Here is a 52,582-nt window from a genome sequence, read left to right as displayed (position 1 = left end):
GCGCGGGCGGCCCTGCAACCCCAACCAGCGATGCCGCCCGCGCTGGCGCCACGACCATCATTGCACTAACAATCAAATTGGACCCGTCCGTGGGGGCCGATCACGTTCGGGTCCTCAATTTCGAAAATATTCCTTGCAGTGAACGACGGTCTGAACAACTGAAACACACCGGCCGCAACCAGCCGCCAGCCAACGCCCCAGTAAACGAACCATGTCCCGATCGAGGCCATCGGTTGCGCAGTGCCGGAGAGCAAGTCCTGCGCAATGGAAACGATTGGGAGAATGAGCATGAACAACAGAATAACGAACAGTTGCATCGTTCTTCCTCCGAACGCATCTCCTCACATGCCGCAGCGGATCAGCTGAGTGCCACTGCATAATTGTCCTGTGGGCTGAAAGAGGCCCCCTCCTGCACACGGGCGCATTATACGTCCGGGCTCATTCTGTCCAAAGGGGTGCACGCCCGAGTCGCTTCCGGGGTGATGCCCGCCAGTTCCGATGCCGCTCGGGTCGGGGATGTCTGGCGTCGCGAGAAAAAAAGGCAGCGGCCATTCCGCAAGATGGTTGGGAAGGAGAGGAGATGGCCGCTGCCAGGTTGGCTGCACACGGTCAGACTGTGTAAGTCTGAACATGCCCATTAGAGCGCGGGTTTAAAGGCCATCGCACTGATTTGGATCAAAATCCATCGGGAAATGGAGGGGCGGGTTTGCCCGCCGGTCAGGTTCGGGACCGGTGCGATTTTCGCGGTGGCTTGGGCGGCGAAGCTTTCGCAGCCGGCGTTCCTGCGGAGCGGCTAACTCTCTTTTTCCCGCGCCGTTGCAGGTGCCGGGTGCAAGAGTTACGACGTGTTGCGTAAGCCCCGGGTCCGTGCCGCAAACGTGCGCCGACCGGATCAGGAATTAAGCAGGCGGATCAAGGGAAGCAGGAAGGAAATGGTGCCGCTTGTCAGACTCGAACTGACGACCCCATCATTACGAATGATGTGCTCTACCAACTGAGCTAAAGCGGCATCGTTGCGGAAGCAGCGCCTCCGCCAGAGGCTGGGTGGCTGATACAGCCATTGATCCGCAATTTCAAGCCCGACGTGACACCAATTTGAAGATTTGTGTGAGCAGGGGCAATTGCAAGGGATAACCGCTTCCTCCTGTACCATTCGTTTGACCGGGAAGAGAAAGTCCGCGGCCCGTGCGTAGGGGCAGGATCGTGCCGATCACGGCCCCCGAGCCTCGACAAGGGATTCGTGCGGGAGGCGGGGAAGGGCGCTTGTTTGGGCGTGTCGGACACGACCTCTCGGGGAAGGGAACAGGAGGGCGATTCGCGAGGTCGCGGTAAACGCGCCGGGAGCGTCTGTTTATCGTTGCACGCCGATCCGGGTGGGCTGCGGGAGCCTGCATACAAGGATGTGGACTCTTCCGCGCGCTGAGGTAATCTCTTGTCCGTGAGGAGTTGAGCCAGCGTTACTGCAAGTCAAGCGGGAGGAAACACATGGCTGAAGTTACAATGGTCGTGAACGGCCGGAAAGTGACCAAGACAGTGGAAGACAGAACACTGCTGGTCCACTTCCTGCGCGAGCACCTGGGCCTGACCGGCACGCATGTGGGGTGCGACACGTCCCAGTGCGGCGCATGCGTCGTGCATGTCGATGGCAAGGCGGTGAAGTCCTGCACCATGCTGGCGGCGCAGGCATCGGGATGCGAGGTCGTCACGATCGAGGGGCTGGCCAACGGCGATCAGCTGCATCCGGTGCAGGCGGCGTTCAGGGAACACCACGGCTTGCAGTGCGGATATTGCACCCCCGGCATGATCATGGCCGCCGTCGACATGATCCGCCGCCACCCCGAGGGGCTGGACGAGGCGACCGTGCGCGCGGAGCTCGAAGGCAACATTTGCCGCTGCACGGGCTACCACAACATCGTCAAGGCGATACTCGCCGCTTCGGAAGCGATGCGCAGCGGGGCAATGGCTGCTGCCTGAGATTGTTGCCAAGGGTCGGGCGGGGAGCCACGACAGTCCGGCGGAGGGAAAGACTGCATGTGAGCCGACTGCCGTGATGGCGGCACCGCTTCACCCCGGGAGGAGAAGATCATGGGAATTGAAGGCATTGGTGCGCGGATAGCGCGAAAGGAAGACAAGAGGTTTATCACCGGCCGCGGCCGCTACGTCGATGACATGGTCGTGCCGGGCATGAAGTACGCGGCCTTTGTCCGCAGCCCGCACGCGCATGCGCGGGTCCGCAACATCGACATTTCAGCCGCACAGGATATGCCGGGCGTGATCGGCATCTATACGGGCCCCGAGCTCAAGGCCGACGGCATCGGCAACCTGATCTGCGGATGGATGATCCATTCCAAGGACGGCACGCCGATGAAGATGGGCCAGTGGTCGCCGCTGGCAACCGACCGGGTGCGCTACGTGGGCGATGCCGTGGCCATCGTGGTGGCGGAGACACGCGGCCAGGCGCGCGACGCGGCGGACGCCGTTGTGGTGGACTATGAGGAGCTGCCGGCCGTCACCGACGTGGAGGAAGCGCTGAAGCCTGGCGCACCGCAGCTGCATCCGGAAGCCGAGGGCAACCTGATCTTCGACTGGGAGATCGGCGACTCCGCCGCGGTGGATCAGGCGCTCGCCTCGGCGGCGCACATCACGAAGATGCACATCGTCAACAACCGCCTGGTGCCGAACGCGATGGAGCCGCGCGCGGCGCTCGCGGTCTACAACATGGCGGAAGACCACTACACGCTGTGGACGACCAGCCAGAACCCGCATGTGGCGCGCGTGGTGCTCAGCGCCTTCTACAACGTGGCACCGGAGAACAAGCTGCGCGTGATCGCCCCAGACGTGGGTGGCGGCTTCGGTTCCAAGATCTTCATCTATCCGGAAGAGATCGTTTGCCTTTGGGCTTCGCGGAAGGCGGGCGTGCCGGTGAAGTGGACGGCCGACCGCACCGAGGCATTCATGTGCGATGCGCATGGCCGCGACCACGTGACGGAAGTGCAGATGGGCTTCGACGCCGACCACAAGATGGTGGCGCTGAAGGTGGACACGATCGCGAACTTCGGCGCCTACATGTCGCTGTTCTCGTCGAGCGTGCCGACCTATCTCTATGCGACGCTGCTGTCGGGCCAGTACGCCATCCCGGCGATCCACTGCAACGTGCGGGCCGTCTACACGAACACCGCGCCGGTGGACGCCTACCGAGGCGCGGGCCGCCCGGAGGCGACCTACCTGCTGGAGCGCACGGTCGAGACAGCCGCGCGCGAGCTCGGCATTTCGCCGGCCGAGCTGCGCCGGAAGAACTTCATCCGCACCTTCCCGTACCAGACGCCGGTGATCATGAACTATGACACGGGCGACTACGAGGCCTCGCTCAACGCTGCCATGGCTGCGGCACAGTGGGATACGTTCCCGCAGCGGCGCGAGGAGGCCAAGAAGCGCGGCAAGCTGCGCGGCATCGGCATGAGCTGCTACATCGAGGCGTGCGGCATTGCGCCCTCTCAGGCGGTGGGCAGCCTCGGCGCCGGCGTCGGCCTCTGGGAGTCGGCTGAAGTGCGCGTGAACATGGCCGGCACGATCGAGGTGCTGACCGGATCGCACAGCCATGGCCAGGGCCATGAAACGACCTTCGCGCAGGTGGTTGCCGACCGTCTCGGCGTGCCCATCGAACAGGTATCCATCGTCCATGGCGATACCGACAAGGTGCAGATGGGCATGGGTACCTATGGCTCGCGTTCCGGCGCTGTCGGCATGTCGGCGCTCGTGAAGGCGCTCGAGAAGGTGGAAGCCAAGGCGAAGAAGATCGCCGCGCACCAGCTCGAGGCCGACGAAAAGGACATCGTCATCGAGAACGGCGAGGTGAAGGTGGCGGGCACCGACCGCTCGCTGCCGTGGGCGCAGGTGGCGCTCGCCGCCTACACGGCACACAAGCTGCCCGAAGGCATGGAGCCCGGCCTCAAGGAGACGGCGTTCTACGATCCGCTGAACTTCACCTTCCCGGCCGGTTGCTACATCGCCGAGGTGGAGGTGGATCCCGAAACCGGCAAGGTGGACATTGTGCAGTTCGTGGCTGCCGACGACTTCGGCGTGATCATCAATCCGATGATTGTTGAGGGTCAGGTGCACGGCGGTCTGGCGCAGGGCATCGGCCAGGCGCTGCTGGAAGGCTGCCGATACGATCCGGCCACGGGCCAGCTGATCACGGCGTCCTACATGGACTATGCGATGCCGCGCGCGGACGACCTGCCGTCGTTCAACATCCTGCATACCTCGACGCCGTGCACGACCAATCCGCTCGGCATCAAGGGCTGCGGCGAGGCAGGCGCGATCGGTTCGCCGCCCGCGCTCATCAACGCGATCACGGATGCAATCGGAAACAACAACCTGACGATGCCGGCTACGCCAGAGAAGGTCTGGAAGATGCTGCACCAGAAGGTCCAGGCATAGGCTGCATATCGGGAGAACGAACCTCATGTACCAGACAACGTATCACAGGGCTTCGTCCATCGATGAGGCGGTCCGCCTGCTGAACGAGGCCGGCGACGCCAAGTTCGTCGCCGGGGGGCAAACGCTGATCCCGACCATGAAGCAGCGGCTTGCGGCGCCGTCGGACCTGATCGACCTGCGCCACATCCCCGAGCTCAAGGGGATCACCGTCAGTGGCACGTCAGTGCGCATCGGCGCCTGCACGCCTCATGCCGACGTGGCGGGCAACGCGGGGCTCAAGGCCGTGTGCCCGGCGATCTGCCACCTCGCCAGCCTGATCGGCGATCCGCACGTGCGCCACATGGGCACGATCGGCGGCTCGATCGCCAACAACGATCCGGCGGCAGACTATCCGTCGGCGGTGCTGGCGCTGAAGGCGACCGTGCACACGAACAAGCGCGACATCGCGGCGGACGATTTCTTCGTCGGCCTGTTCGAGACTGCGCTGGAGCCGGACGAGATCATCACGGCCGTTTCCTTCAATGCGCCCGAGAAGGCGGGCTACGCCAAGTTCCCGAACCCGGCCTCACGCTATGCGATGACGGGCGTGTTCGTGGCGAAGCATGCCGACGGCGTGCGCGTGGCGGTGACGGGCGCAGGCGAAAACGGCGTGTTCCGTGCGACCGAGCTCGAGGACAGGCTAAACGCCTCCTTCTCCGAGGATGCGCTCGCAGGCGCCACCGTTCCGGCGGACGGCCTGATGTCGGACATTCATGCGTCAGCCGAATACCGCGCGAACCTGATCGTGGTGATGGCAAGGCGCGCGGTGGCAGCCGCCAACGCGTGACGCTCGGCCTCCACGGACGGAGACTTGCCAAAGCAATGAACCCGCCAGATGCCTGGCGGGTTCATTGCCGTTTCCGGTCGTGGCAGGCCGTTCGTAGCGGAAGAGGCATTCTCAGGTGTTTCAGGTCTGGCTCACGGGCCACCCAGCCTGGTCGGGGGCTGAACTGAAAGCTGGCGCACGGGGAAGCACGATGAAGTCCGCTGGTTCCCCGTCCAGGTGACGCCATGACATTATGCAAAAGTGGCCATAAAACGGCCTCCTTTTCCTTGGGAAGGGAAGCCTGCGCCGTTGATCCCGACGTCGCGGACGGTTAACGGTGGTTCGACATGGTGGTGAAGGCTCATATCTGTGACGGTTAGAGACAAGATTCTGGCAACGCTCGAAAAAGGAAACGCTGCGGATCGCGGTTTCCGGGAGACGGTCTATCGCCAGGTCTTCGCCGCTTTCGAGAAGTCGGTCAAAGCGAACACGGAGCTGAGCGCGGACGACGTTTTCCGGCGCCGCGAGCAACTCGTCGCCATCGTTGAGGACATAGAGAAGGAGTTCGCCGAGAGGGAGCAGCAGGCGGCCTGGGATCTCGTGCCAGGAGAAACCCGCCGGCAGACTGCGGGCCATCCGGGCGCGTTCGCCGAGGCGGCCAGCGCGGGATATGCCGCGCCCGAGTTCGTCCCGTCGATCTCCCTCGATGAACGTGTCTCTGCAGGGCGTGGCGAGCGCGTCCCCGCAGAAGAGGGGTTGGAGCCCCGGAGTGCCGAAGCAGAGGCGCTGCTCAAGGAGGGCAAACGCCAGAAGCGCCGGAAACGCAAGCGGGCCAGCATCTGGGTTCGGCTCACGGGCTGGATCGTGTTCCTGGCGCTGCTCGGGGCCGGTGGCTGGTGGCTGTGGGGCGAGGTGCAGAAGGCGATCGAAACCCGCGGCGCCAGCATCGAGGCGCTTCTGGATGATACGGTCGATTTCGAGGACAGGCCCCTGCTTCCCACCAGGGACGACAGCGAATGGATTCAGGTGTTCTCCCCCGCGGACACGGAGGCCGTTCAGGGTGGAGCTGTGGCCGGCCGTGACGAACATGGCCGGTTCGTCAGCATCGGCAGCGCAGGGCGCAATCCGGTTGTCTTCAGGGTGCCGGCGGAAAGGCTGCAGGCTTTTGCCGGCCGTAGCGTGATCTTCAGCATCCGGACGCGCGCGCAGGAAGATACCACGCAGATGGCGGTGTTGTGCGATTTCGGCGCGATGGGCCGTTGCAACCGCCTTCGGTTCTCCGTCGAGCCTACGATCGCGGAGTATCTCTTCAAGGTGGAGCTGGCGAATGCGCAGGCTTCCGGCGGCACGATCTCGATCATCCCGGACATCGAGGGCAAGGGCCGGATGCTGGATGTCTACAGCATCATGATGACGGCCGAGGAGTAGCCTCGGCTGCCAATGCGCCGAAAGAAACCGTTAGGTATTCTCCAAGCCGGGCAGAGGCTTGCTTACGGGTGAAGCGCCGCCCGGCGCAGGCTGAGCCGGGCCGGACGGCTGATGGCATCATGGGCGGTCAGGGCGTTTCGATACGGACCTCAATCGGGCCGCCGCGCCTGAGGGTGTTGTAGATCGGGCATCTAGAGGTGAAATGCTCGACGTGACGCTGGGCGGCCACCCGGTCGATACCCCGGAAGGCAAAGACCAGCGTCAGCGACGCGAACCTTGTCGAATCCTGCGGATCGCGCAGGAATTCAGCGGTGAGCGTCACGTCCGGACGGGGCTCGCCATTGGCACGGGCGTTGGCATGGACGAGGCCAAGGCCGCATGAGACGAGACCCGCCAGCAGGAACTCGCCGGCCGAGGTTGCCTCGCCCGGACCACCCTGCAAGACACGGGCATCCGAGACGAAGTGGTTGCTGCGGGCCGACAGGATGAAGCGGCCGTAGGTGCTGTCGGCATAGCCGCTGACGCGGCTGCCGACATCCGGATCGAGAGGGGTGCTCATTCCGCCGCCTCCAGCCTGGCGCTCTTGCCCTCCCAGGCACCCCGCTCGGGCCGTGGGAGGCCGAGATGATCGCGCAGGGTCTTCCCCTCGTATTCCGTACGGAACAGCTTGCGGCGCTGCAGTTCCGGCACGACGAGGCGGACAAACTCCTCGAACGCGCCAGGCTGCCAGGCGGCCATGACCATGAAGCCGTCGCAGGCGCCAGCCTCGAACCATTCCTGCATCTTGTCGGCGATGACGTCGGGCGTTCCGATGAAATCGCCCTCGTAGCGGTTGGCGTACATGCGGCCGGCTTCGGCCAGCGTGAGGCCGGCCTTGTCGGATGCCTCGCGCATCTCGTCATAATGGCCGGTGACGCCAGGCACCTTCAGATGCGGAAGCGGCTCATCGAGCGGATAAACCGAGAGATCCACGTCGAGGTGGTAGGAGAGGGTCGTCAGGCCGGCGACCGGGTCGATGAGGCCCGACAGAAGCTTGCGCTTCTCCTCGACGATCGCCTGCGTCTCACCGACAAGCGGCGTGATGCCCGGCAGGATCTTGAGGTGGCGCGGGTCGCGACCGTGCGCGGCGGCGCGGGCCTTCATCTCCCTGGCGAAAGCAACCGCGCTTTCCAGCGAGTAGTGGGTGACAAAGACCACGTCAGCCCAGCGCGCGGCAAAGTCGCGTCCGCGATCCGAGGCGCCCGCCTGGATCAGTACGGGATAGCCTTGCGGCGGACGGGGCACGTTGAGGGGGCCGTCAACGGTGAACCATTCGCCCTTGTGCAGGATGGGGTTCACCTTGTCCGGATCGGCGAAAAGCGGCTCGGCCCGGTCGGCCACCAGTGCGTCATCCGCCCAGCTGTCCCAGAGCTTGTGGGTCACCTCAAGGAACTCGTCGGCGCGATCGTAACGCTTCTCACGCGGAATATGCTGCTCGCGCGAGAAGTTGCGCGCCTCCGCATCCTGGAAGGAGGTCACGATGTTCCATGCCGCGCGGCCTCCGCTCAGATGGTCCAGCGTTGCGAACCCGCGCGCAATGTCGAAGGGCTCATAATAGGACGTCGACTTGGTTGCGGCCAGGCCGAGGTGGTTCGTCGCCGCCGCCATTGTCGCAAGCACCTGTGTCGGCTCAAGGCGAAGCGATCCAAGGGCGCCGTAGCGCAGCTGGCTTTCATGCGAGCCGCCAAAACGGTTCGGAACCGCCAGAATGTCGGGAAAGAAGGCGAGATCGAAGCAGCCCTGTTCCAGTGTCTGGGCGATCCGACGGTAATAGTCGGGCGTCAGCCAGCCGTCCTCGGACTGGGGGTGACGCCAGCCACCGGGCCGGCCGGGACCGGCCACGATGAATGCGCCGAGATGCAACTGTTCGGTGTTTTTCCTGGTCATGTTCTTACGCTTCCAAGGCTGATGCGAGTGTGTTGCGCAGGTCATCGAAACGGGGATCGAGCAGGAAGGCCGCAACGTCGACCTTGCGCGGCAGCACGCCATGCTCGTGGAAACTGTCGGCCAGAACCTGCGTGGCCCGGGCGGCGCGCTCGTCGGCCGGGTGCAGGTCGACGGCAGTGGATTCGGAGGTGCGCTTTTCCGCTAACAGCTGTTCAAAGGCCCTGGCCTCAATGCTGCCAGCCTCGAAGCCCCCGTTCGCGGCCCACAGAGCGACCGTGCCGGCCGGGTCCGCGTTGATGCGACGCTGTACCTCGCGCACCGCGACCGCCAGGCGCACGGCGACCTCCGGATGCTTCTCGTAGAAGCCCTCGCGGGCAATGTAGAAGGCGTAGTCGTAGGTCGGCACATTCTCGAGCTTCACCACCGCGTCGCCAAGGCGCGCGAGGCCGATCGTGGCGGCAGGCTGCCAATGGAACCAGGCGTCGATCTCGCCTTGGGACAGCGCGGTGAACCCTTCCGAGCCGGAAAGGCTGACGCCTTCGATCTCGTCGAAGCCGACGCCAGCTTGCTCCAGATACTTTAGCAGGCTGAAGTGCCCGGTGGTGCCGCGCTGGTAGCCCACCCTGCGGCCGCGCAGGTCGGTCGCGTTCCTGATGCCGCTGTCGGCGCGGGCAAGGCCATCGACCGTGTTCACCGGAAGCGGAAAGGCAGCAACCGGAATGATCGGAATTCCGACATCGATGGCGTTCACCAGAGCCGTCGATGTGGCAAATGTGAAGTCCACGTCGCCGGATCGGATGGCTTCCATCACGGGAAGCGAGGCGGTGAAGCCCGGCTGCCACCGGATGTTCGCGCCAACTGCCTTGGCAAAGTCATAGCCAGTGATGTTGGCCTGCGCGGCGGCCCACGGTCCCGAGCGGCCGTCGCCAATGATGGCGATGGTCACTTCTGGAAGGTCTGCCGCGAGCAAGGGGAGAGGGAGGGTCGAGGCAGCCACGGCGGATGCGCCTGTGAGAAGGAATTGACGGCGGTCAAGCTTGTGCATGTCGGGAAACTCCAGGTTGCTCGGCGTCATTCGGCAGCTTCGAGCGCGCTCGACGAAGCCGTTTCCTGAACGCCATTTCGTGTCTGGCCTTCATCGAGGAGCAGGCTGCGAACCAGCTCCTCCTTCAGGCGGGCAAGGGTGGCATCGCCGCGCGCTCGCGGGCGGCTGCCTTCAAGGACGAGGTCATGGGCGATGCGGCCGGAACGCATCACGATGACGCGATCGGAGAGCAGCAACGCTTCCTCCACGTCGTGCGTGACCAGCAAAACGGTGCGGGGCGCTTCCTCCAGCAGGTCCGAGAGCAGCTGCTGCATGGCTGCCCGGGTCAGCGCATCGAGCGCGCCGAAGGGCTCGTCCAGAAGCAGCAGATCGGGCTTGTGGAGCAGGGCGCGCGCCAGCGCGGCTCTCTGTTTCTGCCCGCCGGACAGGACGGATGGGAACTCGTCTTCCCGGCCTGCCAGCCCCACCGCTGCCAGAAGCTTGCGGGCTTCCGTCTCGCGGCTCCTGGTGCCGATCGTGACGTTGTCGAGGATCGAGCGCCATGGCAGAAGCCGGTCCTCCTGGAACATCATGCGCACATCGGGCTTTTCGCCCGGCTCGCCAATGCGGATCGAGCCGGAGGTGGGCGTGTCGAGTCCCGCGATGATCTTGAGAAGGGTGGACTTGCCGACGCCGCTTGCGCCGATCAGCGAGACGAACTGGCCACGGGCGACGTCGAGGTCGACGTCCTGGAGCACGCGTTTGGCGCCGAAGTCACGCCGCAGCTTGCGGATGGTGAGGGACGCGCCGCTCATGACGGGCGTACTCCCTTGCCGTAGGACGGATGCCATGACAGGAGTCGCGCTTCCAGCTTGCGGGTCAGGAAGTCGGCAAGCCAGCCCGCGATGGCGTAGATGGCGATCACAAGCACGATGACGTCGAGGCGAAGCAGCTCACGCGCATCCTGCACGAGGAAGCCAAGGCCCTCGCGGGACGCGATGGTTTCGGCGACGACCAGCGTCAGCCAGGCGACGCCGAGGGCATAGCGGATGCCGGTGAGGATCTGCTGCAGGGCGCCGGGCAGGATGACCGACCAGATGAGCTGGGGTTCGGAAAGCCCGTAGCTGCGGCCCATCTCGATCAGTTTCGGATCGACGCTGCGGATGCCGGACACGGTGTTGATGTAGACCGAGAAGACGACGCCCAGCGCCACGAGCAGCACGCGGGGCTCCTCGCCGATGCCGAACCAGAAGATCATCAGGGGTACCAGCGCCAGATGCGGTACGGTACGTATCATCTGCATGGTGAGGTCGATGACCTGCCGGGCGGTCGAGGAAAGTCCCACCAGAGCGCCGAGGCCCAGCCCCACGCTGGCGCCGATCGTGAAGCCTATGGCAACGCGGCGAAGGCTGACCAGCAGGTGATGCTGCAGCTGCCCACGCTCGATCAGCGAGATGGCAACGTTTACGACGTCCACCGGACCGGGCAGGACGTTACGGTTGAGGAGGCCGGTAACGGCCGCAATGTGCCAGGCAAGAATCAGTATTGCCGGAAGTATCCAAGGCACAAGTCGTCGATAAACGGCTTTGAACGACGGACTTGCGGCAACCCTCTTCCACGCGTTCAGGCTTTGCGAGGGCAGAGTGTCCGTTATGCTACTCATTATCGCTTTTCCTTTATTGTGCCTCGTCTGATTCCGGAGCGAGTCAGAAGCGACAAATCCATTTACGATTGCACCCTGTTGAGACTGTTGCCCGGTTATCAAGGGCAACTACATAACAGTTTGCGGGAATATATTTCGCGGAAGCGTTTTGCGTTTTTGGGAGAGGATGTAAAAAATGCGCCGCGAATTGCGGCGGCGCTCAAAACGTTAGTTGACTTGTCCGAACATGCGCCTGCCGACAGCCGGAGCGCTGGCGACGGAGAAAAGGCGGTGTGAGTTTCCGGAACGAAGGGAGGCTGGGGACTTTGCCAGTCTCACGATTATGAGCCCAGCTCGTCCTGAAGCAGCCGTTCCAGCGTCTCCAGGCGGTCGGCCTCGTGGGGCGGCTTGTCCCAGCGCAGGCGGGAAATGCGGGGGAAGCGCATTGCCACGCCCGACTTGTGGCGCGTGGAGCGGTTCAGGCCCTCGAAGGCGATTTCCAGGACAAGGCCATGGTTGAGGTCGGCCCGCACCGAACGGACGGGGCCGAAACGCTCGATGGTGTTGTCGCGAACATATTTGTCGAGCTGGCGAAGTTCTTCGTCAGTGAAGCCGAAATAGGCCTTGCCGACGGGCATCAGTACGGGGTCGTCCTCCGGTCCGGTCCAGACGCCGAAGGTGAAATCGGAATAGAAACTCGAGCGCTTGCCGTGGCCGCGCTGGGCGTACATCAGCACGGCGTCGACGGTGTGCGGGTCGCGTTTCCACTTGAACCACGGGCCCTTGGGGCGGCCTGCGAGATAGGCGGAATCCCGGCGCTTGAGCATGACGCCCTCGATCACCGGATGGGGCGGATTGCAGCGCAGGCGGTTCAGTTCCTCCCATGAGCCGTAGGGCACCAGCGGGGAGAGGTCGAAGCGGTTGGGGGGCAGGGCTGCAACGAAGGCTTCGAGGCGGGTGCGGCGTTCGGCCCAGGGCAGGGCGCGTAGGTCTTCGTCTCCCGCCACCAGAAGGTCATAGCAGCGGACGAAGACGGGCGCCTCGCGCAGCAGCGCCTTCGAGACGGTCTTGCGGTTCAGTCGCTTCTGCAGGTCGGCGAAGGTTCCGGTGCGCTCGCGCGGGTTGCCCACCAGAAGCTCGCCGTCAATCACGCCCTCGAAGTTCATGTGCTCCACGAGGTCGGGGAAGGCGCCGGAAATGTCGTCGCCGGTGCGGGAATAGAGGCGGCGCACGCCCTTCTCGGACACGACCTGAACGCGGATGCCGTCCCATTTCCATTCGGCCGCGTAGTCGGCGGGATCAAGGGAGGCGAAGTCGTTCTCCCCTATGGCATTGGAGAGCATGACCGGCCGGAAGGGGGCGAGCGCGGCGCTCGCGGGCCGCGGGCCCTGGCCTTCAAGCCAGCGGAAGAGCTCGGTGAAGGGTGGCGCGAGGCCGTGCCAGAGCTCCTCGATCTCCTCGACGGGGACATTGCCGAAATCGGCGAGCGCCTGCTTGGTCAGGCGGGCGGAGACGCCGACGCGCAGGCCACCGGTTGCAAGCTTGATGACCGCATAGCGGCCGGAGGGCGTCAGCTCGTCGAGCAATTCCGACATGACGGCGGGGGCGTCGGAGCGGCTCGCCGCCATGAGCCGGTGGACGACCTCATCCAGGCTCGGGGTCGAGTTGCGGCGGCTTTGACCGGTGGGCCAGACGAGGGAAACAGTCTCCGCGAGGTCGCCCACGTAGTCATAGGAATAGGCGAAGAGGACAGGATCGAGCCGCTCCATGGCGAGCGTACGCAAGAGGGCGGGCTTGATGGCCGGGAAGTCGAGACCTCCGGTGAGGCCCGCCAGGCCCCAACCGCGGTTGGGGTCTGGCTCCGTGCGGAAATAATCGATCAGCAGCCGCAGCTTGCCGTTGCGCGACGGCGTGAGCACCAGACGGTCGAGGAGTTCGGCGAAACGTTCCATCATTCCGCCTCATCTTCATAGCCCGCGAGATGGAGGGGGCGAGCGCGGATGCCGTTCAGCTCGCACCAGCGGACCAGTGCTTCCTCGCGTCCATGGGTGACCCACACCTCCTCCGCGCCGGTCTCGCGGATGGTGGCGGTGAGGTCGTTCCAGTCGGAATGGTCGGAGATGATGAGGGGCAGCTCCACGCCGCGCTGCTTCGCGCGCTGGCGGATGCGCATCCAGCCGGAGGCGAAGCTCGCCAGCGGATCTGCGAAGCGGCGGGACCAGCGGTCGTCCACGGCGGAGGGCGGGGCGATGACGAGGGCCCCGGCAGGCGGAGCGTTCTCGCTGGTCGCGGGCTCCAGCGGGCCCAGGTCGATGCCGCGGGACCGGTAGTAATCGCAGAGGCGGATGAGCGCCCCGTGCAGATAGATCGTCTCCGTGTAGCCTGCCTCGCGGGCAAGGGCGATCAGGCGTTGCGCCTTGCCGAGCGCATAGGCGCCGACGATGTGCGTGCGTTCCGGAAACTGGCGCATGGAGTCGAGCAGGCGGCGGATCTCCTCCGCCGCGGGCGGATGACAAAAGACGGGCAGGCCGAAGGTCGCTTCGGTGATGAAGATGTCGCAGGGCACGACCTCGAAGGGTGCGCAGGTCGGGTCGCGCTCGCGCTTGTAGTCGCCGGAGGCGACGATGCGCGCGCCGTGCTTCTCGATGGCGATCTGGGCGGAGCCGAGGACATGCCCGGCCGGATGAAAGGTGACGGTCACGCCGCCGATGGTACGGGCCTCGCCCAGGCGGGCTTCCTCGGTGGAGCCGGCGAAACTGCCGCCATAGCGGATCGCCATGATGTCCAGCGTCTCGCGGGTGGCGAGCACGGAGCCGTGGCCGGAACGGGCGTGGTCAGAGTGACCGTGGGTGATGAGCGCGCGCGGCACCGGCCGGATAGGGTCGATGTAGAAGTCCCCCTCGGGACACCAGAGCCCTTCCGGGCGGAGACGCAGAAGTGAGCGAGGTTCGGCCATGCCGTCAAGATAGTGCAAAATTGTCCCGGCAAAAGAGTTACCCCGGTCAAGCGGGCCGGGGCGGCGGATTCCGCTTGGCGCGCCAGATGTTCTGCATTAGTTCTACCAATCGTGAGCACGACAGAGCCCGTTACCGGCCCCGAAGTTTCCGACCTTCTGCCCGCGCGTTTCCGCGCGTGGTTCGCCGCGCGGGGCTGGACGCCGCGCCCTCACCAGCTGGAACTGCTTCGGCGGACGGGCGAGGGCCGCTCGGTACTGCTGATCGCGCCGACGGGTGCCGGCAAGACGCTTGCGGGTTTCCTGCCCTCGCTGGTGGATCTCGCCCGGCGGGGCAAGCACAAGCCGGGTACGCCGTTGCCGGGGGTGCATACGCTCTACATCTCGCCGCTCAAGGCGCTGGCGGTGGACATCCAGCGCAACCTCAGCACTCCCGTGGAGGAGATGGGACTCGACATCCGCATCGAGACGCGGACGGGCGACACGCCCGCGCACAAGCGGCGGCGGCAGAGGCTCGTGCCGCCCGACATTCTTCTCACTACGCCGGAGCAGCTGGCGCTGCTCATCTCATCGCCGGATGCGGGGCGGTTCTTCGAGGACCTGAGGTACATCGTGCTCGACGAGCTGCATTCGCTGGTCACGTCCAAGCGCGGGCAGCTCCTGGCGCTGGGGCTCGCACGGCTGCGGAGGCTCGCCGAAAAGCCCATTTCCATAGGCCTCTCGGCAACGGTGGCGGAGCCGGACGAGCTTCGCTGCTGGCTGGTGGAGCAGCGCGATGGCACGGAGATGGCGGATCTCGTCACCGTCGCTGGGGGGGCGAAGCCAGAGATCACCATCCTGGAGACGGAGGAACGGGTGCCCTGGGCGGGCCACTCGTCGCACTATGCGATCCCTGCCATCTACGAGGAGATCAAGAAGCACAAGACAACGCTCATCTTCGTCAACACGCGCAGCCAGGCCGAGGCGATTTTCCGTGAACTCTGGCACGTGAACGAGGATGTGCTGCCGATCGCGCTGCATCATGGTTCGCTTGATGTGCAGCAGCGGCGGCGGGTTGAGAAGGCGATGGAGACGAACAGCCTGCGGGCGATCGTCGCCACGTCGACGCTCGACCTCGGCATCGACTGGGGCGATGTGGACCTCGTCATCCATGTCGGCGCGCCGAAGGGGGCGAGCCGGCTCGCGCAGCGCATCGGCCGCTCCAATCACCGGATGGATGAACCGAGCAAGGCGATCCTGGTGCCGGCCAACCGGTTCGAGGTGCTGGAATGCCGGGCGGCACTCGAAGCCAACTATCTGGGCGCGCAGGACACACCGCCGATGGGCGAGGGCGGGTTCGACGTGCTGGCGCAACACGTTCTGGGGCGGGCTTGCGCCGGGCCGTTCGACGAGGACGAATTCTATGCGGAGGTGAAAAGTGCCGCGCCCTATCACCAGCTCGACCGGCAATCGTTTTCGCGGGTGGTGGAGTTCGTGGCGACCGGCGGCTACGCGCTCCGGACCTATGAGCGCTATGCGCGCATTCGGCGCATGAAGGACGGACGGTGGCGGCTCTCGCATCCTTCCGTCGCCCAGCAGTACCGGCTCAACCTCGGTACTATCGTGGAGGAGCCGATGCTGAACGTGCGGCTCATCCGCGACCGCAAACCCTCGAGCTTCGCGCGCGGTGGCGTCTCGCTCGGCAAGGTGGAGGAGTATTTTCTGGAGCAGCTGCGGCCGGGCGACACGTTCTTCTTCGCCGGGCGGACACTGCGGTTCGAGGGGATCCGCGAGAATGAGGCGTTCGTCACCAGTGCGCCCGGGCGGGATGCGATGGTGCCCGCCTACATGGGCGGCAAGTTCCCGCTCTCCACCTATCTCGCATCGGAAGTCAGGGCGATGCTCGCGAACCCGGGGCGGTGGGGCGCGCTGCCGGAGCAGGTGGCGGAGTGGCTGCGGCTGCAGAAGGAGAAATCCGTGCTGCCGCATCCGCGCGACCTGCTGGTGGAGACTTTTCCGCGCGGTGAGCGGTTCTATCTGGTCGCTTATCCGTTCGAGGGGCGGCTTGCGCACCAGACGCTCGGCATGCTGCTCACGCGCAGGCTGGAGCGGTTCGGAGCCAAGCCGCTCGGGTTCGTCGCGACGGACTATTCACTCGCCGTCTGGGCGGTGGAAGATATGGGTCGCATGATCCGCAAGGGCACGATGAGGCTCAGCGAGCTCTTTGATGAGGACATGCTCGGCGACGACCTCGAAAGCTGGCTTGCTGAAAGCTGGCTGATGAAGCGCACGTTCCGCACCTGCGCCATCATTTCAGGACTGGTTGAGCGGCGGCATCCGGACCGGGAGAAGACCGGGAGGCAGATGACCGTTTCCGCCGACCTCATCTATGACGTGCTGCGCCAGCACGAGCCCGACCACATCCTCTTGCAGGCGACGTGGAAGGATGCGGCGACAGGGCTTCTGGACATCGGACGGCTTTCCGAGATGCTGGCGCGCATCAAGGGTCACATCATCCACAAGGATCTCGAGCATATTTCACCGCTGGCGGTGCCAGTCATGCTAGAAATCGGACGCGAGCAGGTGCCCGGCGCAACCGAGGACTATCTGCTGTCGGAAGCGGCGGCGGATCTCATCAACGAAGCCATGAACGGATGACCATTCACCCGAAGACGCAAGGCCAGAGGACAGCGCCCGTGGCAAAGGTGGCCGGCGAGGATGTCGTTTGCGATGCCTCCGGCGCGCTGTTCCTGGCGCGCGACGGGGTGCTGGTCGTCTCCGACCTGCATTTCGAGAAGGCTTCTTCCTATGCGCGGCGGGGGAGCTTCCTGCCGCCCTATGAGACGGGGGAAACGCTGCGGCGGCTCGAACGCGTGGTCGGGGCCTACAGGCCGGCGGCCGTGGTGAGCCTGGGCGACAGCTTCCACGACGATGGCGGGGCGGCGCGGATGCCGGAGGTCTACCGCGAACGGCTGCTTAATCTCATGAGCGGGAGGGACTGGTTCTGGGTGACGGGAAACCACGATCCTTCGCCGCCCGCTGGCCTGCCGGGCGAGAGCGTGAGGGAACTTGCTCTCGGCAATCTCGTCTTCCGGCATGTGCCGGAGGGTGGGGAGGGCGAGATTGCGGGTCATCTGCACCCTGGTGCGCGGATCGTGCAGCGGGGCCGCTCGGTGCGCCGCGCGTGCTTCGCCACCGATGGGCTCAGGATGGTGATGCCCGCCTTCGGGTCGCTCACCGGCACGCTCAACGTGCTGGACCGGGCGTTTGCCGGGCTCTTCCGCCGCGAGCATCTGGTGGCCTATGTGCTCGGCAGTCGGGAAGTCTATCCCATAGCCGGCAGCCTGCTCAGGGGCTGAGCGCGATATTCCCGCAGCGCGGTGCGCATCATGCTGCCGGGACCGTGGGCCCGGCTCAGGCCAGTCAGCTCCTGCGGAAGACGATGCTGCCCAGCCAGCCGGTGAGGATGGCGAGCAGGACGGCCAGCACGCCGTAGGCGAGGCCGTTTTCCTGGGCAAACTCGTAGAGGCGCTGCTCCAGGCCCGCCTTGCGGATCGTAAGGTGGGTGGAGGTTTCCTTCACAAAGGCGCCGTTCTTGAACAGAAAGGCCCGCGCGCGGTGGGTGCCCACCGGCACGTGCGGTGCAAGGTAAAGCGTTGCGCGGAAAAGGCTCTGGGAGAGGAACTGCACCCCGCCCACGCGCTCGGAGAACATGCCGGTGGCGGCCATGCGCGAGCGCAGCGCCTCGGAGAACTCGGCAAGCGTGGTGCTGTTCTCAACCGGGGCCAGCGGCTGCAGGTGAATGTTGGCGGCCCGCAGCGCCAGCTGCCGGTAGCTTGCCTCGTCGGTAATGTCCTGCGGCGGCCGGGTCATGGCCACGGAATAGGAGGCGGGCACGTCGCGGAAGGCGACGGACTCCGTGTTGATCCACATGCCGAGAACGCGGGTCTTCTTGCGCACGACGGTCGGGCGCGGCGGGCCTTCCAGCACCACCACCACGTCATAGCGGCCCTGGCGGAGGACCTGGGTGTTGGGATTTTCCAGCGCGCCGAAGATGGTCAGATCCTCGCCGGAAAAATCGGAGGTGATGTAGATCGTGTCGGTCGACAGGCCGATCTGGATGCCTTCGGGAACCGGCTCGGGTCCGACCTGGCTGGAGGCCCGGGTGGCGAAGGTGGCGAGGGCGAGGCAGAGAAGGACGCGCAGGAGCATGGCTTACACGGCTCCCACGACGATGGAATAGACGTCGTCCGGGCGGACGAAGAGGTCGAAGGCCAGGCGCAGAGCGACGGCCAGCACCAACAGCGCCAGAAGGGCGCGCAGCTGTTCGCCGCGCAGCTTTTGCCCCACGCGGGCGCCGTACTGGGCGCCGGCCACACCGCCGATCATCAGCAGGAAGGCAAGCGCAACGTCGACCGTGTGGTTGGTGGTCGAATGCACGATGGTCGTGTAGGCGGACACGAAGATGATCTGGAACAGCGAGGTGCCGACGACGACATTGGTCGGCACCTTGAGCAGGTAAATCAGGGCCGGGACCATGATGAAGCCGCCGCCGACGCCCATGATGGACGAGAGGATGCCGATGCCCGCGCCAATCACCAGCACCGGAATGACGCTGACGAAGAGCTTCGACGTGCGGAAGCGCATCTTCAGCGGCAGGCGGTGAATCCAGTTGTGGTGGCCCGCCGAGGCCGGGATTGGAGGCTGGCCGCTGCGCACGCGGCGGATGGCGCGGATGCTCTCGAGCAGCATCAGTCCGCCAACGGTGCCGAGGAAAACGACATAGAGCAGGGAGACGATGAGGTCGAGCTGTCCCAGCCGGTTCAGGTAGGCAAACAGGGAGATGCCGATGGTCGAGCCGATGATGCCGCCGATCAGCAGCATGCAGCCGAGCTTCACGTCCAGCGTGCCGCGCTTGAAATGGGCGAGCGCGCCGGAGAACGAGGACGCAATCACCTGATTGGCGCCGGTGGCAACGGCGATGCCCGGAGGGATGTTGTAGAAGATCAGCAGCGGGGTGATCAGGAAGCCGCCGCCAACGCCGAACATGCCCGACAGGAAACCTACGGCTCCTCCCATGGCGAGAAGAACCAGTATGTTCACGGACATTTCCGCAATTGGGAGATAGAGGCCCACCCGGACGACACCCGCAGTTAACAACCAACCAGACCTGTGGGCAGCATGCCCACGCGCCCCCGCCGCACGCACTGCCCGCGCCGGGTTCGCATCAAAGCCAAACAACTACCAGCAATTGCTTGAAGAGTTGCTAAGAACGGCACCTTTTCGGCGGATTTGAGGCCGGAGCTGTGGAACCCCGGCCATCGCGAAATGTGCGGTCCCTGTGACACTCCGGGCAGGGGCCGCAAGCCCATTTCTGGCGGGAGAATGGAAGCGCGGGATCGCCCGCGCTTCCACGGAATCCGGGCTGTCTTATGCGGTGTCGCTGCGCTCCAGCAGCTTGCGCACGAGGGCGTCGTCGATCTCGCCGGTGGCGGGAAGGCCGTTCTGCGACTGGAACGCCTTGATGGCGTTGCGGGTCTTGTTGCCGACGATGCCGTCGGCGGCACCGGCGTCATAGCCCATCTTGTTCAGGATGGCCTGAACGGTGGCGATGGCCTTCCGGTATTCCGGCGAGTTGCTGGAAATCTGCGTTTCGCTCCACTCGACCGGGATGGAGACCGTGTTGGCGTCCAGGTCGGGCGTGCGGGCCTTCCAGAGCTTCGCCTTGCCTTCCGCGATCTTCAGCTGTTCCGGATCCATGACCTTCGCCAGCTCGTCGCGCTTGGCGGCAGCGTCGGCATCACCCTTCCGCGCGACGATGTCGAGCCACTTGTAGGCTTCGGTCAGATCTTTCGGCATGCCGAGGCCCTTGGCAGCCAGGATGGCGAGGTTGAACTGGCTGTCGGTCACGTTCAGGTCGGCCGCCTCCGTGAACCAGCGGACGGCTGCCTGATGGTCGGGCGTTCCCTCGGAGCCCATCGCGAGCAGAACGCCGAGATTGTGCATCGCGGTCGCGTTGCCCTGCTTGGCGGCAGCCTCGTACCACTTCTTTGCCTTGTTCAGGTCACGGTCGACGCCGAGGCCCTTTTCGTACATGTTGCCGATGCGGTATTGGGCCAGCGCCAGCCCCTTCGCCGCGGCGCGCTCGTACCAGATGGCAGCCGCGCTCATGTCCGCGGGAACGCCGCGGCCTTCCGCCAGGCGGCCGGCAATCTCGAAATAGGCCAGCGGATTGCCCTCAAGGGCTGCCTCGCGCAACGGCTCGACGTGGAGTTCGGCGGGCAGATCGGCTTCCTGCGGCACATATGCCGCGAGATTCTCGGCCGCCTTTTCGGACACAGCCGTCTGCGGCGCCGCGAAGGCATATTGCGGCACGAGACGCTCGGTCATGGACTTGCTCGTCTCCGACGCAGCGGACGGCTCTTCAGAAGACTGCGTCGCTGCGGTCTGAAGCGGATCGACCGCCTCGCTGGTATCCGCCGTGATTTCGACCTCCTCGCCGTCGCGGGCGGGAGCTTCCGCCGGCAGATGGCGGCTCAGGTCGAAGGATGAGGGCGACAGATTGGAGGCGAAATGGACGCCTCCGGCGAGCAGCATGGCGCCACCGATCGCAGCAGCTGCGTACTTCTTGTGACGCCGCAGGATGCTGCCGATGCTCAACCGGGACTTCGAGCCCTCGGTGTCGTCGGCCTTCTGCTCTTCATGATCTTCGTGCGAAGCGGACAGGATGCTGCGGCGGGCGGCCGCGACGAAGCTGCCGTTGTCCAGGGTTTCGCGCTCTTCCATCGCAGCAGGCCGATCAGAGCGGACACGGCGCAGTATGGCGTTGATGTCGCTGGCAAGCGCTTCTGCCGCTGGTTCAGATTGCTCCAGCAGGGATGGCGCGGCCTGCTCCATCTCCGCGTTCACCTGACGGCGGCGGAACGCGCGCGACAGGGCACGCAGGCGCGACTTCGGCTCGGGCGCGGCCCCGGTCGAGGACACGGCCGGCTCGCGCCGCGCGGTATCCTCCGTGCGCGGCGCCCGCAGCCCGAAGGCCGGCGCGGTTTCCCCCCGCGCACGGACAAGATCCTGTGCGATGGTGGCACTGCCTTCCGCCTCAAGCGTGCCGAGGCGGGAGACGATCTTCAGCAGGGTGTCGTGAATGGCTTCAAACGTCCTGGAGTTCCGCTCCGCGCTCTGGCGGGTCAGAGCTTCCAGCTTCTGCAGCTCGTCCTGCAGGCGGGCGTCCATCGGTTCCGATGTCCTGGAGGCGGCGAACTTCTGCAGAACTTCCTCCGCCGCCTGGCGCGTCGCTTCGATCAGCGAGGCGCGGCTTTCGACGATGAACCGCTCCAGCTCGTCCAGGCGCGGCGACAGGCTCTCGACGCTGTCCTGGCCGGGACGGGCCAGCAGGGACGACAGATGGCTGATCTGGGACACCAGCTTGTGGAGCAGGCGCGGGTCGGCCGAGCCTCCGGTGATCGAGTGAAGCTGCTTCGCCATCGTCTCCAGCCGCTGCTCGAGCATTTGCATGGAACGCTCGTCTTCGGCAGCGCGGATATCGTCCATGCGGCGGGCGAGATCCGAGAAGCGCTCGTCCAGCGCGGCCAGAAGGCTGTCGGCGCCGGCAGGCGTGCCGATGCTCTCCAGACGCTCGACGACGCGCTGCAGTTTCTCCTCGACGGCATGGAAGAGCGGAGCGCCGTGATTGAGCAGATCGGCCTGGTGGCGCGAAACGGCCGTGGAGAGCTGCGACAGCTGCGCCTGGATGGCCATCAGCATCTGTTCCGTCTCCGGCGGCATCCTCACGCCCTCGAGACGCTCGGAAATCAACGCCACGCAATGGGTGAGCCGCTCAAGCGACTGTTCCGGGATCTCGATGCGCCGGGCGATCTCGTCGACACGGTCGGAAAGATCTGCCAGGTGCTCCAGCACGGTGACGGAGGGCCGATCCTCGTTCAGTTCCTCGATCTGATGCGCGAGCGAGCTGATGCGCGCCTCGATCCGCTCCAGGCTTTCCGGGTCAATGCCGGACGTGTGCGCAACGGCTGCCGAGGCAGCGATCGCGCGGGAAATCTCGTCCAGACGCTCGTCAATCACCTCCAGGAGGTGGCGCTGGTCGCTGTGGGCGTGGGACGCTAGCTTCTCGAGCGCAAGCGTGAGCTGGCGCATGTGGTCGTCGAAGACCTGAATGACATGTCCATCCGGCAACCGGCCGATGTTGTCGGCGATCTGGTCCAGACGCTCCTGCAGGGCATCGAGGCTCTGGCCAAGGGTGGCATCCGTGCGGTTCTGCTCCAGATGCAGCAGATCGTCGATGGCGGCCTTTAGGCGGCCGAGCTCGAGGTGAAGAAGCTGGGTGTCGCGGTCGTCGCGCCGGGACAGTTCGGCGATCGAGCTGGCGATCTGCGCAAGACCGGCTTCGAGACCGTGCGCGTCGTGGCTGCGGGAGACCGAGCCGAGCACGGAGTTGATCTCCTCGCGCAGGGTGGAGAACTCTTCCCGCATTCCGCGATTGATGGACGCCTGCAGGTCACTGCGCAGGTTGTTGAGTTCGACGGCCAGGGAATTGATGGATGCGAGCTGGTCGTCATGACGGCGGAAGGTATCCCGGTCATTCAGGAGGCTTCCGAACGAAGAGAGGCGACCTTCGCGCGCCGGGTCCGCAGCCACGCGCACGGGGCTGTTGTTCTCGGTAGCCGCTTCGTCGGCAATTCTCTTGATCCGGTTCGTTATGTCGTCCTCGCTGTTCCTGGCATCGAAGGCGCGCCCCAGCTGCTTTTCCAGCCGGGCAAGCGTTTGCAAAATGTTGTCCAGTGCAGAGCTGGGCTTGCGCTGTCCTTCGTCATTCAGTCTGTCTACGTAAGAAAGCCTGCTGTTCATTGGATCGCCCGCCTTGACGCGGCCCCCAACGGCCGCCGTTCTCCGACACCGGAGCCGTCCGCGAGGTGGCTATCCTTCAACGCCCACGCTTACACGCTCCAGGGAACCTTGAGGGCCGAAGCACCCTTGCCAGTTTCCAGGCAAAACTTTCGTCAACTATGGTAAACACCCGGTTAACTCGGACGCCCACGGCAGGAAATTGCTAACTTTTTACCAAGAATGTCCGGGCTGCCTCCTTTGTGCTTGCGCTGAAGACCCGTCGGCGGCGCATTCAGGCGCCAAGGTTTACCCCTGCCGGTACCGTAAGCCGCTGTAGCGGCAAATCATATTGCGGATCTTACCGCCCGCGGACGCCCTCGGCACGTTAGCAGCCTTCCCGAATGCGTATGATACGGTTAACGCGCCGGAGGAGAGGACGCGCGAAAACGAAGCAGCCCACCGCCGGGGTGGGCTGCAAGAGCGAACAGCAAATGCGGAGCTGGCGTTCGGCGCGAAGCCGCCGGATCAGGCGCGGAGCTCTCCGCTCAGAGCCTTAGCGATCAGCTCGCGGGTCTCCTCGATGCCGTAGAGCGCGACGAAGGAGCCGAACCGCGGGCCGCGCTCCTGGCCAAGAAGGACCTCGTAGAGCATCTGGAAGAAGGAAACCGAGACGCCGGGGCCGCCGGTCGGGCTCGTCTTGGTATGATCCTGATAGCGCTCGATGCCGCGGGCAACGTCGAGAAGGGCGTTCTGGATGTCCTCGCCGCTTGCGCCAGCCGGAAGCTCGGCCAGGCGCCGGGATACGGCCTCCAGGGTGGCGCGCTCCACATCGTCCGGCTCGCGGAACTTCTTCGCCGGCTTCACGAAGTCGTCGAAGTAGCGGATGGCGTATTCGGTCAGGCGGTCGAGCTCCGGATGGGTCTCCGGCGATACGCCCGGCGCATAGCGGGAGATGAAGCCCCACATCACGCCCTTTTCGCTGGCGTTGGAGGCGCTCGCCAGGTTGAGCAGCAGCGCGAACGGTACCGGCAGGTCTATGGTCGGCGGGTTGCCGTTGTGGATGTGCCAGACCGGGTTGCCGAGGCGGTTCGGCCAGTCCTGGCGCGGATAGGCGGACAGGAACGTGTAGTATTCGTCCACCGCGCGCGGGATGACGTCGAAATAGAGCTTCTTGGCCGTCTTCGGCTTCTGGAACATGTAGAGCGAGAGGCTCTCGGTCGGGGCGTAGGTCAGCCATTCCTCGATGGTCAGGCCGTTGCCCTTGGACTTGGAGATCTTCTGGCCGTTCTCGTCCAGGAAAAGCTCGTAGTTGAATCCTTCCGGTGCGCGACCGCCGAGGATCTTGCAGATCTCGGCGCCGAGCTTGACGCTGTCGATCAGATCCTTGCCGGCCATCTCGTAGTCGACGCCGAGGGCTACCCAGCGCATCGCCCAGTCCGGCTTCCACTGAAGCTTGGCGTGACCGCCTGTCACGGGGGTCTCGAAACGCTCGCCGGTGTCCGGATCGCGCCAGACGATGGTGCCGGCCTCGAGGTTGCGTTCCTCGACCGGAACCTGCATCACCACGCCGGTCTTCGGATGGATGGGCAGGAAGGGTGAATAGGTCTTCTTCCGCTCCTCGCGCAGGGTCGGCAGAATGACCGCCATGATCTCGTCGTAGTGCTTCAGGACTTTGAGCAGCGTCGCGTCGAAGCGGCCGGAGCGGTAGTATTCGGTCGAGGAGGCAAATTTGTAGTCGAAGCCGAAGCGGTCAAGGAAGGCCCGCAGGCGCGCGTTGTTCGCCGCGCCAAAGGACATGCCGCTGTCGAACGGATCCGGCACCGCCGTCAGGGGCTTGCCGAGATAGGCGCGCAGCATCTCAGGGTTGGGGACGTTGTCCGGCACCTTGCGCAGGCCGTCCATGTCATCCGAGAAGCAGATGAGCTTGGTCGGCACCTTGAACTCGGTGAGCACGTGGAAAGCATGGCGCACCATGGTGGTACGGGCCACCTCGCCGAAGGTGCCGATGTGCGGCAGGCCCGACGGGCCGTAGCCGGTCTCGAACAGAACCTGGGCCGGATAGCCAGTCTTCTCGTAGCGTTTGACGATCTTCCGCGCTTCTTCAAACGGCCATGCCTTGCTTTCCGCCGCAGCTTTCAGGAGTTCGGGCGAAACAGGGGACACATTGCTGGACGATGTCGTCATTGTGGCTTCCGGTCGGTCTGATTGGGTTATTGCCGCCAAAAACAGGCGGATGCGCCCCGGGCGCGGCCTGGGACGCCATGGCATGTACGCGCAGCCGCCCGCAGCGTCAATGGAAAGGGCAGGATTTCCTGCGTCATGACCCCCTTTCAGGGGTTCGACAGGCTGTAAAAATCCAGCGGGAAGTAGCGCAGGTACAGTTCGCTGAAGGCGTTTTCCGCTTCGAGATGCTGCAGGGCGTAGTCGAGCGCCTGGCCAATTAAGGGCTGGTCAGGCCGGGTGGCGATGGCAAGCCCGTGTCCCAGGTACTCCTGGGTATAGTACGGCCCTCCGACGAACGCGCAGCATCCGGCAGCCTCCTCGTCCGTCAGGGCGAAGCTCAGGCGGACGCCGTCGGCAAAGATGGCTGCCACGTCGCCCTCGCGGGCGGCGCGAACAAGATCCCGTTCGGTGTCAAAAGGGGCAATCTCAAGCCCGGGGAACAGGTCGCGCAGCATCTGCTCGTGGGATGTTCCGGTGAGCACACCGACGCGCTTTCCCTTGAGGCTTTCAGCGAGGGGTTCGGCCATGGCGGCGTCGCGGCGGGCCGCGAAGCGGGCCGGAAACTGGAAATAGGGCTGCGTGAAGTCGTAACGCGAGCGGCTTTCCCCGGTGATGGCGATCCCCGCGATGATGGCCTCACCATCGCCCTTCTGAAGCGCCTCACTCAGCTCCTCGAAGGGCAGGGCCTGGACCTGGCACCGCTGTTCAAGCTCGAGCTTGCGGCAGATGGCACGGGCGAGGTCGACATGGAAGCCGATCAGGTTCCCACGCTCGTCCAGCATGTTGAAGGGAAAGAAGTCCGTGGTCGTAAGAAAGCGAAGGCGCTGGATGTCCGACGTGTCCGGTACGGCAAGTCGCTGCCGCGTGTCCCTGAAATGCGGAACGAGCGGCTCAGCCGCCGCCGATGCAGGCAGCAGGGCGATGGCAAGCACCAACCCCAGACCGAAGCGCAGCATGAGACCTGTCAACCCAACGAATCTTCACTCCAATTAGCGTACAGAAATTCCTTTGCGGCGGAAACATCCGGCCATCGCAAACAAAGGTTGTCGTTTTTTCAAATAGTGCAATCGAAGGGGGAAAATGAGTTTGACGGGAGAGGGAAGGGTAGGCAATACTACGATCTAGATCGAGGGCATAATCAGCATAAACAAAAGTACATTCCTGTAGTCCGGCTAAGAAATAGTCCGGATAAGCACTCGGTTGCTGTTTTGCGATTGTTTTGTCGTGCGCCCGGGGCCGACATCGGGTGCATGGCGGGGCTGAGGCTGCAGGCATTCACGTGTGTGATTGGCGCAGGCGAACATGATGGCGTCTGCGCAAGGGAACCGGCTTTCGAGGGCAGAACGTCTGGGGAGGCATTGAGTTTTCGCTCAACGCCTGGGGTGGGTGTCTTGACCATGAATGGCGTCGAATGGGTCCGTGAGGCTTCCCTCACGGCGGCAGGGAAGTTTTTCTGCGCTGACAGCATTTTCGAGGGTAGTTGTGACGGCCGTCTGGAAGAGGCAGACGGTCCGGTGGAAACCGGTCGCCCGGTGGATACTGACCGCCTGGTGAAAGCTGGTCATTTCGCGGAGGCTGGCCGTCCTGCAAAAGGTGGACTTCTGGCAACGAGCTCCAGCGTCATAGCGGAATCGGAAGGGTCTCGCCCCGTGGCCGGTTGTCCGGAGGCCAAAGGGCGAGCGGAAGCCCGTTGGACGCTGGAAGCATCGGGCGCAGCTGATGCGGACGGGACCGGGGCGGGCGGTTCATCGGGAAGCGGGACGTCCGCGGACGCCGGCGAGCCGCCGATCGCTCTGAAGGCGCCGTGGACCGGCGAACTGCCAAAATCGCATGAGCCGGGGAGCATGGGCGCTTCGTCGCAAGCTGACGGACCGGGCGACACTGTGCTTGCGCCGAAACCAAGCGAGCGGTTCGAGACCGCCAGACTTCCGCGAAGCCTGGCGGAGCAGACAGTCGCTTTTGCGCACCGGCCGGGTCCCCATGGCTCCCTCATCGACAGGTCTGGCGACAGGACAACATCCGGCGAAGAAATGTCGGGCGCATCGAAGGCAGGTTCGCTGTGGCCGATGATGCACATCCTGCTCGGTCTGAACGCGGAGACCTGGGAGAGGGCTGCGCGAAAGGCAGGTCTCGCGGGTGCGTTGCCCCAGCGGGAGCTAATCGCCGGCGGCCATGTGTCCGAGGCAGAGTTCGTGCGCGCGGCGGCACGGCTGATGGGCGTCCGCTTCCTGGCCGATGTGAGGGCCGAGGGGCTGATCATCACCGGTGAACAGTCGCATCAGGTGCTCGGGCGGCGCGAAGGGCTGCCGGCCGTGACGGCTGTCGACAGCACGGGCCGATGCGTCCTGCTGATCGCGCCGAGCGAGCTCGATCTGGACGAGCTTGGCGCTTTCCTGGACCGTCAGCGTGACATGCTGAAAGGGGTGATTTTCGTCTGCGCCGATTGTCTGCGACGCGCCATCGGGCGGCGGGGGAGCCGAGAAATGCTGCGCAGGGCCATCGCTGGCCTGAAGGAAACGTTGCCGCAACTGTCCGCGCATCTGGTGCTCACCGGCCGGCAGGGTGTCGTGGTGGGCTTCCTGTTGGCGGGGCTGGTGCAGTGTCTCGTCCTCTGGCCAATGGAGGTGGCGTTGGCCGCGTACATTCTCGCGTTCGCCTGCTGCGTCCTCTGCACACTCATGCGCGTGGTGGCGCTGACCGAGGTCCTCTGGCCCCGGCAGCCCGAGCTTCCCGCGGAGGTCGAAATGCCGGAGGAGGGTGTGCCGGTCTACTCGGTGCTGGTGGCGCTCTACCGGGAAGCCGAGGTGGTGCCTCAGCTGCTCACGGCGCTTGGCCGCCTCGTCTGGCCGCGCAGCAGGCTGGAAATCAAGCTTGTGTGCGAAGAGGACGACCACGAGACGCTGGCGGCGATCCGCAGCATCGAGTTGCGCGATTACGTCCAGGTCGTGGAGGTTCCGTCCTCGACGCCGCGCACGAAGCCCAAGGCGCTGCGCTACGCGCTGCAGCATTGCAGGGGCGATTTCGTCGTGATCTACGATGCGGAGGACCGCCCGCACCCCTATCAGCTGGTCGAAGCGTGGCGGAGGTTCCGGCGCAGCGACCAGATTCTTGCCTGCCTGCAGGCGCCGCTGGTGATCACCAACGGTTGGGGCAGCTGGCTGTCACGCATGTTCGCATTCGAATACTCGGCGCTGTTCGCAGCCATGCTTCCGTGGCTCGGAAGCCACCGGCTCGTCCTGCCGCTCGGCGGCACGTCCAATCATTTCCGCCGGCATGCGCTCGAGGCTTCCGGCGCGTGGGATCCCTATAACGTGACGGAAGATGCGGATCTCGGAATCCGGCTCGCCCGTATGGGCTACCATTCCGACACCATCCTCTCCCCCACCTACGAGGACGCGCCGACGCGGCCGGATGTATGGCTGCGGCAGCGGACGCGCTGGTTCAAGGGCTGGCTCCAGACCTGGCTGGTGCATATGCGCGATCCCCGGGCTCTCTTCCGCGACATCGGGGCGGGATCGTTTCTGGTCGTACAGGGGCTCGTCTTCTGCACCCTCATCGCGGTGATGAGCAATGTGTTCATGGTGCCCACCCTGCTTTACGGGGCCCTGCGCCATAGCTTTGTCGAAGGGGTTACAGCCTACGAGCGGATCCTCTTCGCCCTCAACGTGGCCAACCTGCTGTTCGGCTATGCGGGCTTTCTGACGATTGGGTGGTATAGCCTGCCGCCGCGAAAGAGGGAGGGATTGTGGCGCTACGCGCTCTATACGCCCGGATACTGGTTCATGCTGTCGCTCGCAGCCTGGCGCGCCGCCTGGCAGCTATACAGGAAGCCGTTCTACTGGGAAAAGACGCCCCACGGACGGAAGCAGATCCAGCCGGATACAAAGCGCCAGGGCGCGGAGGGATAGCCGCCGCAGGGTCAAGAGATTGCTGCCCCTGCGGCAAAAAAGAAGCGGCACAAGGCCGCTTTCGGAAGGTGGAGACGTGAAGTCCTAGAGCCGTTCTGGAAAAGCCCCGTTAGGCTTCCGTCCGGAACAGCGAGAAGGTCTGTACCGCGAGAACAGTCTCGGGCTTCCTTGGAACCCGGTTGCTCCAAAGCAATTCAGATTCATGGAGGCCCTGAATTGCTCTGACGACTGTTTTTCGCGGCTCCGGACGCAAGACCGGTTCCCACTTTTCCTGAACCGCCTAACGGAGACGGCGCCGCTCGGCGGCGGGCTGATAGGCCAGCCTCGAATGGAACGTGCAGTACGGGCTGTTCTCGGTGGAGTCAGCGCCGCAGAAGCTGAAATCCTCTGAGAGCGGGTCGCCGTTCGGCCACTTGCAGGTCCGCTCCGTCAGCTCGATCAGCTTCAGATTGCGCGCAATCGGCACGACGTTGTCGGGCAGAGCCTGGTACTGCTGGTATACGGCCGGCTCCTCGTCGTACTGCACCTTGAGAGCGGTGGCGCCGACGGTCGTTGCAACCATCGGGCGGACCGGTGCAGCGGGCGCCGCCGGGCGAGGCTTGCTGCGAACTGCCGGCGCCTGTGCCGGCGCGGTGGCGGTGGTGGTTACAGGGGCCGCTGCCTTCTTCTGCCGGGCAGGGGCTGCGTTCGTGCGCCCGCGTCCGGACAGTTTCAGGCGATGGACCTTGCCAATCACGGCATTGCGGCTGACCCCGCCGAGCTGAGCTGCGATCTGGCTTGCACTCAAGCCTTCCGCCCAAAGTTTCTTCAACGCCTCCACGCGTTCGTCTGTCCAGCTCATGGGTTTGCGCTCCTTGTCGGCGCGGCAGAATCCCTCTTACATTCCGCTCCGCCTATGCGGAGAGGACGCAGGGTCGAAACGGATAGGATGAGCTGCCGCACAAAATTCGTTGTTATGGCGGCAAGGTACATTATCGGTTGACTCCGTGACAAGAGTCCCAAAGTCGCGGCGTATCTCTTTTTCGGGTTTTCCCCAACTTGGGTGTCAATTTACAGGAAGCAAAAGGGGGTCACGCAAATTATCCACTGTGAACGCTCGTTGACTTCCGCGAAAAAAGCGCTGATAAAAGCGACCGTGCCGCCCTTGGGCGGCATTTTAGTTTCCGTCGCGGGTCAGTGCAGGTACACCCGCGGTCCGGCGGCAGTCCAGGAGAGTTCTTGAATGTCCGGTTCGCCTCTTTTCAATACGTTCGCCCGTCTTCCGCTTGCCTTCGAGCGTGGCGAGGGTTCCTGGCTGATCACCTCGGATGGAGAGCGATACCTGGATTTCGCGGCCGGAATTGCGGTCAATTCGCTCGGACACGGCCATCCGCACCTCGTTGCGGCGCTGGTCGGGCAGGCCGGCAAGCTCTGGCATGTCTCGAACCTGTACCGCGTCCCCGGCCAGGAACGGCTGGGCGAGCGGCTGGTGGAGGCGACCTTCGCCGACAAGGTGTTCTTCGCCAATTCGGGCGCCGAGGCGCTGGAATGCGCGATCAAGACCGCACGCCGTTATCACTACGTGAAGGGTTCCCCGAACCGCTACCGTATCATTACCTTCGAGGGGGCGTTCCACGGCCGCACGCTGGCGACGCTCGCCGCGGGCGGACAGAAGAAATACCTCGAAGGGTTCGGTCCGGTGGTCGAAGGGTTCGACCAGGTGCCCTTCGATGACATCGATGCCGTCGAAAAGACCATCGGCCCTGACACCGCGGCGATCCTGGTCGAACCGATCCAGGGCGAGGGCGGTGTGCGCCGCATTCCGCTGGCGAGCCTGCGCAGGCTGCGGTCGCTCTGCGACAAGCACGGCCTACTTTTGATCTTCGACGAGGTGCAGACTGGCGTCGGCCGCACGGGCAAGTTCCTGGCCTGCGAATGGGCCGGGGTGAGGCCGGATATCGTCGCGCTCGCCAAGGGCCTTGGCGGAGGCTTCCCGATCGGCGCCTGCCTTGCGACGGAAGAGGCAGCGAGCGGCATGACCGCCGGCTCGCACGGAACAACCTTCGGCGGCAACCCGTTGGCCATGGCGGTGGGCAATGCCGTGCTCGACGTCGTGCTGGGCGAAGGCTTCCTCGAGGGAGTCGCCCAGAAGGGTCTCGCCCTCAAGCAGGGGCTGGCCGCGATCGCGGACGAGTTTTCGGATGTCATCGAGGACGTCAGGGGCGAGGGGCTGATGCTGGGTCTGCGCTGCAAGCCGCAGAACACCGTCCTGCAGAAGGCCCTTATCGAAGAGAAGCTGCTTACCGCCCCTGCCGGTGACAATGTTCTGCGTCTTCTGCCGCCGCTGACCGCGACGGAAGAAGACATCCAGGAAGCGCTAGAGCGCATCCGGAGGGCTTCCAGCGCCGTATCGGCCGCCACACGGGCGGCAGCAAGCTAAACGAAGGCACATCATGACCACTCCGCGCCATTTCCTCGACCTTTCCGCACTGCCGGCCAGCGAGCTGAGACGCATCCTGGATGACGCGAAGGAGCGAAAGGCGAAGCTGAAAGCGGGTGAACCCAGCCCCAAGCCGCTCCAGGGCAAGGTTCTGGCCATGATCTTCGAGAAGGCTTCCACCCGCACCCGCGTCTCCTTCGACGTGGGCATGCGGCAGCTGGGCGGCGAGACGATAATGTTGACCGGCACCGAAATGCAGCTCGGCCGGAGCGAGACCATCGCCGACACCGCCCGCGTTCTGTCGCGTTATGTGGACGCAATCATGATCCGCACCACGGCCCACAGCCGCCTGCTGGAGCTGGCGGAATACGCCACGGTGCCGGTGATCAATGCGCTTACCGACGACACGCATCCGTGCCAGATCATGGCCGACATCCTGACCTTCGAGGAGCATCGCGGCCCGGTGAAGGACAAGCTGTTCGCCTGGGCCGGCGACGGCAACAACGTGCTTCATTCGCTGCTCGAGGCTTCCGCGCAGTTCGGCTTCCGCATCAACGTGGCCGTGCCCTCTGGAAGTGAGCCCAAGCAACACTATGTAGAGTGGGCCCGCGCACATGGGGCGCAGGTGATGCTGACACAATCGGCCGAAGAAGCCGTTGCCGGAGCGGACTGCGTCGTCACCGACACCTGGGTGTCGATGGGTCAGGAGCACCGGGCCCGCGGACACAATGTCTTCATGCCCTACCAGGTCAATGCAAAGCTTATGAGCCTTGCAAAGCCTGATGCGCTGTTCATGCACTGCCTGCCCGCCCACCGCGGGGAAGAAGTGACGGACGAGGTCATCGACGGGCCGCACTCCGTCGTGTTCGACGAGGCTGAGAACCGTCTACATGCGCAGAAGGCGATCCTTGCATGGTGTTTTGAGAAGTGAGCTTGCAAAACGCGAAACTGGGTGAATTCGGTTACGCCGGCGACGACCACGTCGTGCCTTTCCAGGTGGACAAGCTGGACGTGCGCGGCCGCGCCGTTCAGGTCGGCCAGATGCTCGACCAGATCCTCACCCGGCACAAGTATCCTGATCCCGTTTCCCGGCTTCTGGCCGAGGTCATCACGCTCACCGTGATGCTCGGCAGTTCGCTGAAGTTCAACGGGAAGTTCATCGTCCAGACCCGTTCAGACGGGCCGGTCGACCTTCTGGTCGCCGACTTCACGACGCCGGGCAACGTGCGCGCCTATGCGCGCTACAGCGACGAGCGTCTGGCCGAGGCGGTGGCTGCGGGCAAAGACAGCCCCGAGGAACTGCTCGGCAACGGCGTGCTGGCGCTGACGATCGACCAGGGCCCGCACATGCGGCGTTACCAGGGTATCGTGCAGCTTGACGGCTCGACGCTCGAGGACGTGGCGCGCACCTATTTCCGCCAGTCGGAACAGATCCCGACGGAAGTGCGGCTGGGCGTGGCCCGCATGCAGGTGCCGGGCGAGAACGGTGTGGTGGAAACCTGGCGCGCCGGCGGCGTGCTGCTGCAGTTCCTGCCAAGCAACACGGACCGGGCGCGGATGAAGGACCTGCATGGCGGCGACGGAGACCCGGAAGAAGCGGGCAACGGCCATCCCGACGATGACTCCTGGGTGGAGGCCGTGACGCTGCTGAAGACCGTACAGGACGACGAGCTGGTGGACCCGTCGGTCGGAACGGAACGGCTGCTTTACCGTCTGTTTCATGAGCATGGCGTGCGCGTCTTCGAGGGCGTGAACATCGTCGACAAGTGCTCGTGCTCGCGCGAGAAGGTGCGGTCGATTCTGAGTGGCTTCACGGCCGAGGAAATCCACGAGAGCACGGAAAACGGCGTCATCCGCGTCAACTGCGAGTTCTGCTCGACCGAATATCTCTTTGATCCGGCGGACTTCTTCAAGCCGCACTGAGGCCGAGTCCGTCAGAGCCGGACTTGCAGCCTGAAAAGTCGAGTGCGGCGCGGGATCCCCGCGCCACATTCGTTTGAGGGGGGCGGCAGACGGGCCGAAGCCGGTGTCCGCACCGGTGCAGTCTCCTCAGTTCAGCACTGTGCGCTTGCCGGGAATGTCGAGCGAGAAGGCCGGGATGTCCACCTCGAACTGGTCGCCGGATTCCTTCTCCATCGTGTAGCGGCCAACCATGATGCCCGACGGCGTGCTCAACGGGCATCCGGAGGTGTACTGGAAGCTGTCGCCGGGTTCGATCACAGGCTTTTCGCCCACGACGCCTTCGCCGCGCACTTCCTGCACACGGCCGAGCTCGTCGGTGATGTGCCAGTAGCGGGAGAGAAGACGAACCGGCTCGGGCGAATTGTTGACGATGGTCACTTGATAGGCCCAGACGAAGCGGCCTTCCTCGAGGTCAGACTCGTCCGGCAGAAAGAATGCCTCGACGGATACTTCAATGCCTGCAGTGGTGGCGCGGTACATGGTCTTCCCGAGGACGCTGCGTCAAAAACAATTTCCGGCAGGCAAGGAGCCGCCGAGACTGTCTATGTTGTAGCGCAGACGACCGGCAGATCAATAAGGCTCGCGGGGAGTGTCCACGTCCAATGCTCAGCTCAAGCGGACGGGCGGCCGCCCGTCCGCTTGCCCGCGCATCAGGCGGCGGCGAGCGCGCGCTCGATGTCTTTCAGCAAATCCTCGGTATCTTCGATGCCTGCCGACAGGCGCAGCGTGCCGTCGGTGATGCCGGCTTCAGCGCGGCTTTCGTCCGACAGGTTCTTGTGCGTCGTGGTTGCCGGATGCGTGATCAGGCTCTTGGCATCGCCGAGGTTGTTCGAGATCTTGATGACCTCGAGCGCGTTGGCGAAGTTGAAGGCCGCGCGCTTCCCGTCCTTGAGCTCGATGCAAACCAGGGTCGAACCGCCGGTCATCTGGCGGGCGATGATGTCAGCCTGCGGATGGTCCTTGCGGCCGGGATAGATCACGCGCGCAACCTTCGGGTGGCCTGCGAGGAAATCCGCAATCTGCGAGGCATTGTGCGTCTGCTGGCGCACGCGCAGCGGCAGCGTTTCCAGACCTTTCAGCAGCGCCCAGGCATTGAAGGGCGAAAGGCTCGGGCCGGTATGACGGAAATAGTCGTGCAGGTTGGCCTCGATCCACTCCTTGTCCGAGAGGACAATGCCGCCCAGGCAGCGGCCCTGGCCGTCAATGTGCTTGGTGGCCGAGTAGACCACGACATGTGCGCCATGCTGCAGCGGCTTCTGGTAGAGGGGGGTGGCGAAGACGTTGTCGACCACCAGGCGGGCGCCGGCGGCATTCGCCAGATTGGCGATGGCGCGGATGTCATAGACCTCCAGCGTCGGGTTGGTCGGCGTCTCCATGAAGAAGAGCTTGGTGTTCGGCCGGATCGCGGCTTCCCAGGCCGACAGGTCGCGGCCGTCGACGAAGGTGGTTTCGATGCCGTAGCGCGGCAGGAGATGCTCGATGATCCAGTGACAGGAGCCGAACAGCGCGCGGGCGGAGACAACATGGTCGCCCGCCTTCAGCGAACAGAGAATGGCCGCAGCCACCGCCGCCATGCCGGAAGCCATCGCGCGGGCGTCTTCCGCACCCTCCAGCTCGATCATGCGCTTTTCGAACATGTCGACGGTCGGGTTGGCGTAGCGGGAATAGATGAAGCCCGGATCCTCGCCCTTGAAGCGGGCTTCGGCGGCTTCGGCCGTCTCGTAGACGAAGCCCTGGGTCAGCCAGATTGCCTCGGAGGTTTCCTGAAACTGCGAACGAAGGGTATGGCCGTGGACCAAGGCGGTCTGCGGCTTCCAACCTGTACTATTGTCTGATTGTGCCATTGTCTCTGCCCAAATTGTCGGCCGCGTAAAACGCCGGATGAGCATCGACATCGAGCGCGGCCTTTTAGCGACTTCTTTAACGTGGCTGCAAGCCGACCGGCAAATCACCACGGGATAACGACCCTTTAATCGCGTATTCTCCTTGCGTCAATTGTGCAGGACGGTAAAGCTCCCCTGCAAAATCCTGGAGGCTAGACGTGGTGAACCCGGGCATCCTGCCTGACTCTGACATTGCAGAGCTTTTCAACCAGGGCGCACTCGCATCGGAACGACCGCTGGACGAGGACCAGATCCAGCCGGCGAGCCTCGACCTGCGCCTTGGGCGGGTTGCCTATCGTGTTCGCGCCAGCTTCCTTCCGGGCCCGAAATGCCGGGTGCTGGACAAGCTCGAGCGGCTGAAGCTGCACGAGATCAGCCTCGATGCCGGCGCGGTGCTGGAGACGGGATGCGTCTATATCGTGCCGCTCATGGAAACGCTTCGCCTGCCGCAGGACGTCTCGGCCTCCGCCAATCCGAAGAGCTCGACGGGCCGCCTCGACATCTTCACCCGCGTCATTACCGACCACGGGCAGGAGTTCGACAAGATCCCGGCCGGCTATACAGGGCCGCTCTATCTCGAGGTCAGCCCGCGCACGTTCCCGATTGTGGTGCGGCCCGGCTCGCGGCTGTCGCAGATCCGCTTCCGGCGCGGCAATGCCGTGCTGAGCGAGGAGGAGCTCGCGCAGCTGCACGAGCGCGAGACGCTGGTGGCCTCCGAACAACCCAATATCTCTGGCGGCGGCATCGCCCTTTCGATCGACCTCAATGGCGGCGAGGGCGGCCTGGTCGGCTACCGGGCGAAGCATCACTCGGGCGTCATCGACGTGGACCGCAAGGCAGCCTATGACGTGCGCGACTTCTGGGAGCCGATCTACGACTACGGCAAGCGGGAGCTGGTGCTCGACCCGGACGAGTTCTACATCCTGGTCTCGCGCGAGGCGGTGCATGTGCCGCCGAACCATGCGGCCGAAATGACACCCTTCGACCCGCTGGTGGGCGAGTTCCGCGTGCATTATGCCGGCTTTTTCGACCCCGGCTTCGGCCATTCGGCGGCGGGCGGCTCGGGCAGCCGCGCGGTGCTGGAAGTGCGCAGCCACGAGGTGCCGTTCATCCTCGAACACGGGCAGATCGTCGGCCGCCTCGTCTACGAGCGGATGAGCAGGGCCCCGCAGAAGCTCTACGGCAGCAGCCTCAAGTCCAACTACCAGGGCCAGGCGCTGAAGCTCTCCAAGCATTTCCGCTGAGAACCCGAGGGGCGGGCGGGTTCTCGCAATCACGCGTGCGACGGCATAAGCGCAGCCGACCGCTCAGGCGGCTCGGGAATGCCGTGCAACTTGAAATGCCGGCCTGATCAAAACATGGGCGGAATAATATTCCTGCCGATGATTTGGGCATTGCTTCTGCGGCCCGATCTGGCACGAGCCCGACCGGTCCTCCTAACCCCCTGTAACAACAGCGCTCTTTGATCCGCCCCTGAGTGGCATGCGCTTTGCATTGTCTGTTGCAGCGCAAAAACACATCCAGAGGGGATCCAACATGCCGCGAGTTGCAAGGGTGCGCAGTCTGCTGATGGGAGCGACGGTCCTGGCCGGAGCCTTGATGTCCGGGGAGAGCTTCGCGCAGGAGGACACGATCAAGGTCGGCATCCTCCATTCGCTGTCCGGGACCATGGCAATCTCGGAGACGACGCTGAAGGACGTCATGCTGATGCTCATCGAGGAGCAGAACAAGAAGGGCGGCCTGCTCGGCAAGAAGCTCGAGGCGGTGGTGGTGGATCCGGCGTCCGACTGGCCGCTGTTTGCCGAGAAGGCGCGCGACCTGCTCGAGAAGGAGAAGGTCGCGGCCGTGTTCGGTTGCTGGACCTCGGTGTCGCGCAAGTCCGTGCTGCCGGTGTTCGAGGAGCTCAACGGGCTGCTGTTCTACCCCGTGCAGTACGAGGGTGAGGAAAGCCAGCGCAACGTGTTCTACACCGGCGCCGCGCCCAATCAGCAGGCCATCCCGGCCGTCGATTACCTCATGGACGTGGAAGGCGTCGAGCGCTGGGTGCTGGCCGGCACCGACTACGTCTATCCGCAGACGACGAACAAGATCCTGCAGGCCTATCTGGAATCCAAGGGCGTGGCGCCCGAGGACATCATGATCAACTACACGCCGTTCGGTCATTCCGACTGGCAGACGATCGTGACGGACATCAAGAACTTCGGCTCGGCCGGCAAGAAGACGGCCGTGGTGTCGACCATCAACGGCGACGCGAACGTTCCCTTCTACAAGGAGCTTGCCAACCAGGGCATCAAGGCTGAGGACATTCCGGTCGTGGCCTTCTCTGTGGGCGAGGAGGAACTGGCCGGCATCGACACGGAGCCTCTGGTCGGGCACCTGGCGGCCTGGAACTATTTCCAGTCGGTGGACACCGAGGCGAACGCCGAGTTCATCGAGACATGGCACGCCTTCATTGGCGACGACAAGCGCGTGACCAACGACCCGATGGAAGCCCATTACATCGGTTTCAACATGTGGGTGAAGGCGGTTGAGAAGGCCGGCACCACCGATCCTGACGCGGTGATCGACGCGATCATCGGCGTGTCGGTGCCAAACCTTTCCGGCGGCTACTCAACCATGATGCCGAACCACCACATCACCAAGCCGGTGTTGATCGGCGAGATCCAGTCGGATGGCCAGTTCGAGATCGTGTGGGAGACGCCGGGCCTCGTCGTGGGCGACGAGTGGTCCGACTACCTGCCCGATTCCAAGGATCTGATCGCCGACTGGCGCGCGCCGCTGTCTTGCGGAAACTTCAACGTCGCCACGGGCAAGTGCGGCGGCAAGGGCATCAATTGATCTGATCTGACGATTGCGGCCGGGGCGATGTCCCGGCCGCCGGGAACCTCGCGCCTGGAGTCGAGCCGATGATGCTCCTTCGTGCACTATGCTTGCTGCTGCTGTCGTCACTGCTCCTCATCGGCCCGGCAGGCGCGCAGGAGACCTCGGTGAACGCGCTCATCGCGCGCTTCGCCGAGGTCAACAGGTTCGACCAGACCGAGGCCCTGGTGCGCGAGCTGGGGGCGACGGGCGACCCGGCGGTGAGGCCGGTGCTCGAGGCGCTGGCCGACGGCAATCTCCAGGCCAGCAAGGCGGGCGGGGCGGTCTATATCGTCAGGGGCTCGGGCAAGAATGCGCAATTCTTCGATCCGCTGACCAGCGAGGAGGTGAAGGATGTCGCTACCTCCGGGCTCAGGAAGGTCAAAGTCAACAATGCGCTCCGGCGGGCAATCCGAGACACGCTGAGTTCGCTCACGCTGCGCGCGCCCAACCGCGAGCAGAGGCTGGCTGCCGCGAGCAACATGCTTTCCAATCCGGATGCCGCGGCGATCGAGGCGCTCGATGCTGCCATCGCCGAGGAAGGGGACCCAGCCGTCAGGACGCGCATGGAACAGGCACGTGCGGCGGCCGTGCTGCAATCCGACCTGCCGGATGGCGAGAAGATCAAGGCCATCGAGGTGCTGGGGGCGCTCGGCGACCGCACCGTGCTGTCGCTGCTCGAAGCCGTGGAGATGCGGTCGCAGGGGGAACTTCAGAGTACCGCTGCCAAGGCTGCATCAAGTGTGCGAACGAAGCTCGCCGCCTGGGATGCCGCGCAGAACGTGTGGTTCGGCATCTCGCTCGGATCGGTGCTGCTCCTGGCGGCCATTGGCCTTGCCATCACCTTCGGCGTGATGGGCGTCATCAACATGGCGCATGGCGAGATGGTGATGCTTGGGGCCTACACGACATTTGTGGTGCAGGGCGCAGTGCAAAGCCTTTTGCCGGGTCTGCAGAACTGGTCGCTGGTCCTTGCCGTGCCGATCGCCTTTGTGGTGGCGGGCGCCGTGGGCATCGCAATCGAGCGCGGGATCATCCGCTTCCTTTACGGGAGACCGCTGGAGACGCTGCTCGCCACCTGGGGCGTGTCGCTGGTGCTGCAGCAGGCGGTGCGCACGATCTTCGGCCCGACCAACCGGGAGGTTGCCAATCCGTCGTGGATGTCCGGCAGCTTCGAGGTCGGGCAGATGATGATCACCTGGAACCGGCTGTGGATCGTGCTGTTCGCGCTCGCCGTCTTCGCGCTGCTCCTGTTCATCATCAACCGCACGCCGTGGGGCCTCTACATGCGCGCGGTGACGCAGAACCGTCGCATGGCGGCCTCGATGGGCATCCGCACGCCGCGGGTGGACGCATTCACCTTCGGGCTTGGCTCCGGCGTGGCCGGGATTGCGGGCGTGGCATTGAGCCAGATCGGCAACGTGTCGCCCAATCTCGGGCAGAACTACATCATCGACTCCTTCATGGTGGTGGTGTTCGGCGGCGTCGGAAACCTGTGGGGCACGCTGCTCGGCGCCTTCTCGCTCGGCATCGCCAACAAGTTCCTCGAGCCTTATGCCGGCGCGGTGCTGGGCAAGATCATCGTGCTGGTGCTCATCATCCTGTTCATCCAGAAGCGGCCGCGCGGGCTGTTCGCCCTGAAGGGGAGGGCTGTGGAATCATGATGACAAAGCGCTTCTTCGAGGGCGGACTCGACCGCCGCATCCAGCTGCTGCTGGTCGTGCTCGTGGCGGCGGCGGTGGTGGTGCCGGTACTCAATCTCGCGGTGCCGCCTACCAGCAGCTTCCACATTCCCACGCACGCGGTGGCGCTCATGGGCAAATACCTGTGCTACGCGATGCTGGCGCTGTCACTGGATTTGGTCTGGGGCTACTGCGGAATCCTGAGCCTCGGCCACGGTGCGTTCTTCGCCCTCGGCGGTTATGCAATGGGCATGTACCTCATGCGCCAGATCGGACCGCGCGGCGTCTACGGGCATCCGGTGCTGCCCGATTTCATGGTCTTTCTCAACTGGAAGGAGCTCCCATGGTACTGGTACGGTTTCGATCAGTTCTGGTTCGCTGCCCTGATGGTGATGGTTGCGCCGGGGCTGCTGGCCTTCGCCTTCGGCTGGCTCGCCTTCCGTTCCCGCGTGACGGGCGTCTACCTTTCGATCATTACCCAGGCGATGACCTACGCCCTGCTGCTGGCGTTCTTCCGCAACGACATGGGGTTTGGCGGTAACAACGGGCTGACCGACTTCAAGGACATCCTCGGCTTCAGCCTGCAGGCGCCGGCGACGCGCGCCGCGCTGTTCTCGGCCACCGCGCTGGTGCTGGCGCTGGCGGTGATCGTGACGGCACGGCTCGTCAGCTCCAAGTATGGCAAGCTGATGGTGGCCGTGCGCGACGCGGAGAGCCGAACGCGCTTCCTCGGCTGGCGGCCGGAGAACATCAAGCTCATCGCCTTCACCATCTCCGCGGTGATGGCTGGCATCGCCGGCGCGCTCTACGTGCCGCAGGTCGGCATCATCAACCCGAGCGAGTTCGCGCCGGCCAATTCCATCGAGATCGTCATCTGGACTGCAGTCGGCGGGCGGGGAACCATTATGGGACCGGTGATCGGCGCAATCGCCGTCAACTGGGCCAAGAGCTGGTTCACCGCAGCGCTTCCCGAGGTATGGCTGTTCGCGCTCGGTGCACTGTTCGTGGCCGTCACGCTGTTCCTGCCCAAGGGGCTGGTGGGCGTGTGGGAGCAGTGGAGCGCTGCCCGCAAGGCACGGACGAAGAGAGCTTCGCCCACGGTTCCGCCGGAGAAAACAACAGCCACCGAGCCTGCCGCCAGCGCGGCAAGGCCCGCGCCTGTGGCCGCGCCGCTGATGGGCGTCGAACCAAAACCGGCGGAGTAGGCCATGGCACCGGCAGAACCTCTCACGAACACCATTCTCTATCTCGACGGCGTTTCCGTCTCGTTCGACGGGTTCCGCGCCATCAACAACCTGTCTCTCACGCTCGACAAGGGCGAGATGCGGGCAATCATCGGCCCCAACGGGGCTGGCAAGACGACGATGATGGATCTCATCACCGGAAAGACGCGGCCGGACAAGGGTGACATCTACTTCGACGGCGCGCACGACCTCACCCGCTATGACGAGGCGGAGATCGCCAATCTCGGGATCGGACGGAAGTTCCAGAAGCCCACGGTGTTCGAGTGCCACACGGTCGAGGACAACATCGCGCTGTCGCTCAAAGGCCCGCGTGGGGCGTTCCGAACCATCTTCGACCGGCGGTCTGCCAGCGAGCCGAGTCGGATCGACGAGATCCTGGCAATCATCCGGCTCACGGACAGGAGAGACGAGCTTGCGGCGAACCTCAGCCACGGGCAGAAGCAGTGGCTCGAGATCGGCATGCTGCTCGCGCAGGAGCCCAAGCTTCTGCTGATTGATGAGCCCGTGGCAGGCATGACCGACGCCGAGACGGAAGAGACGGCACGGCTGCTCAGGGACATCGCCACACGCCATTCGGTGATCGTGGTGGAGCACGACATGCATTTCGTGCGCGAGCTCGGCGTCAAGGTCACCTGCCTGCACGAGGGCTCGGTGCTGGCGGAAGGCAGCATCGACCACGTATCGCAGGACCCGCGCGTCATCGAAGTCTATCTGGGGAGGTGACGGTGCTGGAGATCGCGCACGCAAACCTTCACTACGGCGCGGCCCAGGCGCTGCGGGGGGTGTCGCTCACGGCGGAGGCCGGGCGCATCACCTGTGTGCTCGGGCGCAACGGGGTGGGCAAGACAAGCCTGCTCAAGGCGGTGGTGGGCCAGCATCCACTGTCGTCCGGTAGCATCTGCCTCGACGGCAAGTCGCTCGACCGGATGCCGTCCTACGAGCGGGCGCGAGCCGGCATCGGCTATGTGCCGCAGGGGCGCGAGATCTTTCCGCTGCTCACCGTGCGCGAAAACCTCGAGACGGGCTTTGCCGCCCTGCCCGGATCGCAGCGGACGATCCCCGACTACGTGTTCGACCTTTTCCCGGTCCTCAAGGACATGCTTTCCCGGCGCGGGGGCGACCTGTCCGGTGGCCAGCAGCAACAGCTCGCCATCGGACGGGCCCTCGTGATGCAGCCGAAGCTGCTGGTGCTCGACGAGCCGACTGAGGGCATCCAGCCCTCGATCATCAAGGACATTGGCCGCGCGATCACCTGGCTCAAGGAGACGCTCGGCATGACCATCCTGCTCGTGGAGCAATACCTCGACTTCGCACGGGAGCTCGCCGATTCCGTCGCGATCATGGACCGCGGCGAGATCGTGTTTTCCGGCAGGGCCGGGGATCTTGACGATCCGAACGTGCGCCGCCATCTCATGTTGTGAGGTGATGCAGGGTGCCGCGCTGGTCACTTGCTCGGATTTTGCGCGTCATGAAATCAAGGACTTATACTGTTCTCGAGGCTTGCCGAGACAGAGGAACGGGCGCAGGTTCGAGATTGACGGAAGCCCCGATTCTGAGTACCTAAAGGGCCGTGCGGGTATGATGTAATGGTAGCCTGCCAGCTTCCCAAGCTGGACGCGCGGGTTCGATTCCCGCTACCCGCTCCAGACCCACTCTCAAGCGTTTCAATAGTTTCCCGTCGTTCCCGAACTTTGTCGGCTGTCCTGACGCAGCCCTGCGAACAGGCGCCGCGACTAGCGATATCGCCGCGGTAATCCTGTTTGACACATGCCCACTCCGTTCGGGTAGCTGTCACGCCACGTGCTCATACAAAAAAGCCCGCCAGGAGGGGATCCCCAGCGGGTGAAGTCCTCGGGAAGACAGAGAGGAAAGCCAGCCCTGGAAGGTTCCAGAACGGGGGAGAGCCGTTTTCCGTCCAGTGCCGCGACGGACAGTTGAAGCGCGGCACCGGAAAGTGGTACCGGATGTTGGTCCGGCACGACCAGGACAAGGCTGCCGAACGGACGGGAGTTTTGCCGACGTCCCAGCTGCCCGCGAGGTCAGGCAGACAGGTATCCGCCGTCGATGGGCAGAATCGTTCCGGTCACGTAGGAGGCGAGGGGAGAGGCGAGATAGAGTACGCCTCCGGCCAGGTCCTCCGGACGGCCCCACCGCTTGATCGCCATGCGGGATAGAAGCGCCTCGGTGCGGGCGGGATCTTCCTGCAAGGCGCTGGTGAGGTTGGTGGCGATCCAGCCCGGGGCGATCGCATTCACACGAATCCCGTCGGCAGCATAGGCGAGCGCCAGGGATTTGGTGAGCTGTGCCACGCCGCCCTTCGAGGCGGCATAACCCGGGACAAGCGGGCCGCCGAACCAGGTCAGCATGGACGCGGTGTTGGTGATGGTGCCCTTCGTGCGCGCGAGCAGCGGGCGTGCCGCCGCGCAGACGCGCATGGTGCCGCTGAGATTGATGTCGATGACCTGGTCGAAGACCTCCGGATCATGCTCCAGCCCACGGCGGATGATGCCGGCGCAGTTCACGACATGGTGCAGCTCTTCCATTCCGCCGACGAACGACTTGACGGCCTCGCTGTCGCGCACATCGAGAACATGCGCGGTCACCTCGTGCATGTTGGTGCGGGCAGCGGATACTTCCGCTTCCGTGGCGCCGGTCACAGTCACGCGCGCACCCTCCGCGACGAATGCCCGAGCGATGCCCGCGCCTATTCCGGACGTGCCGCCGACAACCAGTATTGTCTGACCCCTGAAACAGCCTTCAGGCCAATAACCCATGAAACTACCCCTCCTCCGAACTCAGTCCGACGAACCCCGGTGCAATTCAGCTAACGCGTGGTGGCGAATTGCATTGGGCCTCTGACCGCAGTCGCAACCTGAAATCGGGTTGATGTTGCGGAACCGTTGCGAAAGGCGCGCCCAGGGAACTAGCACCCTCCAGCATCGCAATGTCCAGGTTTTCCGGAACGGCCCGGATCTTGTGCAATCCGGTACCGTTACAGCGCTTGTCTTTCGCGATCCCGGTGAAAAACCGGCCTCACTGTCCGAAGCCGCTCTACCATTTGAATTCCGCGACTTCGGACGGAAAGCCGGTTCCCGGTTTTCCTGGAACCGCCTAGCGGATGAATTGGTCGACGAAGTCCGCGCCAAGGCCAACCTTCTCGTAGTGGGCGCGACACATGTCAATCTTGGTGAAGACGTCTTCGTAGCCGATGGCCTTACCCCAAGGGTCGACGTAGCACATGATGCCGTTAACCTGGAAATAGGTGATCATCTCCTCCACGCCTTCGGGGACGATCAGCGTGTGCGTCTCGCCCGGCGGCTCGAATACATAACCTCCCGCCTCGGCGATCCAGTCATGCTCGAGATAGCGCCACTTTCCCTTGAGAACCCAGCCGTGAACCGCCTGCGGATGCCGATGGCGGGAAATCACGCCCGACTTCCTCACCTTGAGAAGGTTCATCCAGTAACCCTGGGAACGATTCAGGCAAAGGGGACGGAACCAGACGTTCTCCGCCTGTGGAACCCACACGCGTTGGTCAGCTTCCATTGCATTCGGAATGACGATCTCCGGCAGCGCGTCCTTCGGGAACGGCAGCTGGTACGGCATCAAGGGATCTGCTTCAGTTTCTTGTACTGGCATAGCCAACTCCTCTCAATGACCGGTAACATGTCAGATTCCAGTTAACGGTGTCAACCCCGATTGTCACCGGTCTTGTGATGGGGTCTTCGGAGCCGTCAGACGAGCAGTTTGCTGTAGTAGGACAGGGTGTTGTCGATGTGTGTCCTCAGCAAGCCGAGCAGCTCGGCATCCTTGCCGGCGGCCACTGAATCGCGAATCCTGATATGCTCAGCGAGCGACGCGTCATTGTGGCTGGCGCTGCGCGAGAGCCGGTTGCGCAGGGCAGCGAAGCGGCCGTTCACCTGCGCACGGTAGGTTCGCTCCAACAAGGGGGACGACGCGCGCGAAATGATCGCCAGGTGAAACTCGGTGTCGAGATTTCGGTAGCTGTCGAGGTCGCCCGCCGCCTGGGAGCGAATCATGTCGTCGCAGAGGCGGTGGAGATCCTTGGAGAGGCCGGCCCGATCGCGCGCAAGAGCAAGGCGGATGGCCTCCGCTTCCAGCGCGTTGCGCAGTTCACACAACGCCTGCAGTTCCTTCACGTCCGGGCGGAAAACGAAGGTTCCGGCCTGGCGCTGGATTTCGAGCAGTCCTTCGGCCTCGAGGCGGATGTAGGCGGCGCGGATCGGCGCCTTGGTGACGCCGTACAATTCCGACAGCTGCGCTTCGGATATCTTCTCGCCGAGCTCAAATACGCCACTTATGATGTCAGAACGAAGGCGGTCCAACACGAGCTCAGAGATGGATCTGGGTCTGGTGATCTTGGTCGTTTTCTTCTTGGTAACTGTGGGCATTCAGTTTCCCCGGCTTCAGAAAGCATCGTTCCCCAGTGGAAACATGTAACATGTTGAAGGGGAAGTAAAGGGCGGCAAGGTCGCAGGCAGAATGGCTGGAAGGTTCCAAAAACTTCGGCGAGGGGGCGGTCCAGGTTGGCTCACACTGCAATCATTGCCCGGCCAGGTTGACATGAAATATGACATGTTACATTCTACATTCCACCAGCGGGTGAGGACCGCTTTGTTTGGGAGGGAAGGTAGTATGAAGAAACTGTTGGCGGCGGCCAGTGTCCTGGCCTTGTGTGCCGGTCATGCGCAGGCGAACGAATGCACCAATCCTGTGCAGATCACCTGGTCAACGATCGCCGGGTTCTACACCGACGCGATGAACCAGTTCGTAGCCAGCTTCGAAAAGGAAAATTGCGCCAAAGTTCAGGTTATTAATACCGACAACAGCCAGCTCTATAACAAGCAGGTCATCGAGATGGTCGGCCAGACCGGCGCCTATGACGTCGTGACGCTGGAAACGGCCGAAAAGGCAGAGTTCGCGGCCAACGGATTCATCCTGCCGATGACCGAGTTTCTGGCCGAGCGCCCAGATCTGGTGGAGGACGTGGCGCCTACGCTGCGCAGCATCACCGTGGAATATGACGGAAACATCTGGGGCTTGCCATATTACACCTACTCGGCTGGCATGTTCATCCGTCAGGATCTGCTTGACGATCCGATCGAGCAGGCGGCGTTCCAGGAGCGCTATGGCTATCCGCTCGCGCGGCCGGAAACTTGGGAGCAGCATCGCGACATCGCGGAATTCTTCACCCGCAAGGCTGGAGAAAAACTCAAAGGCCAGATGCTTGAGCGCGACTTCTACGGTGTGGGCCTGATGGCCGGTCCGTTCCCGGACATTCAGGACGAGCTGTCCGCCCAGCTCTGGGGCATGGGCTCCGACTGGCTGACGGATGAAGGCGTGGTGCCGGTCGATGACGTCGAGAAGGTTCTCGCCCATTATGTCGGGCTTCTGAAGTTCGCGCCGCCGGCGGCCCTCACGGTCACCTACGACGGCGTCATGAACCAGATGCGCGACGGCCAGATCGCCATGACGCACGGTTTCTTCCTCGACCAGTGGCCGAATGCGGTCAAGACCGAGGAATCGGTTCCCGGTGCGGTGATCGCCGCGATCGAGGCGCCGGGCAAGCGAGCCTATGTGGGCGGCTTCCTGCTCGCCGTGTCGTCCAGCTCGGCCAATCCGGAGATGGCGATGCGCTTCGTGGCGCACATCGGCGGCCCCGAGGTTCAGCGCCAGTTCGCCGACATGGGCGGCGCCACGACGCTTATGTCCGTGCTGTCGGATCCCGTTTATGAAACGGCGGAGCGGCGGCCGCTCAACGGCGAGTACAAGACGCTTCTGCAGGTCTTCGAGAGTATGAAGGGCTTCAGCTCGAATCTCTTCAACACGCCCTTCGGCGCGAAAATCTATAACACCATGCACATTCCGCTTCAGTCAGCAGCGGCGGGCCAGATCACGCCCCGCCAAGCGGCCGAGCAGCTTGCCGCCGACGTTGCTGCGATCTGCGGCGGCCCCTGCCCGATCAAGCGCTGAGCAAGGAATGGAGGGACGGGCGCGGTCCCGTTCCCCCCTTTCTCGTCATCACGACAGATAACGACTACGACGGCGGAGTCCCCACGTGGCTAACGTTCTTGGCGTATCGCACGCAAGCGATATGGTGGTGCGCAGCAAGGCTGGCATGTCCGACAGGACCTTCTCGATCCTGCTCGTCGCGCCGGCTTTGGCAGTCATTCTCGTCTTTGCCATACTCCCCCTTGTGTATGCGCTTGACGTATCCTTCCGCTTCGCGGACCTGACCCGCGGCGGCATCAGGGAATATGTCGGCCTGGACAACTATCGGCGCGTCTTCTCCGACAGCAATTTCTGGACGGCTGGCTGGATCACCCTGAAGTTTACCGTGGTTGCGGTCACGCTGCAGATGACGCTCGGCGTCGGTATCGCCTTTCTTCTGCACGGGATGACGGTGGGCAAGGGGCTTGTCCGTTCGCTCATCATCCTGCCGCTCGCCACATCCGCCGCCGTTACCGGCCTTTTCTGGCGCTATCTCTATGACACCCAGTTCGGCGTACTGAACTGGATCCTGGGCAGTTTCGGCCTGCCTGAGCCGAACTGGCTTGGCGACTACACGATCGCGCTGTGGTCGGTGGTCATCTTCGACGTCTGGCAGTGGACGCCGTTCGTGGCGCTCATTGCGCTCGCCGGCCTGCAGGCGCTGCCGCGCGAACCGTTCGAGGCCGCAGAGCTCGACGGCGCGTCGAGCTGGCGCGTGCTTCGGACCCTCACGTTCCCGCTGCTGAAGCCCGTGCTGTTTCTCGTGCTGGTGCTGCGCACTATCGATTGCGTACGCTTGTACGACGCGGTGGCGGTGCTGACCCGCGGAGGTCCCGGCACGTCGACCGAAACCATGACCTTCTATCTCTACCGCACGGGACTGAAGCTGTTCCGCATGGATTACGCGTCCACGATGGCGATCTTCTTCCTCTACGTAATGCTCGTCGCTGCAATCTTTGCGCTCACCCCGCTGCTCAAACAATTCACCGACCGCGCGAAGGAGGCCTGATTCCATGCACGAGAAACGTTCCCTTCCACTCGAAGTTCTGCGCTACGGTCTCATCGTCCTGGTCATCGGCTTCTTCGTCTTTCCGATCTTTTGGATGGTGCTGACGAGTCTTAAGCCTGACGACGCCATCATGGTATCGCCGCCGCGCTTCCTCTTCACGCCGACGCTGGAGAACTACCGGCACGCGATCGAGGACAAGAACTTCCTCTTCTACATAAGGAACACACTGATCATCTCGGTCATCTCAACAGTTTTCGTGGTGATCCTCGGATCGCTCGCCGCGTACAGCTTCGCGCGCTACAACGTGGGAGACGGGCATCTGCTGTTCTTCATCCTATCGACCAAGATGATGCCCGCGATCGCGGTGATCCTGCCCTTCTTCCTCATCTTCCGCGAAGTCGGCAAGACTGGGTTTGGGCAGTTCATGCACCTGGGCCTCGACCAGCACGGTGCGCTCATTCTGTCCTACGTGGTGTTCAACCTGCCGTTCGCGATCTGGCTTCTGGTCAGCTTTTTCCAGGACATTCCGCGCGAGCTCGAGCATTCGGCAAGGCTGGACGGGCTATCGCGCCTGAAGGTGCTGCGTAAGGTCACGCTGCCGCTCGCAGCTCCCGGCATCGCCGTCACCGCGGTGTTCACGCTGATCTTCTGCTGGAACGAGTTCCTGTTCGCCTACATCCTGACCCGCAAGACCGCTTCCACGGTCACGGTCGGCGTGGAAAGCTTCTTCACCCTGCAGGGCATTCTCTGGGGTCCGGTAGCGGCGGCAGCCACCATCGCCGTAGCCCCGATGCTCGTGTTCGTTCTCGCCATGCAGCGATACATGGTCCGCGGCCTGACCTTTGGTGCTGTGAGGGGGTAATCATGACATTTTCCCAGGCCTGGGACGCAGGCTTCAAGGCAATCCTCATCTACGTGGGCGTGGTGTTCGGCTGGCTGATCTTCAGTGAACGCCTGTTCGAGAACCAGTCCGTTTCGGTCGCCGTCATGAACGTCGTGGCCGCCATCTGCGCAGTGGCCTTCTTCGTGCGACGCCGACGCTACTGCATCGCCGAGCGGCGGGCCGCGGAAGCCGAGGTCGCATCCATCCTGGCGGAGATCTGAGACATGTATGCCTTTCATGACGTGCACAAGCGCTACGGCCTGCGCACGGTTGCGCTGCGGCGGCTGAGCTTCGAAATCCGCAAGGGAGAATTCTTCGTTCTCTACGGCCCGGCAGGCGCCGGCAAGAGCACGGTCCTCAACCTGCTCGCCGGCATCACGCGGCCCACGTCGGGGGACATTACCCGCGCCGGTCAGTCGATCGTGCACCTGCCGCCGGAGCGCCGCAACGCCGCGATGGCGTTCGAGAACTATGCACTATATTCCCACCTGTCGGTTGCGGAAAACCTAGCCTTCCCGCTGCGGGCCCGCGGTATGGCGAAGGCGGAGATCGACAAGCGCGTCCACCAGATCGCCGAAGTGCTCGGCATTTCGCACGTGCTGGAACGCCGGCCGGGTTTCCTGTCGGGCGGCCAGCGTCAGCGTGTAGCGCTGGGCCGCGCGATTATCCGACCCGCCGACATCTACCTTCTTGATGAGCCAATCGGGCATCTCGACGCAAAGCTGCGGCACCGGATGCGGGCCGAGCTGAAGGCGCTCGCGCAGGAGATGGAGGCGACGGTCGTCTTCACGACGACGTCGAGCAAGGAGGCGCTCGCCCTTGGCGACCGGGTCGCCATCCTCAACCAGGGTCGGCTGGAACAGGTGGGCACGCCTGCTGAAATCTATCACCGGCCGGCCAATACCTTCGTCGCAGGCTTCGTCGGCGACCCGCCGATGAGTCTCCTGCCGGTGACAGCCGAGGTTGGCGGTGGGCAGTCCATCCTGCGCAACCAGGACGGTCACGAGGTCTGCCGGGTGCCCGCGCAGCTTGCGGGACATCGCGACCTGCGGATGGGCATCCGATCCAATTCCATCCGACTGACCGCACCAGACACACAGCGCGCCCTGCCCGGCCGGGTGGCGGTGATTGAGCACCTCGGACACTCGAACATCGTCGTGGTGTCGGTGGCGGGCGTGGAGGTCTCGGTGTCCGTGCCCACCACCGTACCGCTCAAACCCGGCGAGCCCGTGGGGCTGTCGATCGAGCCGACCGGCATACACCTTTTCGAGGACGAGAAGGCTCTCGCTACAGGAGGCGCATGAGATGGCACGCATCACCGCTAGAAACCTCGTCAAGCGATATGGCGCCTTTCAGGCGGTTCACGGCATCAATTTCGACATAGAAGATGGCGAGTTCGTCGCCATTCTCGGCCCTTCCGGGTGCGGCAAGAGCTCGACAATGCGCATGATCGCCGGACTGGAGTCGATCAGCGATGGCGAAATTCTGTTCGACGGACGCCGCGTGAACGAGATCCGTCCGCGCGACCGCAACGTAGCGATGTCGTTCGAGAACTACGCGCTCTACACGCCGATCACCGTATACGAGAACATCGCCTTTCCGCTACGCGCCGCCGGTGTGAACAAGGCCGATATCGATCGCAAGGTGCGGGACATCGCCGCAAAGATGGAGCTTACCCCGCTGCTCGAGCAGATGCCGGCAAGCCTTTCGTCAGGACAGGCGCAACGTGTGAGCCTTGCCCGTGCGCTCGTGCGCGAGCCCTCGGTGTTCCTGCTGGACGAGCCGATCAGCCACCTGGACACGCGGCAGCGCTACCGGATGCGCCGGTTCATCAAGTCCATCCACCAGGAATTCGGACACACGATGATCTACGTCACCCATGATCAGGAGGAAGCGCTCGCGCTCGCCGACCGGGTAATGGTGATGTCCAATGGCGAGATCCAGCAACTGGATACCCCCCAGCAAGTCTACACGCGGCCGGCCAATGTATTCGTCGCCGGGTTCGTCGGAGAGCCGCCCATCAACTTTTTCGATTTCACCAGCGAAACCGATGGCGAGATCACCATCGAGGGCAACCGCATCACAGTTCCGGAGTCGCTACGTCCGCACCTCGGCAGGATCGGCAAGCGCGGTACCGCAGCGGTGCGGCCGCACTTCATGGAGCTGGGCGAAACGTCCCCGATCCGCCTCAAGGGGCGCGGCTTCATCACTGAAGAGCTCCAGGATCACAACGAGATATTCGTCGATGTCGGCGAGACGCGTGTGTCACTCGTCACCCCACCGGACAAGCATGTCGCTCGCGGCGAGGAAGTGACGATCTCCATCAATCCGGATCATCTGCTGCTGTTTCCGCCTCGTCAGCAGAAGGAGGAAAATTTCGATGTCGTATGATTACATTGTGGTGGGAGGAGGATCCTCGGGGTCTCTCGTTGCCGGAAGGCTGGCCGAGGCCGGGGCGCGTGTGCTGGTGCTCGAGGCCGGCGGATCCGATAAGAACCCGCTGATCCAGATGCCGGCCGGCTTTGTGAAGCTGCTTGGCGTGGAAAAATACATGTGGTTCTACAAATCCACGATCCAGAAGCAGCTGGACGGCCGGGCCCCCGTCATTCCGCAGGGCAAGGTGATCGGCGGCGGTTCTTCCGTAAACGCCATGTTCTACATCCGTGGGCAGGCGGGCGACTACACGCCGTGGGTCGAGGCGACCGGCGACAGCGGCTGGAGCTGGCCGGAAGTGCTCAAACGCTACCGCGACATGGAGGACAACAACCGCCTGCAGAATGAGGCCCATGGTGTCGGCGGCCCGTGGGCGGTGTCCGATCCGACCCACATCGACGAGGTGAGCCGACGCTACGTTCTGGCCGCACAGGAGGCGGGCATTCCGTTCACGCCGGACTTCAACAGCGGCGTGCAGCGTGGCGTTGGTTTCCCGCAGGTTAACATGCGCAATCGCCGCCGCTGGTCGGCTGCCGACGCCTTCCTCAAGCCGGCCATGTCTACCGGGCGGCTGGAGGTGCTCACGGGGTGCCTAGCTCATCGCGTGCTGTTCGAGGGCGACCGGGCGGTCGGCGTCGAGTATTCGCGGCAGGGGCAGGTTCAGAAGGCTCATGCCAGCCAGGAAATCATCTTGTGCGCCGGCGCCGTCGCTACCCCCAAGCTGCTCATGTTGTCGGGCATCGGCAACACGGAGGACGTGAAGCCTTTCGACATCGCCTGCCGGGTCGAGCTTCGTGGCGTCGGCCGCAATCTGCAGGATCACACGGAAGTTCCGGTGCTGGCCTTCTTCAAGGGCAAGTATGGCTATTACGGCCAGGACCGCGGCTGGAACCAGATCCGCAACGGGTTGCAGTACCTGCTTTTCAAGAGCGGTCCGGTTGCCTCCAACGGCATCGAGGCCTGCGCATTCTTCGACCCGGACGATCTCGGCAACGAGGCAAAAATCCAGCAGTTCTGCATTCCG

General features: G+C 64.0%; 42 protein-coding genes, 2 tRNA genes and 1 riboswitch (1 of these 45 only partly in view). Of the genes, 25 read left to right on the top strand and 19 right to left on the bottom strand.

The window, feature by feature from the left end:
- Window positions 1–380: hypothetical protein (locus ABD906_RS13605; RefSeq protein WP_345099956.1), on the top strand; the 380-nt coding region annotated here is incomplete at its 5' end.
- Between the two features lie 553 nt (window positions 381–933).
- Here ABD906_RS13605 and ABD906_RS13600 read toward each other — a convergent pair.
- Window positions 934–1,009, bottom strand: a tRNA-Thr gene (locus ABD906_RS13600).
- Between the two features lie 476 nt (window positions 1,010–1,485).
- Here ABD906_RS13600 and ABD906_RS13595 point away from each other — a divergent pair.
- From ABD906_RS13595 to ABD906_RS13580, 4 genes are all read left to right on the top strand, one after another.
- A complete protein-coding gene (locus ABD906_RS13595; RefSeq protein ID WP_345099955.1) occupies window positions 1,486–1,974 on the top strand; it encodes a (2Fe-2S)-binding protein in 489 nt (162 codons plus the stop codon).
- Between the two features lie 111 nt (window positions 1,975–2,085).
- On the top strand, window positions 2,086–4,440 hold the full coding sequence (locus ABD906_RS13590) for a xanthine dehydrogenase family protein molybdopterin-binding subunit (protein WP_345099954.1): 2,355 nt from the start codon (window positions 2,086–2,088) through the stop codon (window positions 4,438–4,440).
- Window positions 4,441–4,465: 25 nt separating this feature from the next.
- Complete coding sequence (locus ABD906_RS13585) at window positions 4,466–5,266, top strand: FAD binding domain-containing protein (protein WP_345099953.1); 801 nt, start codon at window positions 4,466–4,468, stop codon at window positions 5,264–5,266.
- 348 nt (window positions 5,267–5,614) lie between these two features.
- Window positions 5,615–6,673 (top strand): hypothetical protein, encoded by a 1,059-nt coding sequence (locus ABD906_RS13580; RefSeq protein ID WP_345099952.1) that lies wholly within the window; start codon window positions 5,615–5,617, stop codon window positions 6,671–6,673.
- Between the two features lie 127 nt (window positions 6,674–6,800).
- Here the strand turns inward: ABD906_RS13580 and ABD906_RS13575 are convergent, their stop codons facing one another.
- The 7 genes from ABD906_RS13575 to ABD906_RS13545 all read right to left on the bottom strand — a co-directional run bounded on the left by ABD906_RS13575 (window position 6,801) and on the right by ABD906_RS13545 (window position 14,221).
- Entirely contained in the window at window positions 6,801–7,232 is a 432-nt protein-coding gene (locus tag ABD906_RS13575; RefSeq protein WP_345099951.1) for an OsmC family protein, read from the bottom strand.
- The gene (locus ABD906_RS13570; protein ID WP_345099950.1) at window positions 7,229–8,599 is read right to left on the bottom strand and encodes an LLM class flavin-dependent oxidoreductase; all 1,371 of its coding nucleotides are present in this window, start codon (window positions 8,597–8,599) and stop codon (window positions 7,229–7,231) included. The genes ABD906_RS13575 and ABD906_RS13570 overlap by 4 nt, the downstream gene beginning before the upstream one ends.
- Before the next feature lie 4 nt (window positions 8,600–8,603).
- On the bottom strand, window positions 8,604–9,674 hold the full coding sequence (locus ABD906_RS13565; protein ID WP_345099949.1) for an ABC transporter substrate-binding protein: 1,071 nt from the start codon (window positions 9,672–9,674) through the stop codon (window positions 8,604–8,606).
- Window positions 9,671–10,438, bottom strand: a complete 768-nt coding sequence (locus ABD906_RS13560; RefSeq protein ID WP_345099948.1) for an ABC transporter ATP-binding protein — start codon at window positions 10,436–10,438, stop codon at window positions 9,671–9,673. Before ABD906_RS13560 ends, ABD906_RS13565 begins: the two co-directional genes overlap by 4 nt.
- Complete coding sequence (locus tag ABD906_RS13555; protein WP_345099947.1) at window positions 10,435–11,286, bottom strand: ABC transporter permease subunit; 852 nt, start codon at window positions 11,284–11,286, stop codon at window positions 10,435–10,437. Before ABD906_RS13555 ends, ABD906_RS13560 begins: the two co-directional genes overlap by 4 nt.
- Window positions 11,287–11,606: 320 nt before the next feature.
- The gene (locus ABD906_RS13550; RefSeq protein ID WP_345099962.1) at window positions 11,607–13,217 is read right to left on the bottom strand and encodes a cisplatin damage response ATP-dependent DNA ligase; all 1,611 of its coding nucleotides are present in this window, start codon (window positions 13,215–13,217) and stop codon (window positions 11,607–11,609) included.
- On the bottom strand, window positions 13,217–14,221 hold the full coding sequence (locus ABD906_RS13545) for a ligase-associated DNA damage response exonuclease (RefSeq protein ID WP_345099961.1): 1,005 nt from the start codon (window positions 14,219–14,221) through the stop codon (window positions 13,217–13,219). The genes ABD906_RS13550 and ABD906_RS13545 overlap by 1 nt, the downstream gene beginning before the upstream one ends.
- Before the next feature lie 108 nt (window positions 14,222–14,329).
- On the opposite strand from ABD906_RS13545, the gene ABD906_RS13540 reads away from it, so the two are divergent.
- Both ABD906_RS13540 and pdeM read left to right on the top strand, forming a co-directional pair.
- A complete protein-coding gene (locus tag ABD906_RS13540; protein ID WP_378188759.1) occupies window positions 14,330–16,855 on the top strand; it encodes a ligase-associated DNA damage response DEXH box helicase in 2,526 nt (841 codons plus the stop codon).
- Complete coding sequence (gene pdeM, locus ABD906_RS13535) at window positions 16,852–17,556, top strand: ligase-associated DNA damage response endonuclease PdeM (protein ID WP_378188750.1); 705 nt, start codon at window positions 16,852–16,854, stop codon at window positions 17,554–17,556. The genes ABD906_RS13540 and pdeM overlap by 4 nt, the downstream gene beginning before the upstream one ends.
- Window positions 17,557–17,620: 64 nt before the next feature.
- Here the strand turns inward: pdeM and ABD906_RS13530 are convergent, their stop codons facing one another.
- The 5 genes from ABD906_RS13530 to ABD906_RS13510 all read right to left on the bottom strand — a co-directional run bounded on the left by ABD906_RS13530 (window position 17,621) and on the right by ABD906_RS13510 (window position 26,232).
- Complete coding sequence (locus ABD906_RS13530) at window positions 17,621–18,409, bottom strand: TIGR02186 family protein (RefSeq protein WP_345099944.1); 789 nt, start codon at window positions 18,407–18,409, stop codon at window positions 17,621–17,623.
- Window positions 18,410–18,412: 3 nt separating this feature from the next.
- Window positions 18,413–19,333 (bottom strand): sulfite exporter TauE/SafE family protein, encoded by a 921-nt coding sequence (locus ABD906_RS13525; RefSeq protein WP_345099943.1) that lies wholly within the window; start codon window positions 19,331–19,333, stop codon window positions 18,413–18,415.
- A gap of 294 nt (window positions 19,334–19,627) precedes the next feature.
- Complete coding sequence (locus ABD906_RS13520) at window positions 19,628–23,062, bottom strand: peptidoglycan-binding protein (protein WP_345099942.1); 3,435 nt, start codon at window positions 23,060–23,062, stop codon at window positions 19,628–19,630.
- A 504-nt stretch (window positions 23,063–23,566) separates the two neighbouring features.
- A complete protein-coding gene (locus ABD906_RS13515; protein ID WP_345099941.1) occupies window positions 23,567–25,225 on the bottom strand; it encodes a lysine--tRNA ligase in 1,659 nt (552 codons plus the stop codon).
- A gap of 146 nt (window positions 25,226–25,371) precedes the next feature.
- Window positions 25,372–26,232, bottom strand: coding sequence for a transporter substrate-binding domain-containing protein (locus ABD906_RS13510; protein WP_345099940.1), 861 nt, complete (start codon window positions 26,230–26,232; stop codon window positions 25,372–25,374).
- 876 nt (window positions 26,233–27,108) lie between these two features.
- On the opposite strand from ABD906_RS13510, the gene ABD906_RS13505 reads away from it, so the two are divergent.
- Complete coding sequence (locus tag ABD906_RS13505) at window positions 27,109–29,172, top strand: glycosyltransferase (protein ID WP_345099939.1); 2,064 nt, start codon at window positions 27,109–27,111, stop codon at window positions 29,170–29,172.
- A gap of 280 nt (window positions 29,173–29,452) precedes the next feature.
- Here the strand turns inward: ABD906_RS13505 and ABD906_RS13500 are convergent, their stop codons facing one another.
- Window positions 29,453–30,013, bottom strand: a complete 561-nt coding sequence (locus tag ABD906_RS13500; RefSeq protein WP_345099938.1) for a GcrA family cell cycle regulator — start codon at window positions 30,011–30,013, stop codon at window positions 29,453–29,455.
- 381 nt (window positions 30,014–30,394) lie between these two features.
- On the opposite strand from ABD906_RS13500, the gene ABD906_RS13495 reads away from it, so the two are divergent.
- From ABD906_RS13495 to ABD906_RS13485, 3 genes are read left to right on the top strand one after another with little or no spacing between them, the layout of a single operon-like run.
- On the top strand, window positions 30,395–31,591 hold the full coding sequence (locus ABD906_RS13495; protein WP_345099937.1) for an aspartate aminotransferase family protein: 1,197 nt from the start codon (window positions 30,395–30,397) through the stop codon (window positions 31,589–31,591).
- Between the two features lie 13 nt (window positions 31,592–31,604).
- A complete protein-coding gene (argF, locus tag ABD906_RS13490) occupies window positions 31,605–32,522 on the top strand; it encodes an ornithine carbamoyltransferase (protein ID WP_345099936.1) in 918 nt (305 codons plus the stop codon).
- Window positions 32,519–33,514 (top strand): Hsp33 family molecular chaperone, encoded by a 996-nt coding sequence (locus ABD906_RS13485; protein WP_345099935.1) that lies wholly within the window; start codon window positions 32,519–32,521, stop codon window positions 33,512–33,514. Before argF ends, ABD906_RS13485 begins: the two co-directional genes overlap by 4 nt.
- 126 nt (window positions 33,515–33,640) lie before the next feature.
- Here ABD906_RS13485 and apaG read toward each other — a convergent pair whose 3' ends face one another.
- Together apaG and ABD906_RS13475 are read right to left on the bottom strand one after the other, a co-directional pair.
- Window positions 33,641–34,033, bottom strand: coding sequence for a Co2+/Mg2+ efflux protein ApaG (apaG, locus tag ABD906_RS13480; protein WP_345099934.1), 393 nt, complete (start codon window positions 34,031–34,033; stop codon window positions 33,641–33,643).
- Between the two features lie 170 nt (window positions 34,034–34,203).
- Window positions 34,204–35,397, bottom strand: a complete 1,194-nt coding sequence (locus ABD906_RS13475) for an O-succinylhomoserine sulfhydrylase (protein WP_345099933.1) — start codon at window positions 35,395–35,397, stop codon at window positions 34,204–34,206.
- Between the two features lie 44 nt (window positions 35,398–35,441).
- Window positions 35,442–35,518, bottom strand: a riboswitch (SAM riboswitch).
- Between the two features lie 76 nt (window positions 35,519–35,594).
- Here ABD906_RS13475 and ABD906_RS13470 point away from each other — a divergent pair.
- The 7 genes from ABD906_RS13470 to ABD906_RS13440 all read left to right on the top strand — a co-directional run bounded on the left by ABD906_RS13470 (window position 35,595) and on the right by ABD906_RS13440 (window position 42,867).
- Window positions 35,595–36,680: a 2'-deoxycytidine 5'-triphosphate deaminase gene (locus ABD906_RS13470; RefSeq protein WP_345099932.1), complete on the top strand. Its 1,086-nt coding sequence runs from the start codon at window positions 35,595–35,597 to the stop codon at window positions 36,678–36,680.
- Window positions 36,681–36,972: 292 nt separating this feature from the next.
- Window positions 36,973–38,274 (top strand): urea ABC transporter substrate-binding protein, encoded by a 1,302-nt coding sequence (gene urtA / locus ABD906_RS13465; protein WP_378188742.1) that lies wholly within the window; start codon window positions 36,973–36,975, stop codon window positions 38,272–38,274.
- A gap of 68 nt (window positions 38,275–38,342) precedes the next feature.
- Window positions 38,343–39,959, top strand: coding sequence for an urea ABC transporter permease subunit UrtB (urtB, locus tag ABD906_RS13460; protein ID WP_345099931.1), 1,617 nt, complete (start codon window positions 38,343–38,345; stop codon window positions 39,957–39,959).
- Window positions 39,959–41,182: an urea ABC transporter permease subunit UrtC gene (gene urtC / locus ABD906_RS13455; RefSeq protein ID WP_378188757.1), complete on the top strand. Its 1,224-nt coding sequence runs from the start codon at window positions 39,959–39,961 to the stop codon at window positions 41,180–41,182. Before urtB ends, urtC begins: the two co-directional genes overlap by 1 nt.
- Window positions 41,183–41,185: 3 nt before the next feature.
- Window positions 41,186–41,944: an urea ABC transporter ATP-binding protein UrtD gene (gene urtD / locus ABD906_RS13450; protein ID WP_345099929.1), complete on the top strand. Its 759-nt coding sequence runs from the start codon at window positions 41,186–41,188 to the stop codon at window positions 41,942–41,944.
- A gap of 2 nt (window positions 41,945–41,946) precedes the next feature.
- Window positions 41,947–42,642, top strand: a complete 696-nt coding sequence (urtE, locus tag ABD906_RS13445; protein WP_345099928.1) for an urea ABC transporter ATP-binding subunit UrtE — start codon at window positions 41,947–41,949, stop codon at window positions 42,640–42,642.
- 151 nt (window positions 42,643–42,793) lie between these two features.
- Window positions 42,794–42,867: transfer RNA gene (locus tag ABD906_RS13440), tRNA-Gly, on the top strand.
- A gap of 393 nt (window positions 42,868–43,260) precedes the next feature.
- On the opposite strand, the gene ABD906_RS13435 is transcribed toward ABD906_RS13440, so the two are convergent.
- The 3 genes from ABD906_RS13435 to ABD906_RS13425 form a co-directional block, all read right to left on the bottom strand.
- A complete protein-coding gene (locus ABD906_RS13435) occupies window positions 43,261–43,995 on the bottom strand; it encodes an SDR family NAD(P)-dependent oxidoreductase (RefSeq protein ID WP_345099927.1) in 735 nt (244 codons plus the stop codon).
- Window positions 43,996–44,332: 337 nt separating this feature from the next.
- Window positions 44,333–44,827, bottom strand: coding sequence for a 2,4'-dihydroxyacetophenone dioxygenase family protein (locus tag ABD906_RS13430; protein WP_378188737.1), 495 nt, complete (start codon window positions 44,825–44,827; stop codon window positions 44,333–44,335).
- A 128-nt stretch (window positions 44,828–44,955) separates the two neighbouring features.
- The gene (locus ABD906_RS13425; RefSeq protein ID WP_345099925.1) at window positions 44,956–45,633 is read right to left on the bottom strand and encodes a GntR family transcriptional regulator; all 678 of its coding nucleotides are present in this window, start codon (window positions 45,631–45,633) and stop codon (window positions 44,956–44,958) included.
- Window positions 45,634–45,877: 244 nt separating this feature from the next.
- Here ABD906_RS13425 and ABD906_RS13420 point away from each other — a divergent pair, with 244 nt between their 5' ends.
- The 7 genes from ABD906_RS13420 to ABD906_RS13390 form a co-directional block, all read left to right on the top strand.
- Window positions 45,878–47,215, top strand: coding sequence for an ABC transporter substrate-binding protein (locus tag ABD906_RS13420; protein ID WP_345099924.1), 1,338 nt, complete (start codon window positions 45,878–45,880; stop codon window positions 47,213–47,215).
- An 85-nt stretch (window positions 47,216–47,300) separates the two neighbouring features.
- Window positions 47,301–48,242: a carbohydrate ABC transporter permease gene (locus ABD906_RS13415; RefSeq protein WP_345099923.1), complete on the top strand. Its 942-nt coding sequence runs from the start codon at window positions 47,301–47,303 to the stop codon at window positions 48,240–48,242.
- A gap of 4 nt (window positions 48,243–48,246) precedes the next feature.
- On the top strand, window positions 48,247–49,104 hold the full coding sequence (locus ABD906_RS13410; protein WP_345099922.1) for a carbohydrate ABC transporter permease: 858 nt from the start codon (window positions 48,247–48,249) through the stop codon (window positions 49,102–49,104).
- A 2-nt stretch (window positions 49,105–49,106) separates the two neighbouring features.
- Window positions 49,107–49,346: a hypothetical protein gene (locus ABD906_RS13405; protein WP_345099921.1), complete on the top strand. Its 240-nt coding sequence runs from the start codon at window positions 49,107–49,109 to the stop codon at window positions 49,344–49,346.
- A 3-nt stretch (window positions 49,347–49,349) separates the two neighbouring features.
- Window positions 49,350–50,429 (top strand): ABC transporter ATP-binding protein, encoded by a 1,080-nt coding sequence (locus tag ABD906_RS13400; protein WP_345099920.1) that lies wholly within the window; start codon window positions 49,350–49,352, stop codon window positions 50,427–50,429.
- A gap of 1 nt (window position 50,430) precedes the next feature.
- Window positions 50,431–51,516: an ABC transporter ATP-binding protein gene (locus tag ABD906_RS13395; protein WP_345099919.1), complete on the top strand. Its 1,086-nt coding sequence runs from the start codon at window positions 50,431–50,433 to the stop codon at window positions 51,514–51,516.
- Window positions 51,506–52,582: the 5' portion of a GMC family oxidoreductase gene (locus ABD906_RS13390; protein ID WP_345099918.1), read on the top strand. Its footprint extends 516 nt past the window's final position; only the first 1,077 of its 1,593 coding nucleotides appear in the window; the start codon lies at window positions 51,506–51,508; the stop codon falls past the right edge of the window. The genes ABD906_RS13395 and ABD906_RS13390 overlap by 11 nt, the downstream gene beginning before the upstream one ends.

Source organism: Chelativorans composti, assembly GCF_039541695.1.
GTDB lineage: Bacteria > Pseudomonadota > Alphaproteobacteria > Rhizobiales > Rhizobiaceae > Chelativorans > Chelativorans composti.
This window is presented reverse-complemented; position numbering and strand designations above follow the sequence as displayed.

What these genes read in the sequence shown, in the direction of transcription:
- ABD906_RS13550 (WP_345099962.1), bottom strand. Translation starts at nt 13,217, where the DNA reads ATGGAACGTTTCGCCGAACTCCTCGACCGTCTGGTGCTCACGCCGTCG.
- ABD906_RS13495 (WP_345099937.1), top strand. Translation starts at nt 30,395, where the DNA reads ATGTCCGGTTCGCCTCTTTTCAATACGTTCGCCCGTCTTCCGCTTGCC.
- ABD906_RS13590 (WP_345099954.1), top strand. Translation starts at nt 2,086, where the DNA reads ATGGGAATTGAAGGCATTGGTGCGCGGATAGCGCGAAAGGAAGACAAG.
- urtA (WP_378188742.1), top strand. Translation starts at nt 36,973, where the DNA reads ATGCCGCGAGTTGCAAGGGTGCGCAGTCTGCTGATGGGAGCGACGGTC.
- ABD906_RS13435 (WP_345099927.1), bottom strand. Translation starts at nt 43,995, where the DNA reads ATGGGTTATTGGCCTGAAGGCTGTTTCAGGGGTCAGACAATACTGGTT.
- ABD906_RS13520 (WP_345099942.1), bottom strand. Translation starts at nt 23,062, where the DNA reads ATGAACAGCAGGCTTTCTTACGTAGACAGACTGAATGACGAAGGACAG.
- ABD906_RS13515 (WP_345099941.1), bottom strand. Translation starts at nt 25,225, where the DNA reads ATGACGACATCGTCCAGCAATGTGTCCCCTGTTTCGCCCGAACTCCTG.
- ABD906_RS13575 (WP_345099951.1), bottom strand. Translation starts at nt 7,232, where the DNA reads ATGAGCACCCCTCTCGATCCGGATGTCGGCAGCCGCGTCAGCGGCTAT.
- urtC (WP_378188757.1), top strand. Translation starts at nt 39,959, where the DNA reads ATGACAAAGCGCTTCTTCGAGGGCGGACTCGACCGCCGCATCCAGCTG.
- ABD906_RS13585 (WP_345099953.1), top strand. Translation starts at nt 4,466, where the DNA reads ATGTACCAGACAACGTATCACAGGGCTTCGTCCATCGATGAGGCGGTC.
- ABD906_RS13570 (WP_345099950.1), bottom strand. Translation starts at nt 8,599, where the DNA reads ATGACCAGGAAAAACACCGAACAGTTGCATCTCGGCGCATTCATCGTG.
- ABD906_RS13400 (WP_345099920.1), top strand. Translation starts at nt 49,350, where the DNA reads ATGTATGCCTTTCATGACGTGCACAAGCGCTACGGCCTGCGCACGGTT.
- ABD906_RS13595 (WP_345099955.1), top strand. Translation starts at nt 1,486, where the DNA reads ATGGCTGAAGTTACAATGGTCGTGAACGGCCGGAAAGTGACCAAGACA.
- ABD906_RS13410 (WP_345099922.1), top strand. Translation starts at nt 48,247, where the DNA reads ATGCACGAGAAACGTTCCCTTCCACTCGAAGTTCTGCGCTACGGTCTC.
- ABD906_RS13425 (WP_345099925.1), bottom strand. Translation starts at nt 45,633, where the DNA reads ATGCCCACAGTTACCAAGAAGAAAACGACCAAGATCACCAGACCCAGA.
- ABD906_RS13505 (WP_345099939.1), top strand. Translation starts at nt 27,109, where the DNA reads ATGGGCGCTTCGTCGCAAGCTGACGGACCGGGCGACACTGTGCTTGCG.
- ABD906_RS13565 (WP_345099949.1), bottom strand. Translation starts at nt 9,674, where the DNA reads ATGACGCCGAGCAACCTGGAGTTTCCCGACATGCACAAGCTTGACCGC.
- ABD906_RS13560 (WP_345099948.1), bottom strand. Translation starts at nt 10,438, where the DNA reads ATGAGCGGCGCGTCCCTCACCATCCGCAAGCTGCGGCGTGACTTCGGC.
- ABD906_RS13475 (WP_345099933.1), bottom strand. Translation starts at nt 35,397, where the DNA reads ATGGCACAATCAGACAATAGTACAGGTTGGAAGCCGCAGACCGCCTTG.
- argF (WP_345099936.1), top strand. Translation starts at nt 31,605, where the DNA reads ATGACCACTCCGCGCCATTTCCTCGACCTTTCCGCACTGCCGGCCAGC.
- urtD (WP_345099929.1), top strand. Translation starts at nt 41,186, where the DNA reads ATGGCACCGGCAGAACCTCTCACGAACACCATTCTCTATCTCGACGGC.
- ABD906_RS13430 (WP_378188737.1), bottom strand. Translation starts at nt 44,827, where the DNA reads ATGCCGTACCAGCTGCCGTTCCCGAAGGACGCGCTGCCGGAGATCGTC.
- ABD906_RS13420 (WP_345099924.1), top strand. Translation starts at nt 45,878, where the DNA reads ATGAAGAAACTGTTGGCGGCGGCCAGTGTCCTGGCCTTGTGTGCCGGT.
- urtB (WP_345099931.1), top strand. Translation starts at nt 38,343, where the DNA reads ATGATGCTCCTTCGTGCACTATGCTTGCTGCTGCTGTCGTCACTGCTC.
- ABD906_RS13555 (WP_345099947.1), bottom strand. Translation starts at nt 11,286, where the DNA reads ATGAGTAGCATAACGGACACTCTGCCCTCGCAAAGCCTGAACGCGTGG.
- ABD906_RS13545 (WP_345099961.1), bottom strand. Translation starts at nt 14,221, where the DNA reads ATGGCCGAACCTCGCTCACTTCTGCGTCTCCGCCCGGAAGGGCTCTGG.
- ABD906_RS13395 (WP_345099919.1), top strand. Translation starts at nt 50,431, where the DNA reads ATGGCACGCATCACCGCTAGAAACCTCGTCAAGCGATATGGCGCCTTT.
- ABD906_RS13405 (WP_345099921.1), top strand. Translation starts at nt 49,107, where the DNA reads ATGACATTTTCCCAGGCCTGGGACGCAGGCTTCAAGGCAATCCTCATC.
- ABD906_RS13530 (WP_345099944.1), bottom strand. Translation starts at nt 18,409, where the DNA reads ATGCTCCTGCGCGTCCTTCTCTGCCTCGCCCTCGCCACCTTCGCCACC.
- pdeM (WP_378188750.1), top strand. Translation starts at nt 16,852, where the DNA reads ATGACCATTCACCCGAAGACGCAAGGCCAGAGGACAGCGCCCGTGGCA.
- apaG (WP_345099934.1), bottom strand. Translation starts at nt 34,033, where the DNA reads ATGTACCGCGCCACCACTGCAGGCATTGAAGTATCCGTCGAGGCATTC.
- ABD906_RS13500 (WP_345099938.1), bottom strand. Translation starts at nt 30,013, where the DNA reads ATGAGCTGGACAGACGAACGCGTGGAGGCGTTGAAGAAACTTTGGGCG.